Source organism: Bacillus sp. 007/AIA-02/001, assembly GCF_004634455.1.
GTDB classification, from domain to species: Bacteria; Bacillota; Bacilli; order Bacillales; family Bacillaceae_G; genus Bacillus_A; species Bacillus_A cereus.
The window spans coordinates 57,672-115,342 of sequence record NZ_SEIY01000005.1 but is presented as its reverse complement, the minus strand read 5'-3'; the positions used below and the strand labels follow the sequence as shown (position 1 = coordinate 115,342).

Here is a 57,671-nt window from a genome sequence, read left to right as displayed (position 1 = left end):
TGAGAAATTACAAGCAAAAGCTGTACAAGGAGATGTGTCGTTAGCGTTTGGGGAACTAAGTAATATAAAAACAGAGGGAGATCACTTAGCTGATTTCAGCTCCCGTGGTCCTGCAACTAAGACAGATGATATTAAGCCAGATATTGTAGCACCAGGTGTGTCTATTTTCTCAACTGTTCCTGAATATATTAATGATCCAAAAGATGGAGAAAATTATCCGATAGCGTATGGACGTATGTCAGGTACCTCTATGGCAACTCCTCATACTACAGGGGTAGCGGCACTCATTTTACAAGAACATCCAAATTATAGTCCATTTGAAGTAAAAGAAGCACTCATGAATACCGCAGTTGACTTAAAAGAAGAGCGTTCTGTATTTGAGGTGGGCTCAGGACGAATTGATGCATACCGTGCAGTTCATGCAGATACATCAATCGAGGTTGTTGATAAAACATCAAACGTTGTAGGTGATGAAGAAGTAGAAATTGAAGAAAAAACAGGTTCTATTGCATTTGGGTATAAAAATCAAATTGAAAATGGGCCTATTAAAGATAGTCGAAAAGTTTTAATTAAGAACAGCAGTAAAACAGATGGGAAAGAGTTTAAATTAGAGGTGAAATTTTCACCTACAAGTGTAGGTGTGCAAGATGCAGCGAAGAATGGTGTGAAGCTAAACGTACCAGATTCTATTAAAGTAGCTCCTGGTGCATCAGAGGAAATTAGCCCTGAAATTACCATTCCAGAAAACGCTGAATTTGGTAGATATGAGGGCTATATTCATATTTCAAATAAAAACAATGAAAAAGAAGTATATCAAGTACCATTTGCAGTTAAATTCACAGAAAAAGGGATTGCGTCTGTAGATTTACTGAGAGATGCAATGGCAACAGATGCTTCTAAATTCCATCCATTTATGGAAAGACCAAGTTCGCCGTTGACATTTAAATTAAATAGTCCTCTCGAAACCATTGATGCAATTGTAAAGGACCGAACGACAGGGAAGGCATTAGGAGTCGTTGGTACACTTAATGCAAGTAGTCTAACACCGAATGTTGAATATATGATGTTTTCTGGTATGGGAGGGTATGTACTTCCATTCACAGGAGATCCAGCTCATCCAATTGCGGATAAACCTGTTATGTTGCCTGATGGAGATTACGAATTGAACTTCGTTGGATATGATAAAGAAGGAAAATCTTATACAAAAGGCGATAGCATTATCATTGATAATGTAATACCTGAAATGAAATTTAAGGATGTACAACCTGGTATACACGAAGTCAATGATTCTATGTTTAAAGAAGAAGACGGCCAGCGTGCATTATGGGTGCATGGTAATATTTATGATTCTACAGTAGATGCATTAAAGGCAAAAGGCTTGCAATATGATCAAAAAGCGAATCAAATTGTATATTATCAAAACTCAGCCTTCCCATCAGGATGGTTGAATACAATTCAAGCAAATGGTGATTTTAAATTTGGAGTACTTCCAGAGGAAATAAATGAGCCGTTAAATTTAAAATTATTTGGATATGATCTTGCAACTGCAGGGAATATGGCAACTGGATATAAAGATTACGTCTTTGTAAAAGAAGGGACAGAATACGCTGTTCCAAGTTATGACAAAGATAAAATCAAATTAGGAGAGAAAATTACATTAACTTTGAATCTTAATAATGTAAAACAGCTTATGTCAGGTACATTTGAAATTCCTTATTACAAGCAGCTATTTAAATTTACAGATGTGAAACCGAATCCAGCACTTACGGAATATGTAGAACAACATGGATTGAACCTTAAATTAGAAGATCCGAAGATAAGTGAAGCAGGAGCTTGGGAAAACAAGGTGAAAGTTGGCGCATCATTGGAGGGAAAAGAATTTAAAGGATTAGATGGAGATAAACCATTTTTAGATGTTACATTCGAGATGACGAACGATGAATACTTTAATGATTTGACTGCATTTGGAGTAGATAAGTTCTCTTATACAAAAGTTGGTGCATCAGAAGGCATTGAGATTCCTGCGTTTAAAGATAAATCTTTTGCTATTGTTTCGAAACATTCAACGGTTACAGGATATATTGGCCCGGAAGCTTTCTTGAATGAAGAGGGGTATTTAGGTAAGAAAGACTATACAAAACTAGGAGCAAAAGTGTACGCAGTTGGCAAGGATGGAAAGAAATATACAGGAACGATTGGTGATAACGGACAATTTGAAATTCATAGTGTTCCAGTAAGCGATAAGGAATATGATATTTTCGTAGAAATGCCAGGTCATTTAAATAGTAAATTAACAACAAAAATAGGGAAAATGCAGGATGGAGAATTAGTGGGACAAAACTTTAGAGCTGACGTGGATGATAACCTTGCAGGTGATGTAAACGGCGATAAAATGGTAGATATTCAAGATGCTAGAATAGCAGCTTTATCGTATGGAAAAGGAAAAGTATCTGTAAAAGATGGAGATATAAATCAAGATGGTGTTGTAGATGAAACGGATGTTCGTTTAATTGAGAAAAACTTCTTGAAAAAGGGCCCAGATGCTAAAGGAAACGAGAAACCGAAAGAAAATGTAGGGCCAGTGACGTTAGAGAAAATTTTACGCTCTATCGGTTTAGAACCAAAAAAATAAGTGGACAAACTTCTAGAGTAAATAAAGGCATCAGACAATGGATATTAAATGAAATGGATTGGTTAACAAATGACCGGTAATGATTTACGGTAACATTACCGGTCATTTTAAGAGTCATAGTCGTTTGGGTACATGAAGTAACTAGTTTAAAGTAAGTTCGCTTTCATTATGGGACAAGGAAGTTGCTTAATTATTATTGTTGTTTGTGGGATGGAAATAAGGTTTGTAGTTTAAACTTTAACAATAGGGGGACTTGTGAAATGGGTATGAAGAAAAAACTTGGTATGGGTGTTGTAACTGCAGTGCTTGGCTTATCCTTAATTGGCGGGGGAACATATGCATATTTTAGTGATAAGGAAGTATCACAAAACACGTTTGCAGCGGGTACTTTAGATTTGAGTGTGAATCCAGAAGTTGTTATTAATGTCGACAATCTGAAACCAGGTGATGAAATGGAACGTGGTTTTCAATTAGTAAACAAAGGAACCTTAGCAATAGGAGATGTGAAACTCCTGACAGATTACAGTGTAATCGATGCGAAAGGGGATAATGGAAATGCTGATTTTGGTGATCATATCCGTGTTGATTTCTTGTGGAACTTGGATAAAAATGAGGTTCCAATTTGGTCTACTACATTATCTGAATTAAAGGTAGCTACGCAAAATGGAAATATTCCTAATCTTGTAAAGAACGGTATTGTAGATCGAGAAGGAAATGGACTTGCTCCAGGTGATGATGATACATTTTATGTAATGTTTACATTCGTAGATAACGGTGAAGAACAAAATGTATTTCAAGGAGATGCGTTGAAATTAAATTGGACTTTTAACTCCATGCAAGCAAGCGGTGAAGAAAAGTAAGTGTAATAATTTGTATACTATATGTGTGAGACATATAGTATACAAATGAAGGCGTTTATCCTCAATGGTAAAACTCCTTATAAAAATATGGGTGAAAAACTTGATGATGATTTCCCTTTTAAAACACATCGTAAACATATTTTGCGATGTGTTTTGTTGTAAGTTGGAGAGTACAGAAATATTAAATGATTATCCAGCTTTTGAGATACTTTGAGGGAATTTAGCACCTTACGCTAGCTTAGCAGCTTTCCTGTCCCCTTTATCCCCAAGAAGACGTAATCCAGTTATGATGAGCATACATCCTCATACGCGAAATTGAAAGTAACAACTAGTGCATGCTCACAAAACTTTTCATCCTATGGCAGAGAAGTTCTAGAAAATCAAGAACACCCTGCAGAGAATAAGCTGAGGGACTTACTGGCTCATGTAAAAGAGAAGTATATGAAAGTGAAGGGCTAAATTTTAAAATTCTAAAAAGGGTGAATGGATGATGTTAGGGATAGGGTTGATTGTATTAAGTATTTTACTTGTCAGCATTGTATTTTTACCATGATGCTTTATTCCAAGTGAGACAGAAAACATGTAGTATTTTTATTCGTAATCATCCAAAAAAGAAAGAGGGATATTTGTTACAATCACGGCATTGTAGAAGAAATAGAATAAAAGAGGAAAATATATACTGTTACAAATTAATATTCCATGTGTTTTTTGAACATACATTACTTATCTTTAATGTATATATTGAATATATAAATATATTGTGTTATGATGTGAATTAGAAACTCGCGTGTTTCAAATACAACATTTTTATCTTTTTGATGACCTCTTATCTTTCCGTAAGAGGTCCTTTTTTTATCCCTCCGTATTCTATAGCCGCTAAAATACTATGAAAAGATACTAGAGACTACTACACTGTGATATCCTCTAGTATTTTTTCTTTATCTATATTATCTATTGTTAGGTAAACGACGAATTAGTACTTTTTGTATAATTTTCACAAAATAACTTTGAATCATTATTTATTTCAATATAAAGTAATGAAAGGACATATTTGACTATCGTCTTTAATTTTTCCGACAGCAAGCAAAGTTAGCATGTTTAATGCATAATCAGACGCCTGTAAATGAGCATTACTATTTAAATTTTTACCAGAGAGTAATTTAGTTAATTAGTAGAAAAAGGAAGGGGCCTATTTGGCTCCTTCCTTTTTCTCATACATACATAACGCTTGTTGACAACTTATGAAATAATAGCATTCATCGCTATTAAAATATAACATTAAAAGCAATTAATTAGATATGTAATTTTGCATATATTGTACTATTTCATGAATAGGAACAAAACTATTTATTCCTTTCTGTATGGAGACAAATAGATTTAGGTTTACTTAGGGTAAGAAGACCTGATCATTGATTGCTGGTTAAACCATATTTCTACGTATTTGAAACAAATTATTTCACTGAATTGTATGTTAAAGAGAGTGCGGGATTTATGAAATGTAGATTATTCCTTGATTTCTTACTCGTGATTTTACTTGGACATCGGAAAAGAAGTTACGTTATATACGATTTCAAAAGGGGATATTATTCAGTGCATCCAAAGATGCACTCCGTTTCCTGTTTCCTATCCTACTAAATTACCATTCCAAGCAAATTTCTTCTCTTTCAAACAATTCATCCATTGAATAAAGATAATTCGGCCATACGTATCGGAGGACATGAAACTTTCTTAATACCATTTGGAATATATTTCAATATACTTCCGATACTATAACAGATCGAAAATTTCTTTATTGGAGGTATATAATGGCATATCCATTTCGTAACTTAGTATTTGAAGGTGGCGGGGTAAAGGGAAGCGCTTATATAGGTGCCATCCGTGCACTAAATGAAGAAGGGATTTTACCAGAAATACAACGATTTGGAGGGACTTCAGCAGGAGCGATTACTGCATTACTTTTAGGTCTTTCCATTCCATTCGCAGATCTTGTAAAAATCCACAAAGACATGAATTTCAAAGCGTTTAAAGATGATGATTTTTCGATTGTACAAGATAACATTCGTTTGTTTTTTGATGGTTTTGGTATCTATAAAGGGGATTTCTTCACTGAGTGGGTAGGAAAGATCGTTGAAAAGTGGACAGGGAGTAAGGACACAACTTTTCAGCAGTTGTATGACAAAACAGGAAAAGACGTGTTTTTCCAAGGAACGAACGTTTCTACACACCAGCTTCGTACGTTTTCTCGCGAAACGACACCTGATGTCCCGTTAGTAGTTGCTGTGCGGATTTCGATGTCCATCCCATTCTTTTTTAAATCTGTGGAATGGGATAAAGATTATTATGTAGACGGAGGTGTACTCGATAACTACCCAATTCGTTTATTTGATCGGAAAAGTTTTGTGAATAAAGAAGAACACTTCACGACCACAGATACGATTGACGAGGTTAATAAACTGATAAGCAATATAGAGGATCATTCTACACTAAGAAGCTTACACACGAAATACAATGCATCTTTCTTTGATCCTACAGATGAAATTGTCTACAACAAAGAAACACTTGGTTTCCGTTTAGAATCTCAGGCGGAGGTTGCCATGTTAAAACATATCGCAACCTCAACAGAACATCATATTGGCCATTCTCTTATTCATTTTGCATGGAATTTGTCTCAAACCATGATCAAAGGTCATGAGAGCGGAAAAACCACCAAAGAAGATGCTGCCCGCACTGTATTTATTAATACATTCTTTACGTCGTCGTTTAATTTTGATATCACAGAAGAAGAAAAGAAAACACTCATGAATTCAGGTTATACTTCTACTAAAGACTATCTACATCAGTTTAATACGTCTGAAGTAAAATTGTTTAATCGACCATAAAGCCGAGTGCAATGCACTTGGCTTTTTTTTATCGTCCTGTAAATTCTTTTTTTAGTAGCTAATAAAAATTTAGATAGACTATGCATAGAACAAGAGAGAGGAGATAACAGAAAGTAATAAATATAAGTTTTGATGACTTCTTATTTTGTAAAACTAGGGTGTAGAAAGGGTGAAACAGGTGGAAGAAAAACGAATTATGATTTATACAATTTTTCGGCTAACACAGTACAAAAGAGAAGCCTAAAACGGTGGATAGGAATGTATCAAAAAATGAATAGAGTAGCAAGGCGGATTTATTGTGAAAGTAGGGATTTTCCTTTTTCTTTCTACTGATAATAAAGCGTTATGTAGACTGGGAATGTATAAGGTATTCATTGCTATTCCTTCAAAATGCTGATGTTACATCATATTAAAATAACCTCTAATTTAAGTATTGAAATTCTCTAAATCTCGATGTATTATATTCTTGTATTTTCTCACTTTGCTAAGCCTAGAAAACATCATCACTTCTGAAAGAACTCGAACTCCAGCGGGTTCTTTGAATTTACTTGAACTTATTTTTGAATCATTGTATTATATTTCCGAGTCTTACTCATATAAATCATTATCAGGAGAATCTGCAAATTTGCAGGTTCTTTTTTATTTTATTGAAAGTAAAATTTTAGCCAGTCGTTTATTTTCATATTGTTGGTTTTTATACGTGTTTGGTAAAAATCAATGAGTTGCAAAAAAATACTATGCTGAAATCTAGTTCGGTATAGCAATGTGCATATAAAAGATCCCACTTTGCTATATCCCCTAAAAAGAGTCATAAAAATCTATATTTTTTTAATTCAGTTGCATACTACAAAACTTCTTTTAAAAGAAATGTATGTACATACACATTATATTTTGTTCCATAACTCTCTAACTTTCGTTCACGATAGTCTGTTAAGTACAGGATTATTGGCGGGTGGTGCAATAGGTGCAGAAGATGTGAAAACAAATGAAAAAGTACAAGTTGCTGTTGCAGGTAAAGAGGGAAATATAACGTATAAAGAAATTGATAAAGCAGAATCTCCATTGTTATTTGGAATGTATCCTTTATGTTAAGATCCTAATAAGAAGTTAGTTTTTTTTGATAATTAATATTTATACAAAATGTATAATTAATATACTAAAACGTTTTTAAATTTTATAATGTATTCCTTTTCATATGAATGAATTATTTATTGCAACAGGTTTCCCGTTCAAAATAAGATGTTCAAACAAAAGACAATATAAGTATCTTTATAATGATTTTTCAATATAATCAATGTGTTTATGAAAGGAACTCTGTGTTATTTTTGCTTTTTTACTAACTAATACAGCTTCAAACAAAGGACACAATTGCTACATACTAAGTGTAATTTATTACCTATTCAAAATTCTGTCTATTCAATCTTTCTAAAAATAAAAAAAGATTAAACTTATAAATATACAAGTTATAATGAGGGCGTCGAGACACAATTTATTACCTCTAGAGAAAATATCAAACCTCGTTTTGGATTAAAAATTCTAAAGAACTTGCCAGTAATTTTTTAAAATTGGACATACTGATATGATTACTATACGGAGGATAGCAGATTAGAAGGGAAGTTTATTCAACTCAATAAAGAAAGCGTTATCAAACAAAACTTGTTTTGAATCGATCATTCTAATAACTTAGATTCAACTACAGCTAAAAATAATAAATTATGGGGGTGCTTATATGAACATGAATGTAGCATCTATTAAAGAAAAAAAGATTGTTAAATACAAAAGTTGTTTTGATGTGATTGGGCCCATAATGATAGGCCCTTCAAGTTCACATACTGCAGGTGCTTTGGCTATTGGAACAGTTGCTAATAAATTATTTCAAGGTCTTCCCAAAAAAGTTGTGGTAAAGTATTATGAATCATTTGCTGAAACCCATAAAGGTCACGGAACTGATTTTGCAATTATTGCTGGTATATTAGGCTTAGCTGCTGATGACAGCAAAGTGCCAGATGCTATTAAAATAGCAGAGTCTAAGGGAATTGACATTACCTTTATTGAACAATTGGGTAATAGTCCTGCTGGTCATCCAAATACGGCAGATGTATATGCAGAGGATGAAAGTCGAAGTATTAGAGTAATGGGTATTTCGGTCGGTGGTGGGTTGATTGAAGTCAAAAATGTTGAAATTGATGGATTTAGCTTAAATCTGCAGGGGCCATTGCCAGTTGTTATTGCGATTTCAGAAAGAGCTGACTTTGAATTTGTTTTACGCAGGATCTTTAAACAATATGATGTGGAAATTAACAACTTTCATAGTTTGGAAGATAAAACAAAATATTTATATGCATTCGCTTTGGATTCGATATTGCCAGGTAATGCTCAGAAGGAATTAGGAGATTTAAGCAATATAGCTAATCTTATTATTCTTTAGTCACATTAAGGAGTGAAAAATATGTATATGGCCATAAGAGAAATTGTGGATGCAGCTAATAAAAGCCAAAAGCAAATTTATGAATTAGCAATCGAACAGGAAATCAAACAAACTAAAACTTCTTATGAAGAAGTATGGAGTAAAATGGAACGAAATTTAGCGACTATGCAACATGCAATAAATAAAAGTATCGAGGGCGACGGTGTATTTTCTCCAACAGGTTTGACCGGAGGGGATGCTGTAAAAATTAAAAACTATCGAGAAAATAGGAAAACTCTTTCTGGAGATTTGATGGTGTTAGGGATTCAAAGTGCTATCGGTGTTAATGAAGTAAATGCTGCATTAGGAGCTATTTGTGCAACTCCAACAGCAGGTGCGAGTGGGACGATTCCGGGAGTCCTATTTAGTATTAAAGATACGTTGCAGTTAAGTCATGAAGATATGATTCATTTTCTATTCACTTCAGCGTTATTTGGAACGATAGTCGCAAACAACGCTTGTATTTCAGGAGCGTATGGAGGATGTCAAGCTGAAGTAGGAAGTGCCTCAGCGATGGCGGCTGCAGCTGCGGTAGAAGCTGCGGGTGGAACGCCACAGCAATCTTCTGAAGCTTTTTCGATTGCATTACAAAATTTACTCGGTTTAGTTTGTGATCCGGTCGCTGGTTTGGTAGAAATTCCTTGTGTAAAGAGAAACGCCATTGGAACGGCAAATGCTTTAGCAGCAGCGGACATCGCATTAGCTGGCGTAAACAATCTCATCAATGCTGACGAAGTGATTGAAGCCATGTATAGAGTTGGAAGACAGATGCCTCGCGAATTAAGAGAGACAGGTTTAGGTGGTATTGCAGCTACACCTACAGGAATTTCCATTAAAAATAAAATCTTTGGGGAGAAACAATCAAATCAATAAGTTATCGAATATATTGTGAAGTTTTTAACAATCTTTACTCTATTGTTCGCCTAAGGATGTCTGTATATTGGGGGAGTTATCAATAAAATATACTACTATATAATTAAAATATTTTATAAGTGGTAACAAACCCTTCAGGTTGATGCTTCGCTAATTTTTTGATTTTTATTAACCTAGAAGGGGGATATTCGTTGTGGGGCACTATATAAGCTATTCATTTTTCAAGAACGGTCTATATTCCTATATCTTAAAAAGAGAATTAAGAATAGGACACAAGGAGGAATTATTATATGGATGGGAATACTGCAAAAAACATAGAATTTCAAGCTGATAACACTGCAGTAAAAAATGAGAAATATCTAGACCCTAAAAAGTGGCATAAACAGGATACTACCTGGGCATTGAGCCTTTTTGGAACAGCAATTGGAGCAGGAGTACTCTTTTTACCGATTAATGCAGGTTCAGGTGGTTTATTATCATTGCTGTTAATTACATTACTTGCATATCCTGTTATGTATTATTCACATAGGGCGCTTGCTAAAATGATTTACGCTTCGAACTCTGCCGATGAGGGGATTACAGGTACAATAAGAGAGTATTTTGGAAATAAGGCAAGTATCATTTTTAATCTTGTATATTTTGTCTCCATTTATACGATCGTGCTGATGTACTCGGTCGCACTTACAAATACCGCTAGTAGCTTTATCGTGCATCAATTGCACATGTCGGAGCCTCCAAGGTCCATTTTATCGCTTGTTTTAGTACTCGGTCTTATCGCTATACTAAATTTTGGTCAAGATATAACTGTAAAGATCATGAGCATGCTAGTGTATCCTTTTATAGCTTCTCTACTTTTTATCGCAATATCTTTGATTCCACAGTGGAATACGTCAATGCTTAGTTTTTCAGCTGTTTCTACTGCTTCAACAGGAACAGGATATTTAGGAACGATATGGATGATACTTCCAATCATAGTATTCTCGTTTAATCATTCGCCTATGATTTCGTCATTTGTTATGAAACAGAGAGCTACGTATGGAATAGATGCTACTGATGCTAAATGTGCTCAAATACAAAAAGTTTGTTATATTATGACATTCGTAGTTGTTATGTTCTTTGTTTGGAGCAGTACCTTAAGTTTGACTCCAAATGATCTTAAGGTGGCAAAAGAACAGAACTTGTCAATCCTATCATATCTTGCTAATGAGCTTAATTCGCCAGTAATCACTATTGCAGCTCCTATCATTGCATTTGTGGCTATTACAAAGTCTTTCCTTGGTCATTATATAGGAGCGTATGAGGTAATGCGTGACATGATTATCAAGTCCAGTAAAAAACGTGGGAAAGATATAGGAGAAAAAACAGTTAAGACAATGATTCTTACTTTTGTCGTATTAACATGCTGGTATGTTGCTTATACAAATCCAAGTATTCTTGGAATCATTGATGCCCTTAGCGGTCCGCTAGTTGCTGCTATCTTATGTATACTACCAATGTATGCAATCCATAAAGTATCAGTACTTGCTAAATACAAAGGGAAATCTAGCAATGTATTTGTCATTATTATAGGTATTCTTACTGTCCTAGCAAGTATTAAGTCATTATTCTAATCCACTATTGTTAGTATCGATGCAAAAACCGTGGGATATGGAAAAAAGAAAGATTCTTATCGGAACTGAATTCTATATTGTTAAACTAAAGAAATCATGGTTTTGGACAAACTCCTCACATTGGAGAGTTTGTCTTTTTTTATCATTTTAGCCAAGAAGACCCCTTCCTCAAGGAACGTAAAATAAGTAGGTGGGAGATGAATTGGCTAAAATGATAAACTGGTGACCCCGTATGTAGAAGTAAAAAAGGGGGAAACTATTGTATAATTATCGATAATTTAGGGGGCGCCAAATGAAACATAATAAAGAAGTAACACTTGGGGATTACGTTCAATTTTCATATCGTAAAAATCATAATTTGAAATTAATGGGATTTGTGGTGGATGTTTTACAAAATACAATTGTTGTAGATATTGCGGAAAGAATGGATATCGAGGTAGATGATTTTAGGCAAGTTGTAAAGCATGGTTATTATAATAAAGTGGTTCATAAGCAAATAAAGAATAGTGTTTCATAAAAAGTGCTCCTATATATATAAATTTAGGAGCACTTTTTATGGAGAGAATTTTCGCAAAGATTTTTTTGTCTGAGGTATAAAATTTTCATATAAAAATACGTTTTGAAGATATTTTCTTATTTGTTAATTAATAATTTTTTCAATCTTTATAGCTGTTATGGATTTAAAATATTATTCATAAGAATTTCACATAATTTTATTAAAAAGAAAAATACTAATACTTGTTTTAATACTTTACTTCGAGTCATTAAAACAAATTTACTAACTACGAAACAAGGAGGCATCACTGTGGACATTCGTGAAGGATTAATTCCAACAGCTTTAGGTACAGCAGTGACAGCAGCAGGTTATGCTCTTAAACAAACTCGTGGAACTAATAAAATGATTGCAAATACAGTATTTGGTTTTGGTTTAGCACACGTCGTTTTAGGTGTAATCGATCTTGTTGAACATCGTCGTTAGAACGAAAGGCAAGCATTGATATATGCTTGCCTTTTTGGGAGTACATTTATTATTCATTTTTCAAAATATGTTTGTATGGCGTAATCATTATCAATGTAATTAAATAGTTACACTACAAGAAAATTAGAAAGTAAAACTGTGAGCATTGAATTTTATGAAATGAGATGGTGATGGAATGGAATTTTCTTCTGAAAGTAATACGTATCATGCTGGTGACATTGTTTATATTTTTTACCGAAATCCTCATACTCAAGACGTAGCTAACATACAAGCTGCAGCAGTTGTAAATAATCCTGAAAGACCTAATGAATTAGCACTATTTCTTTACGAAACGTATTATCCACTAACAAATGAGATGGCTATATATGCTACCGAAGATGAGGCAAACCAAGCTTACACTTACTATTATGGTGATATTTCAGAGGGGATGTTAGAATGAATAAGCCATTTATGCCTAAGCTCGTATATTTTGAACCGAAAGCATTGGATTATCCTTTGGGGAAAGAGCTGTTTGAGAAGTTTTCAAAGATGGATGTTGAAATTCGACATACTACTTCCCATAATCAAGTAAGAGATTTGCCAGGGGATAACGATTTTCAAAAGTATCGAGTAGCAAAATCCACGCTGGTTGTTGGTGTTAGAAAAACACTGAAATTCGATACTTCCAAGCCTTCAGCAGAGTATGCAATTCCTTTTGCAACGGGATGTATGGGACATTGTCATTATTGTTATTTACAAACAACGATGGGAAGTAAGCCTTATATACGAACGTATGTAAATGTTGAAGAAATTTTAGATGCTGCTGATAAATACATGAAAGAGCGTGCACCTGAAGTAACAAGATTTGAAGCGTCGTGTACTTCAGATATTGTAGGAATCGATTATTTAACGCATACCCTTAAACGGGCCATTGAGCATTTTGGAGAATCTGAATATGGGAAATTGAGATTTGTTACGAAATTCCACCATGTAGATCATTTACTTGATGCTAAACATAATGGAAAAACAAGATTTCGCTTTAGTGTAAACGCTGATTATGTGATTAAAAACTTTGAACCAGGAACTTCTCCCTTAGCTAAACGAATTGAGGCAGCAGGAAAAGTAGCTAGAGCTGGATATCCTCTTGGTTTCATTGTAGCTCCTATTTACCTGCATGAAGGCTGGAAGGAAGGATACTATCATATGTTTGAACGCCTAAATGCTGAATTACCTCTTGATGCACGGGATGATATTACATTTGAATTTATTCAACATCGTTTTACAAAGCCAGCTAAGAGAGTAATTGAAAAAAACTACCCGATGACAAAACTAGAATTAGATGAAGAGAAAAGAAGGTATAAATGGGGGAAATATGGAATCGGAAAATACATTTATCAAAAAGAAGAAGAAGAGGATATAAAAAACTATCTGTATTCCTATATGAAACAGTTCTTTCCTAATGCAAAACTAGAATATTTTACATAAAAGAAACGAACAAAATTCATTACATCATCAATCTAAAAAATTACTCACTCAAAAAAGTGATATTGGTCAACAATTCGCTAATAAATCATTTGAAAAATTTATATACGAAAGTCTTTTATGTAAAAATATGTTTCATTATGAACTGAATCCCAACAGTTAAACAGAAAAATACAGCGGTTGTATGAATATAAGTCCGGTATTGTACCGGGCTCATTCTTTTTAACGTTGCATCAATTCTTTTGTGAACATATTAATTTGAACATGTTTAAAAACGAACCATCTTTTGAAAATGGTATTAGCGCTTTAGAAAGAACTTTCATAAAAAATGGTACTAATAATCCCTCCAAGTATTACTCCCATAGTAGAACCTAATAACAAAAATCTAATTGTTTAATTAGTAATTCTAATCTACCATTTTTTGCTGTACTATCAACTAAAGAAACAGTAAATGGTTGTTGAAACATATTAGAAAATCGAGCAATTAAAGACATAATATTATATTTAGCAAAAGCCGATGCAACTAAAGCTAATTTCGCTCCAACAAGTTGAACTCCATATCCTAAAACTTCTATAGAAGTCATAAGCATTAAAAATAAAAAGATACAAATTACTTTAAAAGTAATAAACTCCATAATCATACCTCTTAAGTTTCTATAAATACATAACTCAATAATTATATTGAAAATATTCAATATTTTCATTAAAATATAAATCAATTTCTATTTTATAATCAAAAACTATACTCCTTTATTTTGAATGATGGCATCACCTTTTATTAGAATTGTCCCTTGGTTTAGCAAATGTTTTTTTGTAAATAATATATTTGTTAAACCATTAATTAAGGGGGACTAGTATGCCGCAGGATCGAAAAGAAGAAGTGCAAAACGATACATATGAAGGAAAAGAGGTTATGCCAGATAATCCACAATATCTACCGCGTCACGTGCAAATGGAGCTGCCTCCCGAATTTTCTATAAATCCTCTTTTTGCCCGCAAAGGAGAATCAGTCGTTCCGCGCTTTAACATGCCTGATGAAGGCATGTTACCAGAAACAGCGTATCAAATCGTCCATGATGAAATGACTCTTGATGGCAATGCACGCTTAAATCTTGCAACATTCGTTAGTACATGGATGGAACCTACCGCAGAGCACTTATATGCTAAAGCATTTGATAAGAACATAATTGATAAGGACGAATATCCACAGACAGCTGAAATTGAGGAGCGGTGTGTCCGCATTTTAGCCAACCTCTGGCATTCCCCCAGCCCTCTTACAACTATGGGCGTTTCAACAACTGGATCGTCGGAAGCCTGTATGCTCGGGGGGCTTGCGTTAAAGAGACGCTGGCAAAATGCACGAAAAAGAGAGGGTAAGCCGGTGGATCGGCCTAATATTGTGTTTAGTTCTGCTGTTCAAGTCGTTTGGGAAAAATTTGCGAACTATTGGGAGGTTGAACCACGCTATGTGAAGGTTAGCCCTGAGCATCCCCGATTAGATCCTCAAGGGGTCCTTGCAGCCGTGGATGAAAATACGATTGGTGTGGTACCGATTCTCGGTGAGACTTATACCGGACTTTACGAACCGGTTGCCGCCATTGCAAAAGCGTTGGACGATTTACAGGAGAGGACGGGACTCGACATTCCTATGCATGTAGATGCGGCTTCGGGCGGATTTATAGCACCGTTTCTTCAACCAGATTTAGTCTGGGATTTTCAGTTGCCGAGGGTGAAGTCCATCAATGTATCGGGACATAAATATGGATTAGTCTATCCTGGCTTGGGTTGGATAATTTGGCGGGAAGCTGATGATCTCCCCAATGATTTAATCTTCCGCGTCTCCTATTTAGGCGGAAACATGCCGACTTTTGCCCTGAATTTTTCACGTCCTGGCGCACAAGTGCTCCTACAATATTACAATTACCTGCGTTTGGGGAAAAGTGGGTACTATGATGTCCAAAGGGCTTCTCAGAAGGTCGCTCTTTTTCTTAGCAAGGCGATTCAGGAGATGGAACCGTTCGAACTTTTGTCCGATGGTTCGGATATTCCGGTTTTCGCTTGGCAACTGAAAAAAGGTTACACATTAAACTGGAACCTTTATGATTTATCTCGACAATTGCGTGTGTTCGGCTGGCAAGTACCCGCATATCCATTGCCTCCAGATCTAGAAGCAGTGACGATTATGCGCGTTGTGGTTCGAAACGGATTTTCTATGGATCTCGCGCATTTATTTTTGAGGAACCTCAAACAGGCCGTTGCCTTTCTGGATTCCTTGGATGGACCTATGCCACATGATACGAAATGTGATAATGGGTTTCATCACTAATTAGGGAGCAGCTCTCGTCGTCGTTAAATTGAGCTCAACACCCATAACTTTTCGAGCTATCGACTGGGAAGTGGTACAGAAAAGCTGATGGTTTCAACCAAGGGATACATGATGATAGGTGATGAACAAATTGATGCCTGAGGGCTTTACAATATCAAATCATACGCCCAGTTTTCAGAAATCTATTGGCTTTTCTTCTGGTTTCGAAAGACACAATTCAAATCTGTTGAAGAGTTAAAGAAATTTGTAGCTAGTATTTCCTTTTTGGGGGTACCATTACCTGCTTTAGGAGTTACTCCACCATTACATTGGATTTTAGCGGATAAATGGGGTGAATCTATTGTATTAGAATCGACAAGGAGTAGTGACTAATAGTCTTGAGTTTAATTGGCATTTACAAAATGTAAGACAATATATAGGTCTTAAATCGCAGCCATGCGAGGGAGATATACCATTAAGTGCTTTTGGACAAGGTTCAGGTTCAATGGGACTTAATGGAGATTTCACCCTACTATCAAGGTTTATACGGGCAGCGTATGGTAAATAAAATATTCAGGGTATAGATAACGAAGAAGAGGGTATATCGGTCATTTTTCGTATTTTGTAAAATTGTGAGGTTCCAAAAGGAGGAGTAATAACGGAAGAAGATACATTAGATAATACTATTTATACAAGCGCAACGTGCATGGAGTCTGGTACATATTATTACTATATCTATGATTGTAGATAAATTATTGCCCTTCGTTATTAGTAACAGGATAGCTGCTTAACGATAAAAATGAATTTGCCAATTTTCTTGCAAAATGTAACGGGTGCTCCACCGATTGGATATGAATATACATAATTAAGGGATTCATGTATAACCAGTGATTATGTAAAGCACTGACAATAATTCCTTGTTGTACAATTGATTTCATAAATGCAGGGATCTCTTCTTGTAGAACCGCGATTTCTCCTAAATTTAATGCATTGCCATTTTGATCCAACGATTCAAAACTTACTCCGACGGGAACTACATAGGCACTTGGTTTTCCTTGAACCAGGACCTTAAAATTGCGGTGAAAAGACACCGAACAACCACCTTGATTTATTTTACTCTTTCCTTTAAGAATTGCAGCAAATTGATCAGAAATGAAATTTAAATTAGACATAAGTTCAATTCCTTTCCCGTGCTAAATTTATTCATGTAGAAATTTAATTTAAAAAATGTAGTTCCTTCTTTTAAAGAAAAGAACTACTTATAAACAACTTTTCTCTAAAATAAACAGGCTGATATGTGTAATTTGTACCCTGTTTATTTTAGAAGAAATATAAATGTTATTTCCCAACAAACATAACTTAATGAATCCTTTCTATATATCATTATAAAAAATTCATAAAGTAGGCAATTGTACATCTTTATTTTATGTAGGTTAGATAAATATGTGCCTTAATAAGTCTGTGCTTTCTTTATGAAATTCTTATTGGTAATTAAACAATAAATTTAATATATTTTAATGATTGTATAGGGTAAAACTTAATTTGTTTTTTCATTGAGACTATTCGTTTTTTCCATATTTCATATGGGAGTAAAGCACAAATTATTAATCCTATTGTTCCTAAAAGTAGCTTTGTTAATTGAGCATCAACAAAATGTCTACTGTTATAACCGTAATGTTGGACAGCGACAATGGATGGAGGTTCTTCTGCTACGCTATATTTAGGAGGAAAGGTTATAAATTCACCGTCTACATTATCCCATGAAGATCGTTATTTACCGAACGCTTGGGTGGTAACAGCAAACCAAAAACAAAAAATAAAGATGACAATTGATGGGAGAAAAATAGATACCAAAACATCAGATGAATTTGATGCGAACATTTCAACGAATTTATGAATTATTAAAAATAGAACAAATACATGATTTTTATCTCGTTAGTTGGAAAATTAAAATTATTTTTTAAAATTAGAAATTATTATTTCATATTCATGATTTGCACAATATCAAACGAGAGTGATGAGGATTCCAAATTTACGGAATTCTTATCACTCTTTTTTAGTTTTTTGTAAATATGGAACAATATCCTTACTTTCACTGTCTATTAAGCGTTAAAACATTTTTTATTAAATAAATTAAGAAAGGAATCATCATTTTTAACTAAGGGAGAAGATTGAATTGAAAAAATTATGGATGCTGCTTTTCGTTTGTTTCGCGGTTATGTTGGTAGGATGTAATAAAAACGAACCGCCAAAACAAGCATTTGAAGAATATATCAATTTATGGAATGATAGAAAATTTACAAATATGTATGATCATTTATCAGATCATGCAAAAAAATCAATTTCTAAAAAAGAATTCACAGAAAAATATCAAAAAATCTATGAGGGGATTGGAGCTAAGAATTTAAAAGTTAAAATGAAAGGAGAGAATACGAAAGATAAAGAGCTTTTTCTTTTTGAAGTTAAGATGGATACCGATGTAGGATCAGTTTCATTCATCCATGAAGCAAAACTTGTGAAAGATAAAGAGTCCTGGAAAATAGATTGGACGCCAGACTTCATTTTTCCAGGAATGAAAAAAGATTACAAAGTACGTATGCAAATAGAGCAAGGAAAACGCGGAGAAATATATGATCGAAATGGAAAAGGGCTTGCAACGAATGGTAAAGCGACTGAGGTTGGAATTATTCCAGAGAAACTAGGCGAAACAGCAGCGCAAACGAAAGAAATAGTAGCACAATTACTTGATATGTCTATAGAAGAGGTCGAACAAAAGCTCACAGCAAAATGGATAAAACCAGACTCCTTTGTACCAATTGGTATTTTAAAAGAGGGAACCAGACAGAATGATTATATTGAATTAGAAGGAGTTTCATCTCACCCAGTAAATATTCGTACGTATCCATTAGGTGAAGCAGCGGCACACTTAACTGGATACATAGGAAAGGTGAATGCGGAGGAGTTAAAATCACTTCAAAAACAAGGTTATCAAGCAGATGATTTAGTAGGTAAGACCGGTTTAGAGAAAGTGTTAGAAAATAAATTGCGTGGTGAAAAGGGTGGACGCGTATTTATAGAAGATGAGAAGGGGAAAGAGATTAAAAACGTAGCAAAAAAAGAAGCAAAAGAAGGAGAAAATGTTACGTTAACAATTGATGCTGCAATTCAAGAAAAAATCTTTAATGAGATGAAAACTGAAGCAGGGTCTAGTGCAGCGGTCAATCCTAAAACAGGTGAAACAATCGCACTTGTAAGTAGCCCTGCTTATAATCCAAATATAATAGTTAGAGGAGCATCGAAAGCCCAACGAGAAGCATGGAGTAACGACTCGAAACTACCAATGACGAATCGCTTTACACAAGCATTTGTACCAGGTTCCGTATTTAAAACGATCACAGGTGCAATTGGTTTGGAAACAAACACAATAAATCCGAAGGAAGAATTTAAAATTCAAGGATTGAAGTGGACAAAAGATTCGTCTTGGGGAAATTACTATGTAACGCGTGTAAAGGATGCAAGTCCAATTGATTTTGATAAGGCAATGAAGTACTCTGATAATATTTATTTTGCTCAACAAGCTTTGAAAATGGGAAAAGATCAGTATGTAAATGAATTTAAAAAGTACGGATTTCATGAAAAATTACCAATCGAATACGAACTTCCTATTTCAATCATTGCAAAAGATGGGATAAAAAACGATATTCAACTTGCAGACACGGGCTATGGACAAGGACAAGTATTAATGACACCATTTCATTTAGCATTAACATATGCACCGATTGTAAATGAAGGGAATATTCCGTCGCCACATCTTTTAAAAGAAGCAAAAGTAGCGGGGAATTGGAAAGAAAATGTGGTTTCTAAAAAGAATCAAGAGATATTAAAGAGTGCATTAATCAAAGTCATTAATGACCCTGATGGCGCAGGGAGAATTGCACAGGTTGATGGTGTGACGCTTGCTGGTAAAACTGGTACAGCAGAACTGAAAGAGTCGAAAGAAGCAGACGGAAAAGAACTGGGATGGTTCGCAGCTTTCGATGCAAATGCGCCAGACATGATTGTTACAATGATGATTGAAGATGTAAAAGGAAGAGGAGGAAGTAACGTTCCAGGTGAAAAAATAAAACATGTATTTCAGAAATAATACTTAATTATAAGGTGAATTTTTCACTAAATTTATTACATGTTTGCTTAACTCAAAGATATAGATTGGGGGAAATATAGAACAATTAAATTTCAAAAAAGCATTCTTTCTAATCGAGAATGCTTTTTTGCTGTCATTCTAGAAAAGTTGACATTGTTAATGGCAAATAGAAGGAGATAGCAAATTGAAATGGACAAGTAGAGTGTTACGTTAAATTCAAAAAATAGATTATTGTGAGTGGATTTTTATCATTGTATGCTTTACTTGTTTTTTAGTAGTATTATTCTGCCTGAAAAAAGATAAACAATGGAACAAATGAAACTTGTATTTTGTCTATATATTGAAACCATAATAAAAAAGTGAGGGCAGTTTTATGTTTATTCAAATAAGTTTGAGGTGTGGAAATGGAACAGACGTTTATTGAAAAGTGTAATCATGATGAGCTGGACTATGTTATAAAAGACTATTGGCAAGATGTATGGAATTATTCATTTATTATTACGAAAGATCCACACTTATCAGATGATATCACGCAAGATGTATTTATAAAGGTGTTTAAAAATTGGAATTCATTTCGAAAGGAGTCATCTATTAAAACGTGGATTTTAAAAATCACAAGAAATACGGCAATAAACTATTTGAAATCCTCCTATTTTAAAAGGATATCTTTAATAGGATTTTTTAGTGACGATAAGCAATCCTTGTCAGCAGAACAAGAATTTTTTAAGCAAGAAGAAATGAATGATGTGTGGAAGGTGGTATTAGAACTACCTAAAAAGCACCGTGAAATAATTATATTGGATGCAAAATATGAATTATCTTATGAAGAAATGGCTGAAACATTAGGAGTATCCATTGGAACTGTAAAATCGAGATTAAGTAGAGCGAGAAGTAAGGTTTCAAAATTAATAGGGGAGGGTAGTAGTGATGAACAATAAACAAAATCCTGACTGGTATAGAAAAATAAAAAAAGGCCCAATGGAGAATCGTAAAGATGAAGAAGAATTTATTTCTAAAATAAAGCAGTCTATATATGAAAATAATGAAGTGGATTTTGAAAAACATAAAAGACCATTTCGTAAAAAAGCATTACCTATTGTAGTTGTTTTGGTTTGTACAATGTTATTTTTCATTGTTCAACAACCTTGGCTTGATGATAATAAATCGCCGGTACAAAGTAGTACTCAAATTAAGCCTAAAACAAAAGATGAGTCTGCTCAAGATCCATCATTAAAACAATTTATGAATGAACTATATCAAAGTACGAACTCAAAAAATGAAAATAACTTGTACAAAGCGTTAAATGATGAAGTTCTATTTAAAGGAAAGAGTTATAGGAAGGATGAATTGAAGTTTGATGAAGATATCTTTCATGAGTTGCAAGTCGCCCTTACAATGGGAGGAGAGTTTGCAAAAGATACAAAGCAAGTATATAAAGTACCAAGTGGATTGACAGAAAGTAACCAACCAAACCAAGCGCATTTTATATATGCAACTGTTACTGGAAATAAAACGAAAATTTTAGCTGAACCAAAGCGAGAATCACAAGTTTTATATGAAGTATCTAATGAAATGGTAAAAGCTTGGATTCCAGAAAAAGTACAGAATAATGGATATATAAAAATATCTACAATTAACGGTAATACTGGATATGTACAGAAAGAGTATGTTTTAACTGATATTAAATATTCATTTATGTTCGAAAAGAATAATGAAGGTATATGGAAAATAATAAATATAGATTCTATATGGTAAAAGAGGAAGGTTCATTAAAGTGAACCTTCCTCTTTATTTTTATTTTCGTTTTGAAGAGTATTCCAGTACTCTAAAATTTCTGATGTAACGAGAGCGGCAATGTTTTTTTCTGAATTACTACCAGGGATAACGACAGAAACGGCAATTTGTGGATCTTCCGTAGGAGCATATGCAATGAAAAGAGAGTGATTTATCATTCTTGCTTGCTCATTTGGAAAACCTGTAATACCTGTTTTACCTGCGACGTCAAAGGGCAACTTTTTAATTTCCTCTATATTTTGACTCATCCCACCTTGCACGACACTCCAAAAGTTCATCGGGTAACGATTTGAACTTTCTAAAATGGGTTTAAACTTTTTGGTTTCCTTACCATCTTGACCAATAATCGCACTTACGATTTGAGGTTTATATTTGTCGCCTTTACTTGCCAAAGTTGCTGCATATTGAGCGAGTTGAAGAGGAGTATGCACTTCATTTCCTCCCCAAGAGGCATTTAATAAAGCTGAAATCCCATTTTCAAATTTATTAGATGGATGGAATTCATATTGTCCGTCTTCTTCAAAGGGTAAATCAATCCCAGTTTTAGAACGTAGGCCGAATTGCATTAAATAATCTGTCCATATATGTGCCACTTTTTCTATATTTCCATTATTTTGGTTGAATAAGGGCAGAGCTACTTTTGCTGTCATAAATGTGTTAGATGAATTAATGATAGCCTGCCTCGGTGTAATCTCCCCTGTTGGTGTTCCAGGCGCATTCGTAATGTTATTTTGATTATCATACTGAAAAGTACCTTTATCTAAATAAGTATCTTCTGGTTGGAAAAGCTTTTCATTTAATCCAATTAAAATAGTGAGTGGTTTTATAGTAGAAGCCATATTTACATAAGATTCACCATACTTTAATTTTTGAATTGCTTTATTTTGCGAAAGAGATTTAATGTTTTCTTTTCTAGAAGATACATGTGTATTTAATATATTTGGATTAAAAGCTACCGAGTTGGCCATAGTTAAAATTGCGCCAGTTTTTGCATCGCTCACTATAGCATAACCAGCTTTAGCATCAGGTGTTTTCTTAATTTGAGATTTTAATGCTTCTTCTGCCTTTTGCTGCAACTCAGAGTCTAAAGCTAGCCGCACATCTTTTCCTTTTTGTACTTTTTGAATGTTCCATAAGAACTTTTTATTATTCAATTCAAAAATAAGAGTTTTGCCTGGTTTTCCTTTTAAATCATTTTCATATTGCAGCTCAATCCCGCTTTTTCCAACAGCTATATGCTTGGACTTAAGGTCATTTTCTACATACCCAATTACTTGTGAACCAATTTCGTGTTTAGGGTAATATCGAATCCATTCATCTTTAATTATTACATTATTGGGTTTGTTTTTGTTTATGAATGCAAGTTCATTCTCATTTATATCAGAGTATAACGGTATATCATTCATAGTCTTCTTTTTACAAGATTGTTGTAATTGAGATTTTATGTTCTCTGTAGAAATATCATGTTGAAACTCGCTTGAAAATTGGTTAAAAAAAGCTAATGTGTTTGATGTATCTTGTTTCGATAGCTTTTCATCATTAGAAGTGCAATATAGAGACTTAACTTTCTTATTTGTAGCTAGCATTACACCATTTTTATCAAAAATCTTTCCTCTTTCAGCTGAAGAAGTTGCGATAGTAATTGAAATGAAGTTGATTTTTAATAAAATTAGTAAAATCAAACCTACAATAGAAAGAACCGCAAAAAATCTCCATCTTCTTGTATGTAACATATAACCCTCCCTTATGTAGCTTATTTCATCTTATATTTAATTATTTTTTTTGTAAATGTGGAACAACTTTATTGTTTAGGTTGTCTATTAAGTATTACAGCATGAAGAAAGGAATAATTAGCATGAAAATTTACTAGCAAGTTTATATGTAAGTTTAATAAGAGTTATTATACAGTTTAGCACTTCTAATGCAAGTGGCAAAAAAAATAGAGAGAAAACAAGAAGGGAGAGTTATTAATTCCGTAGCTAAACGAAAAGGAATGGTTGCTTACAAGGATTAAGAAAAAAATTGAGGCGATATTTATAACCGATTATCGGTATCTAATATATAAGGAATGCTTTTAGTATTTGTAGCAATTCCTGAAAGGATTAAATGGAGGATTTATGAAAGGACAAAAAGGCAAGAAGCAGAAGACATATATATCTATTCGATTAAATATAATGTTCCTTTGCATATTTGTACTATTCTCAGCTATTATTATGCAACTAGGAAAGGTACAAATCGTTGAGGGAGAGGCTTATAAGAACCAAGTGGAAAGTAGTCAAAATGCAATAACTAGTATTCCAGTTCCACGTGGACAAATTTTAGATCGAGAAGGGAAAACAGTTGTTAATAATAAATCTCTTCGCACAATTACGTATACAAGGGTGAAGGGAATTACGAGTGAAGATATTTTAAAAACAGCAAAAGACTTGGCGAAAGTACTTGAAATGCCTGAACAAGATATAAATAAATTAACAGATATCGATAAAAAAGATTTTTGGATGCAGTTGAATTTGAAACGTGCGGAGACAAAGATTACTAAGAAAGATATAGAAAAGTTTAAAGAAAAGGGTATAGAGGGAAAAGAGTTAGATAAAAAAATAGAAGACTTAAGACGAGGTCGTGTTACAGAGGTAGAATTAGCAGAATTAACAGCACAAGATTTAAAGGTGTTAGCTATTAAAAGTAAAATGAGTTCAGGTTATCAACTAACACCACAAATTATTAAAAAAGATGTAACAGATGAAGAGTATGCGCGGATAAGTGAAAACCTTGCGAATTTTCCAGGAGTAGATGCAACTGTTGATTGGGAACGTAATTATGTAAATGGTAATTTATTTCGTTCTGTATTAGGAAATATTACGAGTAGTGAAGAAGGATTACCGAAAGAAAATTTAGATTCTTATTTAGTACGTGGATATAACCGTAATGATCGTGTTGGAAAAAGTTATATTGAACAACGATATGAAGATGTATTACACGGCACAAAAGAAGAAGTGAAAAATATTACTGATAAATCAGGAAACATTGTTAGCACAGAAATAATCTCTAAAGGAAAAAGTGGTAATAGTTTAACATTAACGATTGATATGGAATTACAAAAGAAAGTGGAAGAAAGTATAGAGAAAAACTTGAGAGCTTTTAAGAGTTCAGAGCCACTGCTCGATCGAGCTTTTGTTGTCATGACGAATCCAAATAACGGACAAATTTTATCAATGGCAGGCAAAAAGATTGTAGAAAAAGAAGGAAGAATAGAGGTTGAGGATTTGGCATTAGGTAACATGACAACTTCGTATGAGCTAGGGTCAGCTGTAAAAGGTGCTACTTTATTAACTGGATATGAGACAGGGGCAATACATCCAGGAGATCAATTTTATGACGCGCCGATGAAATTTAAAGGTACACAAGCTAAGAAATCGTGGAATGTATCCGGATTTGGTAATATTAATGATTTACGGGCTTTACAAGTATCTTCGAATGTATACATGTTCCAAACAGCTTTAAAAATTGCGGGAGTCAATTACGTACCAAATGGCTCATTGGATATTAAACAAGGAGCATTTGATACGATGCGCTATTATTTCAAGCAATTTGGTTTAGGTGTCCCAACAGGTATTGATTTACCGAATGAAATAATTGGACAAACGAGAAAAGTAGATAGTCAACCTGGGTTTTTACTAGATTTTTCTATCGGTCAGTATGATACGTATACGCCGTTGCAATTAGCGCAATATATTTCAACGATTGCGAATGGTGGTTATAGAATGCAACCTCAAATTGTACAAGAAATACGAGAACAATCAATAAAAGAAGAGGTTGGCAAAGTTATACGTTCCATAGAGCCTGTCGTATTAAATCGAATTGATATGAAGAAAGAACATATTGATCGGATAAAAGAAGGGTTTAGATGGGTATTCCAAGAAGGTGATGGAACTGGCGTGAAATATTTCAAAAACGCGCCATATAAACCAGCAGGAAAGACAGGAACAGCCCAAACTGTATATGGTGGAGATGACCCGATTGGTAGAAATGCAAAAGGAGAACGTATGGAATGTTACAACTTAACGTTAGTTGGATATGCTCCATATGATAATCCAGAAGTAGCATTTTCCGTAGTAGTTCCATGGCTTCATGATGATAAAAATGGAATTAATTCTATAATTGGAAAGGAAGTATTAGATGTATACTTTGATTTGAAACAGCAACGTATACATGGTGAAGCTACTAGTACAGGTAGTTCTAAGCAAAATTAGAGTACTTTTCTCAGGGAAGAGACCCTGTTCATATAAAGCCATTTATAAGTAAAAAAATGAAATATGAAATAAGAGATAGAGGCGTCGTAGCTACTATCTCTTATTTTGTTAATAACTCTCATACTAGCTATAATTTTTTTAGTTTGTGGAACAAATTTGGTTCGGTGATTGTCTATTATGTGTACGTATAAAAAGGCGCTAAAAATTTGGAAGGAATGATGATTTTGAAAAATAAGAGGATGCTAAAAATAGGAATATGCGTTGGTATATTAGGTTTAAGTATTACAAGCCTAGAAGCTTTTACAGGAGGGGCACTGCAAGTTGAAGCGAAAGAAAAGACTGGACAAGTGAAACATAAAAATCAGGCGACGCATAAAGAGTTCTCACAACTTGAGAAAAAATTTGATGCTCGAGTAGGTGTATATGCGATTGATACTGGTACAAATCAAACAATCTCTTATCGATCTAACGAAAGATTTGCCTTCGCATCAACCTACAAGGCTTTAGCAGCAGGAGTATTACTACAGCAAAACTCAATTGATACATTAAATGAAGTAATCACATTTACGAAAGAAGACTTAGTGGATTATTCACCTGTTACAGAGAAACATGTAGATACTGGAATGAAACTAGGAGAAATTGCTGAGGCTGCTGTTCGTTCAAGCGATAATACTGCAGGGAACATTTTATTTAATAAAATAGGAGGACCGAAAGGATATGAAAAAGCGCTTAGGCATATGGGGGATCGGATTACTATGTCTGATCGCTTTGAAACAGAATTAAACGAAGCTATTCCAGGAGACATTCGTGACACTAGTACAGCGAAAGCTATTGCTACGAATCTTAAAGCTTTTACGGTCGGAAATGCACTTCCAGCTGAAAAACGTAAAATTCTTACAGAGTGGATGAAAGGAATTGCTACAGGGGACAAACTTATTCGTGCAGGCGTACCAACTGAATGGGTAGTTGGAGATAAATCAGGTGCTGGTAGTTACGGGACAAGAAATGATATTGCTATCGTTTGGCCTCCAAATAGAGCACCAATTATCATCGCAATTTTATCTAGTAAAGATGAGAAAGAGGCAACCTATGATAATCAACTCATTGCAGAGGCAACTAAAGTTATAGTTAAGGCTCTTAAATAGTATTTTAGTTTTCGCATTTTTAACATGAAAGTATTAAAAGTATAAAGTTAGAAAACGACTCTTTTCTTGTGATAAGAGTCGTTTTTGTATTCTTATTATTAAAAAGGTAAAAGTAAAAATATAACGAATATATATGACATATCTCATACGAAATTTCATGTACTGTATTATTATATTGATTTAAATAAATTTCAAGAAAGTATAATATAATTCAGTTAGCATATAGAAGTGTTTGATGAGAATGTAAAGGAGAAAATATGAAAAAGAAAATTAATAGAATTGTAATGATTATTTGTATATTAGTAGGTTTTACAATCTTTTTATATTTACAGAACAATTTAATAAGTATAACTGAGGTTAAAATAACCTCTAGTAAAATACCATCCTCTTTTAAAGGGTATAAAATTCTACAAATTTCAGACTTACACAATAAAAAATTTGGCGATAATCAAGATGTGTTAATTCAAAAAATAAAAAGTATAGACCCAGATATTATTGCGATTACGGGTGATTTAATTGACAGTAAATCATACGATGCAGAAGTGAGTATGCAATTAATACAAAAAATGGTAAATAAGTATCCTGTATATTTTGTGACAGGAAACCATGAACAATGGTCTGGAAAGTATAACAGTTTAGAAAAAGAGTTGAAGAAATATGGTGTCAATGTTTTAAGGAATGAACATGTAGGCATTCGAAAGGGTGAGCAAGAAATAAACTTGCTAGGTATTGATGATCCAGAGTTTGTTACTGGAAACCGTGATGAAGGAAATATTATAATAGGTGAAATTAAAAAAGCAAAAATTGAAATGCAGCCAGATAGATATAATGTATTATTATCCCATAGGCCTGAATTTATAAAGGAATATACGAATGAGAGGTTGGATTTGGTTTTATCGGGACATGCTCATGGAGGGCAAGTTAGATTGCCATTTATCGGTGGATTAGTTGCTCCAAATCAAGGTGTTTTACCTAAATATACAGCAGGTTTATATGTAGAACAAAATACATCAATGGTAGTGAGTAGAGGATTAGGAAATAGTATCATTCCGCAAAGAATTTTGAATAGGCCAGAGATTGTAGTCGTGCAGTTAAATTAAGCTGTACAATTTTTTTATACAAAAGTGAGTAAAGAGATTTTATGTATTTTGCAGGAGTTAACATTACAATTTTGTTAAAAATTTTCTACGTTACATAAAGTAACAAAATTTGACCCTGATTGTTTGTTATAGTGTAAATAATCAAAAAACTTAAAATTTGTCGAGTGAAAATTGTGATAAGTAATTCATGTAAAAAACTTAAAGGGGTGTACACATGCATAAAGAATATGAAATTGAAGAATACACGGCGATTGAGGAACAAATACATTATTATTGTAAATGTTTATTAGTAAGTCATCCTGATCAAATAATAAAGTATTTAGAAAAAAGGTTAGAAAAATATGCAGAAACATTACAATATGCACATTTATATCCTGACACAGTTATTTTACCGTTACAGCAATTAGTTATTGAATATTCTTTAGATGTTGCTAGAATTCGGAAGTATATGAATTTAAAAACGTAAAGTGAAATTTATAGTTTAAATGAAACAGAGTCGACTTTAGGAAATGAAATTCTAATGTCGACTCTGTTTCATTGTTTAATATCGTTGATTGAACATACATACTAATCAATGAAGTTTGACATATAATTAAGCAAGGGTAAAATAAAAGTGAGTACTCACTCATTTTATTGGAAAAGGAGGATGAAACGTGCAACAACCTTCCATTATTTTACGGACTGTATCAAAAAGTTTTGGGAAAAAAGAAGTGTTACACAATCTTTCATTGCAAGTTGAAAAAGCAGAAATTTTTGGTTTTGTTGGACCTTCTGGATCGGGGAAAACAACGCTCATTAAAATGATTGCAGGTATTAATGAGGCAACGAAAGGTGAAGTGCTTGTTAATAATACTAATATGCCTAATTTAAATGAAATGAAAAGAATTGGTTATATGGCCCAGGCGGATGCATTATACGAAGAATTGTCAGCATATGAAAATGCAGATTTTATAGCAACGATGTATGGACTAAAGGGAAAACGTAAAAAGACAAGAATTGCAGAGGTTTTTGAACTTGTACAATTGTCTCAGTATATGAAAAAGCAAGTACAACAATTTTCAGGTGGAATGAAAAAACGCTTATCATTAGCAATAGCGCTCCTTCACGAACCAGAAATATTAATTTTAGATGAGCCTACAGTGGGGATAGATCCGCTTCTTAGAAAAACGATTTGGGAAAAATTTTATGATCTTAAAAAGAAAGGCACAACGATTATTGTAACGACGCACATTATGGATGAAGCTGAATTTTGTGAGCGTCTAGGGTTAATTAGAGAAGGGAAACTAGTTGCGGTTGGAACAACTGAAGAATTGAAAAAACGCGTGTCATCTGGACGGATTGAAGATGTCTTTTTGCTAGAAGAGGTGGTGCCATCATGAGAGTTACTGGTGTAATTATACGTATTATTCGTCAATTTTTTCGAGATAAGCGTTCGTTAGCAATGATGTTTGGAGCACCGATGTTATTACTTTGGCTTTTGTCACTAGTGTTTACACAGAAAGACTATATACCGCAAATTGCTGTTGTTGATATGCCCGCTCAAATAGTAAAAATGATGAAAAATCAAGAAGCGTCAATTTATGAATACAGTAAGGAAAAGGCGATTTCTGAGTTGGAAAAACAAAAAGTAGATGCAGTATTTCGTATAGAGAATGGAAAAATGAAACTTCTGTTGGAAGGTAGTGATTCGTCAAAAAATCGTGCTGTACTTCAAGTATTGCAAAAAAGCACAGAGAAGAATGATGTATCGATTATGAAACCTGAAGTAAATTATTTACATGGCTCTAAAGACTTTACGATGTTTGATGGGCTTGGTCCTGTATTAATTGGTTTCTTTACATTTTTCTTTGTATTTATATTATCAGGTGTATCTTTCGTAAGAGAACGTTTAAGTGGTACGCTAGAAAGGTTATTATCCACCCCAGTAAGAAGATGGGAAATAGTCGCAGGTTATATTATTGGTTTTGGAATCTTTGCCTTTATACAATCCATTATTATCGTAAGCTTTTCCGTTTATATTTTAGATTTATACGTAGCTGGCTCCATATGGCTAACGCTACTTATTACATGTATGCTCTCTTTAACTGCACTAACATTAGGTACGTTTTTATCGGCATACGCAAATAATGAATTTCAAATGATTCAATTTATACCGCTTGTTATTGTGCCACAAATCTTTTTTTCTGGATTGTTTCCAATGGAATCTATGAATAAGTGGCTACAAATGTTAGGGAAAGTATTTCCACTCACATACGGCGCTGACGCAATGAGACAAGTGATGATTCGGAATCAAGGGTTTACAGAGATTGCATTAGATCTTACTGTATTATTACTTTTTTCACTATTATTTGCAGTAGGAAATGTATTTGCTTTAAAGAAACATCGCAAAATATAATAATAACAAAAAGGAGCTTTATAAATGCAGAAGGATTGGCTGGAGGAATTAATAGCTGCAACTAATACGGATAAACGAAATGAACGTCAAATGCGAATATTAGAAGCGGCTGTTGATATGTTTGGAGAAAAAGGATACGCTTCAACTTCAACAAGTGAAATTGCAAAGCGTGCTGGTGTAGCGGAAGGAACCATCTTCCGCTACTATAAGACGAAAAAAGATTTATTACTAGCGGTCGTAATGCCAACTTTAACTAAGTTCGCTGCACCATTTTTCGTACAAACCTTTGCAAAAGAAATATTTAAATCAGAGTATGAATCGTATGAAGGACTTTTAAGGGTTGTAATTCATAATAGATTTAAATTTGCTCAAAAACACTTTCCTATGATAAAAATATTAATTCAAGAAGTACCATTTCAACCAGAACTAAAAAATGAAATACAGCAATTAATAGAAACAGAACTGTTTTCACATTTCAAAAAATTGATTGTGAAATTTCAAGAAGAAGGAGAGATTATTGAAATACCGTCATCTTCCGTATTACGTCTTACTTTATCAGCTGTATTAGGTTTATTATTAACACGATTTTTATTATTGCCTGAAGAAAAATGGGATGATGAAGCGGAAATTGAAAATACGATTCAATTTATATTGTATGGATTAACTCCACGAATTTAAGCGTTGAAATGTGAATTACATACATTACTTTTAAGTAAAAATAAATCGCCTTTAAAAAGGCGATTTATTTTCATTATATATTTTTGATAAATAAGTACTTGTTTACTAAAAACATTCTAAATCAGCGTGTTTCTTTGTCTCTTCTTCTAAGACCTAATAATCCTGCTAGTCCTAATAAACCAAGCCAAGCCCAATTATTATTTCTATCACGATTATCATTTAAATCATTTGTTGTATTGACATTTCGAGTTCTCACATCATTATTAACTCTGTCTAAGTTATTGTCATTTACTCGAGTTGAAATATCAGTGTTATTCACTCTATTCATATTATTTCCATCGTATTCAGCTTGCGCAGATGTACCTAAAAACATAATAGATAGTGCTAAAACACTTAAAATAGATGATAATTTCTTTTTCATAACAATTCCCTCCTTTCTTAATCATTAATTTCTCCGGAGCATCTGTGTATTATTCATTTCACAATATCTAAACCAGTATAATAGGGCGCACATTTATTGAAAATAGAGTTGAATGATTGTTAATATATTATTGGATATATATTTCTCATAAAAATAAATGAATCAAACTTTGCTTAAAATGTTAATCTTAGTACAATTTATAGTATACGGACTAGCACTAAGGAGGTAATGAGATGCGACAATTTGCAAAACCTACAATCGTCGTAAGTAAATGTTTAGAATTTGATGCTTGTCGATATAATGGAGAGATGATTCCAGATGTAACAATACGAAATTTGCAGCCATTTGTTACATTTATACCTGTTTGTCCAGAAGTGGAGATTGGATTGGGAACTCCTCGTGAAACGATACGAATTGTAGAAGAAAATGGTGAGAACAGACTTGTGCAACCGTCGACACGAGAAGATGTAACTGAAAAAATGGAGCAGTTTTCAAATGACTTTTTACAAACGATATCGGATGTGGATGGTTTTATTTTAAAGAATCGTTCACCAAGTTGTGGTACGCGTGATGTGAAAATTTATTCTGGTTTTGAAAAAGCGCCCGCAAAGGGAAAAGGATCGGGCTTATTTGGCGGAGCAGTAGTAAAAAAATTTTCGCATCTTCCTATTGAAGAGGAAGGCAGATTGTCGAATTTTATTATTAGAGAGCATTTCTTTACAAGACTATTTACAATCGCATATTACAAAATGATTAAACATAATAAAAATATGAAAGACCTTGTATCGTTTCAGTCGGACAATAAATATTTATTTATGGCATATAATCAAGTGAAACAAAAGGAATTAGGGCGTATAATTGCAAATCACAAAAATGAAAAGATTGAAGTTGTATTTGAAAACTATGAGAAGACTTTATATGAATTATTTATGCGCACACCCCGCTATACATCGAATGTAAATGTATGCGAGCACATTTTTGGATACTTTAAAACAAAGCTAAAAAAACAAGAAAAAGATCATTTTATAGAACTGTTACAAAAGTATGCAGAAAAGAAAATACCACTTAGTAGTTTACTTACAATTTTAAAATCATGGGCCATTCGATTTGATGAAAAGTATTTATTAAGACAAACGTATTTCGAACCATACCCTGAAGCATTAGTAGAAATTTCTGATTCGGGAAAAGGTAGAGATTATTAAACAATAAATTACATAATTCGACACGAAATATCCTATGTTGTTGTAGAACAATGTAGGAATTTTTTTGTGCATTAGTACAGAATCTGTTTTAAAATTAAGTTATGACAGAATTATAGCAATTGTCTAACTAATATTCTTGTCTTTTAAGTTGTTATGTTTGTAGTAGAAACTCGCACGCTGTCGAAACTCAATATTCGATAAGGGGTGTGTAGCGGAATGGAATTTACTCTAACTCGCGAAAAACAAATGATTAAAGAAATGGTACGTGACTTTGCTGAAAAGGAAATCGCACCGAAAGCTGTATATTATGACAAAACTGCAGAGTTTCCATATGAAACATTTCAAAAAATGGGCGAACTAGGATTATTAGGCATCCCATTCCCAGAAGAGTATGGAGGTTCAGGTGGCGATACTGTATCGTATGCGTTAGCAGTTGAAGAAATTGGTCGCGCTTGTGGTGGCACTGGTTTAAGCTATGCTGCAACAATTTCATTAGGTGCTTCTCCAATTTATTATTTCGGTACAGAAGAACAAAAACAAAAGTATTTAGTTCCAATGGCGTCAGGTAAAACATTAGGTGCCTTCGGATTAACGGAGCCGAATGCTGGATCAGATGCAGGTGGTACTCAAACGAAAGCGGTACTAGATGGCGATGAGTATGTAATCAGTGGTGAGAAGTGTTGGATTACAAACGCAGAGTATGCAAATACCATTATTGTAACCGCTGTCAACGGTGTTGAAGAGAATGGTAGAAAACGCATTTCAGCATTTATCGTACCTACTACTAGTGAAGGATTAACGATTTCTAGTCCTTACGATAAAATGGGCGTTCGCGCTTCTAATACTTGTGAAATCGTACTTGATGGTGTTCGTGTACCGAAAGAAAATATTCTTGGTGATGTAAATAAAGGTTTTAAACAATTTTTATATACACTTGATGGAGGACGTATTTCAATCGCAGCATTGGCAGTTGGTATTGCGCAATCAGCCTTTGAACGTGCATTGCAATATGCGAAAGAACGTCAACAATTTGGAAAGTCAATCTCTAATTTCCAAGCGATTCAATTTAAATTAGCTGATATGGCGACTGAAGTAGAGCTAGCACGCAATTTAGTACATAAAGCAGCTTGGTTAAAAGATAACGATAAACCTTTCGGTAAAGAAGCGGCAATGGCAAAACTATTTGCATCGGAAGCGGCAAGCCGTATTGCGAATCAAGCAGTACAGATTCATGGTGGATATGGCTATATGCGTGAATATGAAGTTGAACGACATATTCGTGATGCGAAACTATTAGAAATTGGTGAAGGAACTTCTGAAATTCAACGTCTCGTAATTGCTAGACATTTAGGATGTAGATAAAAGGGAGGAATCACTATGTTTCAAAAAATATTAATTGCGAATCGCGGGGAAATCGCTGTTCGTATTATGAAAACTTGTCAAAAACTTGGCATTCGCACTGTTGCTATTTATTCTGAAGCAGATGAAAATGCCCTTCATGTGAAAATGGCAAATGAAGCTTACTTAGTAGGTGGACCGCGTGTCCAAGAAAGCTATTTAAACCTTGAAAAAATTATTGAAATAGCTAAGAAGACAAATGCAGAAGCAATTCATCCGGGTTATGGTTTATTATCAGAGAATCCGTCTTTTCCGGTTCGCTGCAAAGAAGAAGGAATCGTATTTATCGGTCCTTCAGAAGAAATCATTACGAAGATGGGAAGTAAAATCGAATCACGTATCGCAATGCAAGCAGCAGATGTCCCAGTAGTCCCAGGTATTACTACAAATATTGAAACTGCTGAAGAAGCAATTGAAATTGCAAAACAAATTGGTTATCCATTAATGCTTAAGGCATCCGCAGGCGGCGGAGGCATTGGTATGCAGTTGATGGAAACTGAGCAAACGCTCACCAAAGCGTTTGAAAGTAATAAAACGAGAGCGCAAAACTTCTTCGGTAACGGAGAAATGTATTTAGAGCGATATATAGTAGACGCGCATCATATTGAAATTCAGCTTTTAGCAGATACACATGGTAACACAGTGTATTTATGGGAGCGTGAATGTTCGGTACAGCGCCGAAATCAAAAAGTAATCGAAGAAGCACCTTCACCATTTTTAGATGAAGGTACACGAAAGGCGATGGGAGAAGTTGCTGTACAAGCTGCCAAAGCACTTGGTTATACAAATGCAGGTACAGTTGAGTTTCTTGTAGATGATCAGAAGAACTTCTATTTCTTAGAGATGAATACGAGATTACAAGTAGAGCATCCAGTGACAGAAGAAATTACGGGATTAGACCTTGTAGAACAACAACTTCTGATTGCAAGTGGAGAGAAACTATCATTTACTCAGGATGATGTAAAACGTAGTGGTCATGCCATTGAAGCTCGTATTTATGCAGAGGATCCGAAAACATTCTTCCCGTCACCTGGGAAAATTACAGATTTAACATTACCGTCAAATGTACGGATTGATCACTTCTTAGAAAATCATGTAACGATTACACCTTTCTATGATCCAATGATTGCGAAAGTCATTGCACATGGCGAGACTCGTGAAGAAGCAATTTCAAAATTACATGATGCTCTAGAGGAATTAAAAGTAGAAGGTATTAAAACGAACACACCAATGCTACTGCAAGTTTTGGAAGACGAAGTGTTCAAAGAGGGTATTTATACAACAGGCTTTGTAACGAAACAACTCGTTAAAAAATAAGATTTAACAATATTAAGGGGGAAAAAATGATGACGAAAGTATACGCATCGATGGCAGGAAACGTTTGGAAGATTGTTGTAGGAGTAGGAGATACAGTAGAGGAAGAGCAGGATGTCGTCATTTTGGAATCTATGAAAATGGAAATTCCAATCATTTCAGAAGAAGCTGGCACAGTTATGAAAATTAATGTGCAAGAAGGCGATTTTGTAAATGAAGGAGATGTATTATTAGAAATTGAATAGGGAGATATAGGGGGAAGCGAATTGAAACTACCTAATTTTGCTGTCATTAAAGAAGTCGGGCCACGTGATGGCTTACAAAATGAAAAAAAGATTGTTGGCACAAAAGATAAAGTAAAATGGATTCAACTACTTACAGAAGCAGGATTGTCGTATGTTGAAGTTTCCTCATTCGTTCACCCAAAATGGGTCCCTGCATTAGCGGATGCAAATGATGTATTTTCTGAGCTGAAAAGGGATCCAAATGTTACATATGCTGCGCTTGTTCCGAATCAAAATGGTTTGGAACGAGCTTTTTTGCAAAATGTAGATGAGGTGAATGTTTTTTTATCAGCAAGTGAATCTCATAATAAAAGTAATATTAATAAATCGATTAAAGAAGCATTAGTTGTAATTGAAGATATAACAAAACAGGCATTATTCGAAGGGAAAAAGGTAAGAGGCTATGTTTCTACTGTATTTGGATGTCCTTATGAAGGGGATATAAGTGTCGCAGCAGTTGACGAATTATGTAATCAACTATTTTCATACGGCATTTATGAAGTTTCTCTTGGGGATACAATCGGTGTAGCGAATCCATTACAAGTAGAACAAGTATTAGAACATCTATTAAAGAAGTATGATGCTTCGCAGTTTGCCATGCATTTTCATAATACGTATGGAATGGCTCTAGCGAATGTAGTTAAATCATTAGAATACGGTATTACAACGTTTGATAGTTCTTGTGGTGGACTCGGGGGCTGCCCTTATGCACCAGGAGCATCAGGTAATGTTGCCACTGATGACCTAGTACATATGCTCCATAAATTAGGAGTCCAAACGAATATAGACGAAGAAAAGTTATTGAGAGCTAGTCAATTTATTCAAAGTAAGTTGAATATCCAATTACCGAGTCATGTGTATAGAGCGCTTCAACATAAAACGATAAGTAGGTGAGAAGATGCTACAATTACAAAACATTTCAGTTGATTATGTAACACCTCACGTAGTAAAGATTTCGTTAAATCGTGCAAGACAAGCAAACTCATTATCTTTGGCATTATTAGATGAACTACAAACGATATTAACTCAAATAAGTGAAGATTCAAACGCACGTGTAGTTATTTTGACTGGTGCTGGTGAAAAAGCATTTTGTGCTGGTGCAGATTTAAAAGAGCGTGCCGGTATGAATGAAGAACAAGTTCGCCATGCTGTTAGTATGATTCGCACTACTATGGAGATGGTTGAACAATTACCACAGCCAGTTATTGCTGCTATAAATGGAATTGCACTTGGTGGTGGTACGGAATTAAGTTTAGCTTGTGATTTTAGAATTGCTGCTGAATCTGCAAGTCTTGGTCTTACTGAAACGACACTTGCAATTATACCAGGAGCAGGTGGTACACAGCGCTTACCGAGATTAATTGGTGTTGGTAGAGCGAAAGAATTAATTTATACAGGTAGACGTATTTCAGCGCAAGAAGCAAAAGAATACGGTTTAGTAGAATTTGTTGTACCAGCTAATTTACTTGAAGAGAAAGCGATTGAAATAGCAGAGAAAATTGCTAATAATGGACCTATTGCTGTTCGATTAGCAAAAGAGGCAATTTCAAATGGTATTCAAGTTGATTTACATACCGGATTACAAATGGAAAAACAAGCGTATGAAGGTGTAATCCATACGAAAGATCGAATAGAAGGATTACAGGCATTCAAAGAAAAACGCAAACCGATGTATAAGGGGGAGTAAATATGTTAGACCAAAAACAACAATCTAATTCATTTGAAGAACGAGTTGAAACAATTAAACAAGGCGGGGCACCGAAATATCATGAGCAAAATAAAGCAAAAGGAAAATTATTCGTTCGAGATCGTTTAGCGCTTCTATTTGATAATGGCGAATATGTAGAAGATGCATTATTTGCTAACTGTGAACAAACAGGCTTACCTGCGGATGGCGTTGTAACGGCAACGGGTAAAATACATGGTCGTACTGCGTGTGTAATGGCCAATGATTCTACTGTAAAAGCTGGATCATGGGGATCACGCACAGTTGAAAAGATTTTACGTATTCAAGAAACAGCTGAAAAACTACGTGTTCCGTTATTTTATTTAGTTGACTCTGCTGGAGCGCGTATTACAGATCAAGTAGAAATGTTCCCAGGGCGCCGCGGTGCAGGAAGAATCTTCTATAATCAAGTGAAGTTATCAGGTAAAGTTCCTCAAGTATGCTTGTTATTTGGACCTTCTGCAGCTGGTGGTGCGTATATTCCAGCCTTTTGTGACGTTGTAATGATGGTAGAAGGAAATGCATCTATGTATTTAGGATCTCCTCGTATGGCTGAGATGGTTATCGGTGAGAAGGTAACTTTAGAAGAGATGGGCGGAGCTCGTATGCATTGCTCTGTATCAGGATGCGGAGATGTTTTATGTAAGACAGAAGAAGATGCGATTAAACAAGCAAGACAATACATTTCATATTTTCCAAATAACTACTTAGAAAAGACTCCATTGGTTACACCTCAAGAACCGAAACAATTCGATAAAACGTTAGAACAAATCATTCCAGAAAATCAAAATGCTCCTTTCAATATGAAAGATCTCATTAATAGAGTTATTGATGAAGGTTCATTCTATGAAGTAAAAAAATTATTTGCTCAAGAGCTAATTACAGGCTTAGCACGTATTGATGGTAAGCCAGTTGGTATTATTGCAAATCAGCCGCGTATGAAGGGCGGCGTATTATTCCATGATTCAGCTGATAAAGCTGCTAAGTTTATTAATTTATGCGACGCATATCATATTCCATTATTATTCCTTGCGGATGTACCAGGATTTATGATCGGTACAAAAGTAGAGCGTGCTGGTATTATTCGCCACGGTGCAAAAATGATTTCTGCAATGAGTGAAGCGACTGTACCGAAGATTTCTATCGTTGTTCGTAAAGCATATGGCGCTGGTTTATATGCGATGGCAGGTCCAGCATTTGAACCAGATTGCTGTCTGGCATTACCGACAGCTTCTATTGCGGTAATGGGTCCAGAAGCTGCGGTTAATGCTGTATATGCAAATAAAATTGCAGCTTTACCAGAAGAAGAGCGTGCTAGCTTCATTGCTGAAAAACGTGAAGAGTATAAGAAAGATATTGATATATACCACTTAGCATCAGAGATGGTGATTGATGGTATTGTTCATCCAAACAATTTACGTGAAGAGTTAAAAGGACGTTTCGAAATGTATATGAGTAAATATCAAGTATTCACAGATCGTAAACATCCTGTATATCCAGTTTAAAAGCCCTATTTAGGGCTTTCTTGCTCAAAAAGTTAAGGAGGGGAAAACATTGAAACAAGCAGTTTGGTTTCCAACAGAAGAGTACAAGGAAAAAACACGTTTATATGGTTGGATGAAATCATTGGGATATGAAGACTATGAAATTTTTTATAATAAATCTATTGAGGAAACAGCTTGGTTTTGGGGAGAGGCAGAAAAAGCAGTAGGCTATCAATGGATGAAACCTTATACAGAAGTGTTAGATTTAGAAAATGGTACACCGTTTGCACAGTGGTATAATGGCGGAACATGTAACGTTGTAGAATCAGCTTTATCCCGCTGGCTTGCGGATGAAGAGACGAGAATACAGCCAGCACTTCAGTACGAAGGGGAAAATGGAACTTCAAAATCATTTACATATGAAGAGCTTGACAACTGGGTAAGCCGTGTTGCAAATGGTTTGAAACACGCGGGTATTGAGAAAGGTGACCGTGTAACAATTTATATGCCGATGATTCCAGAAACAGTTGTTGCGATGCTAGCTGTAATGAAAATCGGAGCAATTATTTCACCAATATTCTCAGGCTTTGCGTCTGATGCAGTTATGACACGTGTGCAAGCGGCAGGTTCAAAAATGATTATTACCGCAGATGGATTTTCACGTCGCGGTAAAATTGTTTCTTTAAAAGATGAAGTAGATAAAGCTTGTGAACATTGCCCAACTGTTGAAAAAGTTGTTATCGTTCGTCATGCAGGAAATGATTTTACACCACATAACTATGACTTTTCGTGGAGTACGCTAGAAAAAGAAAAACCATTCATACATGCAGAGGAAATGCAAAGTGATGATCCATTGATGCTCATTTATACATCAGGAACGACTGGTAAGCCGAAAGGAACAGTACACACGCATGCAGGATTTCCTTTGAAAGCAGCTTTTGATGCAGGATTTGGAATGAATATTAAACAAGGTGATCGTGTATTATGGGTAACTGATATGGGCTGGATGATGGGGCCGTTTCTATTATTCGGTTCACTCATTAATGGAGCAACGATGGTTATGTACGAAGGTGTTCCAGACTTCCCAGAAGCAGACCGGTTATGGGAGACAGTTGATAAATATGAGATTACTCATCTAGGTATTTCGCCAACGTTAATCCGAGCATTAATGGCAAAAGGTGATGAGTATGTCAATAAACATTCTTTAAAGAGTTTGGAAGTATTCGCATCAACAGGAGAACCTTGGAATCCTGATCCATGGATGTGGCTGTTTGAAACAGTTGGAAAAGGAAATGTTCCAATCTGTAACTACTCAGGTGGAACTGAAATCTCTGGTGGGATTTTCGGTAATGTTCTTATTAAGCCAATCGCACCGATTAGTTTTAACGCATCTTTACCAGGAATGGCAGCTGTCGTACTGGATGATCAAGGTAAACCAATTCGAGATGAAGTCGGAGAATTATGCTTAGAGAAACCTTGGGTAGGTATGACGAAAAGCTTCTGGGAAGATGATGAACGTTACGTGAACACATATTGGTCACGTTTTGAAAATAAATGGGTCCACGGTGACTGGGTCATTTACGATGGTGAACAATATATCATCACAGGGCGTTCAGACGATACGTTAAATATTGCAGGTAAACGTATTGGACCTGCTGAATATGAATCTATTCTTGTGAAACATAACGATGTAATTGAAGCTGCTGCAATTGGTGTACCTGACGAAGTAAAAGGTGAAGTTTGTCATTGTTTTGTAGTATTAAGAGATCATGTAACATTCACAGGAGAATTAAAGAAAGAATTAATGAGTTTAGTAAACTCTCATATTGGAAAAGCGTTGTGTCCTAAAGACATCCACGTTGTAGAAGATTTACCGAAAACACGTAATTCTAAAGTAATGCGCCGTGTTATTAAAGCAGCTTACTTAGGAAAAGAATTAGGTGATTTGTCTTCACTTGTAAATCCTGAAGTAGTTCCGTTTATTCAGGGGTTACAGTCTAGTAAATTATAAAGTTAGAAAGGATCTCTGTATAAATAGAGATCCTTTTTTATGTTTATAAAAAGAAAAGAAGTGAATTTGATGAAGAAGAAAAATTCTACTATTAGTGTTAAGTATGTCTGTTTTATAGTTTTTATTAAAATACGATACTGTGGCATGTTTATTCATTGGAGTAATTAAATTTTGTTAAGGATGAAATTCAATAAAAGCGTTATTTTAATAGGCTGTTACGAAATTTAATTTGAAAGGCACATCCAAATGATAAAAAAAGAGCGCTATAAAATCAGTGCTCTTTTTATTAGAAATTGCTTAGTTCTTAAAAATAAAATCATTACGGACAATTCACAATGGTAATAATGACGCTAGCCATTGTTCCAGGAGAATCAAGAAGTGAAGCAGTAACGGTTACTGTTCCAGGCCCATTAGCGGCTAGAAATACAGCGGTAAAGTTACCTGAGGCATTGGTAATGACAGCAAGAGGAACCATGAAAGCAAGAGATGGGTTACTAAACGAAAAACTGACCACTACCCCTGGAGTAGGAATACCGTTTACTAATACTTGACCCGAAAAAAATAAAGTATTATTTCCTTGAGTGGATACACATGCTGTAGTTTCGTTAGAAGTCAAGGTAATAGATGCAGGTCCAGCAGGAAGATTAAATCCAGTTGGTCCAGTTGGTCCAGTTGGTCCAGTTGATCCAGTTGGTCCAGTTGGTCCAGTTGATCCGGTTGGTCCAGTTGATCCAGTTGATCCAGTTGATCCAGTTGATCCGGTTGGTCCAGTTGGTCCGGTTGATCCGGTTGGTCCAGTCGGTCCAGTTGATCCGGTTAATCCAGTAGCTCCTGTAGAACCGGTGGGACCGGTAGGGAATTGAAAAGGTTGAACAGTTGGAAGTGTAGGTCCAATAGAACCGGGATTAAGTGCAGCAAAAGATAAAAACTCGTCCATTATTTATCACCTCTAAAAATCGTATTACTAATAGTAAATGTAATGATAGAGCAAAGTGAAACGGACAAGCGGTTTTATTTTAACAAATTAAACAAAGTAGTTATATGATAGAAAGAGAGATTAGTATGATTCCTTTAGAAATTAAATATAAAAAGGCGATTATCTTCAAATCGCCTTTTAGGTAATGCCGTGTAATTTTATTCAGTTATTTGAAATATAGTTTCATTCGGTTTGGAAAATCCATACAGTTTCCTTGCGAATTTTAAAATTTCTTCTTCACTACTTGTTAAAGCCTTGACATCCTTGTTAAGGGAATGACCATCCTTCTTTACAGAAGATAATTTTTGTTGTTCCGTATTAAGTGTGATTTGTTTTTCTTTAATCATTTCTTGTTGGTTATTCAGAGAATATTGAAGGACAAAAATTATAGGTAATATAAAAGCCAAAGTAGTTATAATACGGCGTCTTGTTTTTTTTATACTACCTTGTTGGGTATTAGGATTCACTTGCTGTGAGGGTATATTAGGATTTGATTGGTGTGATGATACTTTTGGGATGTTTCCCATTAAAATGCCTCCATTACTGATTGTCGAATTTAAACCGTTTAATAGTATTATAAATGTTCAATAAGGATTTTAGAAGATATTTTAATATAGGTGAGTTTTGTAAAGTTTAAACAAAATCTTTATTTAAATAAAAGAAACTCCGCTTGTCTCTGGGGTTTCTGAAGGCAATGAAAGTACTCGACTAATTAAAGATTCCATGAATTTTTTGCTGAAAATACTGGTGAATTCGTCTGAAGTAATGAGGGCATCTAAAGCTTTATACGTACGTGAAGTAATTAAAAATCGATTTATAAGAGTTAGCTTGTTTTTTCTTAATAGCCCACCTAATCAGTAAATACATATGTCTGTTGAAATCTTTACGTGTTCATTGATAAAAAGCTGATTATATTCATTCAGCTTTTTGTATAATACATTCTAGTATTTATCGGTTCCAAAAGACATATTCTTTCCTTTAAGTTGGCATCGAAAATATTACCAATTTTTCCTTTTACAATGGCAACAAATAAAGAAACATTTACAACGACACTTATTTCGTTTAGAACTCCAATCGTCATCACAATGACACTTTTCTTTAGATTTCCACCAATCATCATTACAATGCTTTTTCTGAGAACTCCAATTATCATCACAATGATGTTTTTCTTTAGATTTCCACCAATCATCACAACAATGCTTTTTCTGAGAACTCCAGCAATCATTTTTCCAGGACATTTATTTCTACCTCCTTTCAATAGTGTTCATATTATTCTATGTTTTAATAAAAAAATTGCTTGTTTATTAACCTACTATTTTATCTTTATATGATAGAGTGTCTTCTACTCGATATAGAATTCATACAAACTATGCTAATTTTTAAGAGAAAGTGGAGAGAACTACTACTAGTTATGGTATTTTTCAATAAACACTTGTTGAAGAAAATGTTCTGATTACAAATAATATCTTATTTTCGAGTACGCTTTTTAAATGTATATTTCACAATGAAAAATGGGAAATCCACAAATAAAGTCTATGTATATGTGAGTTAATGGGAAAATCTAGTGTGTTTTTAAGGGGCGTCTTATTTAAAAGAAAAAAGGTTTGTTTTAGAAAGTGGTGTCTAAACATTAAATGGAGTAGGACTAAATTCACGGCCGCTCATTAAAAAGCTTTTAATTAGGAGAAGTCTGTTTTTATAATGAATAATGAAAAGAAAGTTTGGTACAATTGTTTGTTTTTTTCTTTTTATGTGTTTGCCTCGTACCCTTTTAAGCTAGTGGACATACTTTACTAATAGAAAGGATTAGGGGGTGAGGTATTGGGTTCTCGATTTAATAATTGTAAAAAGAAGTGTACATGTAAACAAGATGATTGTTGGGAAGTATTCGAAGAGTGTAAAAAAGAACAGCATGAGAAATGTGATAATTCTTGTGTACAAGGAATTAGAGATGAACTTAAGAAATTAATTAATCGAACAGTTCAAATTAATACAGAGGGACGTACTTATGTAGGTACTGTTTCGTCTGTAAGTTGTGATGTAGTTAGGCTTGCGGCTATTCCTGGATCGGTTGGAGTAATTATTTCCATTTGCAAAATTGAAGCAATTTTCCCACCGGTTACAACGGTTACTGCTGACTTTGATTTTAATGGTATTGATGTAGCAAACAAAGCATAATTATGCTGCTTTTTTGTAAAGCCATTCACATGAATGGCTTTATTTTAATTTTATATAAAAGGAGAATATATTCTTTATATAGAAATAAGTTTGAGGTTATAAAGCATGATGTACGAAAGGAGCAAGGAAGTGATTAAACTAGAAAGCTTTAAGAAATCTGATTTTAAACAATTAATAAATTGGATTAATTCCGAAGAATTTCTAATACAATGGTCAGGAAATGCATTCACATTTCCTTTAGACGAACAGCAATTAGAGAAGTATATAGAAAGTGCAAATACACTCGCTTTCAAAGTGGTAGATGAAGAGACTTCAGACGTTATTGGACATATTTCGCTTGGGCAAATAGATAATATTAATAAGTCCGCTAGAATTGGAAAAGTATTAGTTGGTAATACGAAGATGAGAGGACGTTCTATAGGAAAACATATGATGAAAGCAGTACTTCATATTGCTTTTGACGAATTAAAACTACATAGAGTAACTCTTGGTGTGTATGATTTTAATACATCGGCCATTTCATGTTACGAAAAAATAGGGTTTGTAAAAGAAGGCTTATTAAGAGAGTCAAAAAGAGTAGGAGAAACGTATTGGAATTTATGGGAAATGAGTATGTTAGAATATGAATGGAAGAAGTAGCAACGATAGTAATTTATAATTATATTATGTTAACAAAGGGGTTTGGTGGGTATAGTGGATAATAAAACAAAAATAATTTCAATTGCAGCTGTTTCGGGGGGAGGTAAAACTACAATTACAGAAAGATTAAAGCATAAGTTTAAAAACTCAAAAGCTCTATATTTTGATAGTTACACATTTGATAAATCTCCTGCTGATATTTGTAAATGGATTGATGATGGGGCGAATTACGACGAGTGGGTATTAACACCATTAATTCATGATATTGAGCAACTTATACAAAATAATACCTTAGACTATATTATTGTAGATTATCCTTTTGCATACTTAAATAGTGAGATGCGAAAATTCATTGATGTAACTATATTTATTGATACGCCTTTAGATATTGCGATGGCTAGAAGGATTTTGCGAGATTTTAAGGAGGGTACAATAGATGAAATACATAATGATTTGGAACATTACATGACATATGCGAGAAAAGCTTATTTAGAGGCAATTCATACTGTTAAGCCGAATTCAGATATCATATTGGATGGTTCTTTATCTGTAAGTGAAATAATTAATCACGCTGTAGAGGAACTTGGCCGAAGAGAAGTGATTGTCAATGGTTAAATGTATAACAGATGCTGTTAGGTGGATAATTGAAGTAAGGGAGAGATAAATGTGTACACTTTATTTCAATATAATTGGCAAGTAAGAGATGATTGGTTTAAGTGGTGTGAACAACTTTCAGAGGAAGATTTACTTTGCAAACTGGTGGTATTTTAGAAACATTATTTCATATTGTAGATGTAGAGTATAGTTGGATTAGTGCTCTTCAAGGATAAGAAGATAGAGAACAGCAATTTAAAGATTATCAATCGATTCAAAAAGTGAAAGCGTTATTTAATTTATATAAACGAGAACTTGAAGTTTTTTTGCAGTCATAATTATCTAGCCTAGAATGCTAGCACACTTAAAATAAGCCGTATAAAAAGTTAATCATTGTGTGCTTTGATTATATAATGTCGGCGAAATAAATAGTGTGAAGGACAGCTATCTTAACAAGTGTTTCATGTAACGTTCATATACTTTAATTTTTTATAATTAATTAAATTTGAATTTTGTTTGTTGTTAAGAAAAGGTGAGAAGAAAATAAAAAAAGAGGGCTAATGCCCTCTTTTTCTTTTAATTTGGTAATTAATCACAGATTGGTATCCCAAGCACTCTTAGAGCTAATGCTACTTGAAGGGAAATCTCTAATCTAGCAATTTCAATACCAGCTACTGAAAGAACTAAAAAAGGTTGTCCGTTTACAAATACAACGCAACTATCCATAGTTAAACCTCCTTTCTAGTAATTTACTATAGTATATGAGTAGAACTTTAAAATGTAATAGTTCAATTGTTGGATTTAATAGAATTAATAGATTAACCCATTTAAACTAAACAAACGAACACAACGAAAGGAAACAGAGATGGATGTATGCCTCAAAAAACATAGGTTTTAAGACATGTAATGGGATATGAAATTCATCATATTGGTCAGCTGTCTGTATGGGCGAGGAAGTTAAACTTGCAACCAGTTTCAGCAAATTTGAAGAGGATGATAGAATTAAAAACCGACTTGCATCTTAAGCGCAAGTCGGTTTTATATATATAAGAAGATTTCTTAATTGAAATCCTCGGATTTTTTCTGACGTATATGTAAAAACATTAAGGTGGTAATGATTAAAAAAATCATTATAGTTTGTATAATTAAATTTTTAAACTGAAGCAATATTGTCCAAGATGTAAGGGCGTCTTTAAAAGCTTGGAGTGCAGAGTACGAGGAAGGATCAAAACCATACTGTAGCAACTTTTTTGTTTCAATAAATGAAATGTTTTCTTCATCTGCATCTAATATTACTGAAATTAGTCTAGTATCTCCAAGTTTTGCTGTACTGACAAAACTATAATTACCGTTAGTTGAAAAACTAGTTTGTAAGCCATCAACACCTTGAAGTTTAATGTTTTCATTAAGGGAATATATCATTTTATTCGTATTGAAAACCTGGGAATCTTTGAAGGTAAATTGGTAAGAGGTTAGTTTCGTAATATTCAATACATCTGGAAAATCTTTTACTAATTTTGCTGCTAGTTTAGCTGCGTCTATCGCTGTTGTAGTTGATTGTTTATCTGTATCATTATTAATTCCAGTAGAGTTTAGAAATGGAGATGGTTGTAATAACTTTAGTTCTTTTGCTTTTTTATTCATTAATACTGTAAAGTTATCTTCATTTCCAGCAATGTGTTCTGCTAGAGCGAGTGCAGAACGATTATTCCCTGCCAGTAGCAATGCATGAAGTAAATCACGAACCGTTGTTTTATCATTCGATGTTACTTGTATAGGGCTTGTTTCTACTCGGAAAACTTCGTTACTTATTTGTACTAAGTCATCTAACTGTATCTTTCTATCATTTAGTTGCTCCAATACGATATATTCTGTCATTAATTTAGATAAAGCAGCTGATTGTACTGGAGTTTCTTCATTTTTTTTATAAACAATTTCACCTGAATTAGCATTTATTAAAATAGCTGATTTAGCTTGAATAATCGGACCATTTACATAAAGGTAAAAATATAAAACGATAAGTGCAGTAATGAAAAAAGATAATAATAAAATAGCGAATTTTTTTAAGAATTGCATAAGCGATCCTCCTATTATGACATCAATACTAGTATTGTAAAAAGGAATGCTTAATTAGGAAGAAAGAAAAGGTAAAGAATTTCTAAAGAATTATAAAGGATTATTAAATTTTGGGCATTACTGGAAAAGTTCAATTTCTTATATGATAAGAAATTGAACTTTTTATTTATAATATTAACATTTGTATGGGAGTAGTTTTACAGTGAATGTTGTTTTTTCATCATCACTATATACTTCAATTGTTCCTTTATGCAATTCGACTATACTTTTTGCAATAGCTAATCCAAGTCCAGATCCACCAGTGTTTGTAGAGCGAGATTTCTCAACGCGATAAAAACGTTCAAAAATATGAGGTAAATCCGTACTAGGAATAGGTTGTCCGTAATTTGTTATATCAATTGTAATCATATTATTGCTTTCATAAGCAGTAAGGTCAATATAGCGACCTTCGCTTCCATAAGCGATAGCGTTTATAATAAGATTTTCAAACACACGCACTAATTTTTCACCATCAGCTAATACCATGAGCTTTTGAGATGGGAAAGAAGGTCGACATTCTATATTTGTTTCTTGAAATTGTATACGGAATTGAACAGTTAATTGTCCAAGTAACTCTACTATGTCAATAGGAACAGAATACAAGCTTAACTCTTTATTTTGAACACGTGTATATTCGAACAAGTCATTCATTAATGCATTAAGACGAGTTACTTTATCGTAAATGACTTGAATATAGTATCGCAATTCTACTTCATCTCTATAATTATCATGATGGATTAAATTTACGTATCCAACTATAGAAGTAAGGGGAGTGCGTAAGTCATGTGATACATTTGTAATAAGTTCACTTTTTGCTTGTTCCGCTTGTCTTTCTTCATCAATGGAGACTTTTAATTGTTCAACAATTTCATTGACCCCGATTGCTAATTCTTCTAGATAATTATGATTTACAATAGAAACTTTATGATTGAAGTTTCCATTTGCAATATAACGAATTTCTTCTATCATTTTTTTAATACAAGTTTCATAGTAAAGTTTTTTCTCGTGACGATAAAAAATGTAAAGATAGGATGAAAAAATAGAAAATAAAAACAAATAAGATACAATCATCATCCATAACGATTCTTTAATCCCTTTATACTTTTCATAACCAAAAATTCGAATGAATTCTTTACCGAGTTCAGTTAGAGTAAGTGAACTCTCAATTACACTCGTAACGAGGCGATAAATAATTAATTCAGTAATAGGCGTGAGTGTGATAGCTAATAAGAGCCAAAAAATAAGTTTCCATTTAGGGATATCTTTTAATATATCAAATGCTTCATTTCTCAATTTTATAGCCAACTCCCCAAACAGTGTGAATAAATTTTTCTCCATTTATTACTGTTTCAAGTTTATCCCGTAAGTTGCTAATATGGACCATTACAGTCTTATTTGAACCGTAACCATCTTCATTCCAAACGCGTTCAAAAATTTCTTCTGAACTAAATACTCTTCCTGTATTACTTGCAAGCAAATATAAAATATCGAATTCAATAGAGGTTAGTTTAATATACTCTCCATTTACTTTAACAGTATGATTATGTTTGTGTATTTCAACAGAGCGAATACGAATAATACCATCTTCATTCTTTTGCGAAGTAGCGTTTTGGAAAGATGATCTTCGTAATAAAGCTTTCACTCTTGCTACTAATTCTAATGGATTGAATGGCTTGATCATATAATCATCGGCACCTGTCATAAGACCTAATATTTTATCCATATCTTCTGCTTTTGCACTAAGCATTAGAATTGGTACAGTATTATTTTCACGCACTTCCTGACAAACTTCTAAACCGTTTCGCTTTGGCATCATAATATCCAAAATCATAAGGTCAACTTCATATGTAGAAACCTTTTGCAATGCTTCATCGCCATCATAAGCTTTATAAATGTTATAGCCTTCATTTCGCAAATAAACAGCAAGTAATTCAACAATTTCTTTATCATCATCAATAATTAATATGTTTTTATTCATTGTGTAGTTCCTTTCCTTACAAATCATCAACATTACTATAATATCAAACATTTATGTACTTGTAGCGATGATTCTGTATAAAATTTCATGTAACGTATTAAAAAGGAGTAAAAAGATTAATATCGAATATAAAATAACAAAGATATTTAGATTCTACATTATAATGAAAGGTAGTTATAAGGGGGATTTTCTATGTTATGTAATGATATATATTCATTTACTCCAACTGGAAAAATAGAAAATGATATTAAAGCTTTTCTACTAAAATATAATAAAGAGTTTACATATAAACATTCAATTCGTGTGGCAAATGAGGCAAAAAAGATTGCAGAAAAGTTTCACGTAGATAAAGAAAAAGCAGCAATTGCAGGATATTTACATGATATTAGTGGCATTTTTCCGAACGAGGAGCGGATTGCAGTTGCTGAAGAATTTGGTGTAGAAATAGTGGAAGCAGAAAGAAAGTTTCCTATGATCATTCATCAAAAACTATCGAGAGTAATCGCAAAAGAAATATTTAAAGTAGAAGATGAAGAGATTTTAAATGCAATTTGTTGCCACACAACGTTGCGTAAACATGCAACGAAGATGGATTTAGTATTATTTGTTGCAGATAAAATAGAATGGAATCAAAAAGGGACACCACCATATTTAATAGAAATAAAAAAAGGATTGGAAAAATCTTTGGAAAAAGCAGCTTTTGTATATATTTCATATTTGTGGGAAAGGAAAGATACATTGAAAGTTATACATCCGTGGCTAGAAGAAGCATACTGGGATTTAAAAGGAATTATACAGTAGAAAGGACAAGGAAATGCAATTAAAAGAATATATGAATCAAACATTTCCAGGAGTTACATTAGTACCCTACTTATATTCTTAGTGGGAAAATCATTTGCATTTTGATTTTGGAAAAGATAAATATCAAATTGTAGAAGGAACCGACAATTTAAATACGGAATACTTTTCTCAACTATATACATATAATAAATTCTTATTTGAAGACATATTTTCAAAAGAAGATGTAGTGTTTGTAGTGACAAATGTTTATAGATTTAAAAAGGAAAATATAAAAACTCCACAGAAAATAAATGTATACAATAAATATATTAAGAAAAGAGATTTAAGATTTCATATAAGATAAGAAACGTTACCGTTTTTATTTGAAGATGAAGAAGCAGATTTATATTGTACATATCATTTTTCTTTAAAATGCCTTGCGGAACATATTAAATATGAATCGCTTATACAAGTTGCTAATCATGAGGATTTCTTTGATTTATATCCTCGATTTGGACGAAAAAAAGAAATTTCTTATCCAAATGTATTTCTCATAAATGCAACGAAAGATATTGTCATGTTTATGTATGATGATAGAGGATGTGAAGTAATTGCGAAGAATAAAGAAATAATACGAGATTTATATAAGAAATATAAAGAATGGATTCTAGATTATGAATGAGAAAGTATAGATAACTCATTTAAATGACAATAGGGGAAGTGAAGCGTGTAATGAAACGTATTGCAATTGTCTCTGCATGGGAACCAGAACTGACGTATTTGCATCAACATTATCCAAGTGAACGTGTTGAAAAAAGAGCAGCTTGGGAATTTCATTTTCATACTATTAATGAGCTGGAAATTATATCAGTTGTTACTGGTGTCGGTAAAGTAAGCTGCGCTAGTTGTGTACAATTGTTAATTAGTGAGTTTCAGCCAGATGAGTTGTTTATGACAGGAATATGCGGAAGTTTATCAAACAAGGTGAAAAACGGTCATATTGTAGTCGCACTAAACGCAATACAACATGATGTTACTGCTGCTGGTTCAGGAGAAGATGTTTTTAATTTATATAACGGTAGAACAGCACCTATTGAAACAACAAAATCACTTGTAAGAAGAATAAAAAAAATACGATCGTATGATCCGATACATTTCGGTACATTTTTATCAGGAGATCAACGTATTCGTAGTTCAGAAATGAGATATTTACTCCATACCGTATATGGAGCATTGGCAGTTGATCAAGAAGTAGCAGCTTTCGCCTATGTATGCCAAATAAATAAAAAACCATTTCTCTGTTTAAAAGCTGCTTCAGATCAAGCAAATGATAAAACGAAAGAAGAACAAAAAATCTTTAAAATGCTAGCATGTGAAAGAGCATGTGAGCATTTAATTGCTTTTTTACGTGTTTATGAGGTTAATGTAGTAAATAATAGATAGTTTGTTATAAAACAAATCAATAGTGAGTTATATGTAGGGAAATGTCCGCTCATTTCAAATTAAGAGCTGAAATTTATAATAGATGGAATATATTATATGGGTACACGTTGAGTTTAATATAAGCAGTTGGAGGGCAATTTTATATGATTCAATATAAAAGGTGTAGTGAAGTAAATATTGATTTAGTATATGAAGCTTTTAAAGATGGATTTTCAGATTACATTATTAAGATGGAGGTTTCAAAAGAGGATTTTATACAACGTTTTTTGGGACCAGAAGGTAATTTGCTAGAACATTCTTTTCTTGCTTTAGAAGAAGGCAAATCTGTTGGCGTAATACTAGGTGGCATAAAGGATTATGAAAGTATAAAGACTATGCGCTGCGGAACATTAGCGGTTCATCCTAATTACCGCGGTATTGGTGTGAGTCAAAAATTATTTGAACTGCATAAAGAAGAGGCGATTCAACATGGATGTAAGCAACTTTTTCTCGAAGTCATTGTAGGAAACGACCGAGCGATTCATTTTTATAATAAGTTGGGCTATGAAAAAGTGTACGATCTTTCTTATTATAATTTAAATGATTTGACTAAAATAAAGAATAAAGTTTGTAAGGATATTGAAGTAAAACAATTAGAATTTCCAACTTTTAAAGATGAAATTCAGAAATGGTTAAACTTCCATATAAATTGGCAAAATGATATTGATTATATCAAAAAAACAAATAATGTATTTTATGGTGCATATGTTGATAATGACTTAAAAGGCTCTCTATGCGTAACTGAACAAGGTAAAATTAGTTTTATTTTCGTAGACAAAGGTTATAGAAATATTGGTGTTGGGATGAAATTATTACAAGTAGCAAGAGAAGAATTAAATTTATCAAGTTTATCAATTGGGTTTCCTAACAATAATTTATTAGAGGGTTTTTTTAAGAAATGTGGATTTGAAAAGAATTCTTTAGCGCAATATGAAATGTATTTATTACTCTAAGAGCGGAAAGATTTATTCTTTTCGTTTTTTATTTTGCTGTTATGTTGGTAAATGCTCCGCAACTATAATTTATAATGAGAGGGATTTTGTTTATCCTTAAGTTATTTTTTAAATTGTCAATTTTATGCTAATAATTTTCTTTGTATAATATTCTAATTTTATGTAGAATAGATACGATGGGAGGGGATGAAATGAATAATGGATTAAAGTTTAAGATTTTTGAATTGCATTGTCTCGTTCAAAAGACTTATTCTGATATTAAAATAGCATGTGATATTGCTATTTATCAAGAAAACACTTCTAAATATTTAATTTCATTAGGATTTTTAAATAAATCATATATGACTTATATAGAAGCAAAAAGATTCTATCGCGAAAATGAAGAGCTTGTAAGTGTAGAATTTGATAATTTTTTTGATATGTATGATAAATTAGAAAATGAATTAAAACAAGTTATTTCAACTGAAGATAAAAATCCTTCATCGCTACATAACAGATTTGATCAGTTTCAGCAGAAAGTTGAAAATATAAATGACCTAATAAAAGTATTGCAAAATGCTCGTTAATGAATGCTTTTTTCTTTTTTTTATAGAAATTATGTATTAAAAACATTTTAGGGATATTATATATTGAAGAGGTGGCTTTTGTAGATTACAAAAGTCATCTTTTTATGTTAGGAATAGATTGTATACATTTTAGCAGTTTCATATAAATAATAGAAATTTATACGAGGTAAATACCATGGGAAATAAAAAAGAAATAGCTATAGTTGCATTAACAACAGGATTTGTTTTAACAAGTGTAACACCATATGGAGTAGGTCATGCAGAGGAACCTGGTCAAATGCAAGTTGAAATTCAAGAGGATTCGTTCCGTACAGGTGATCTTACACAACCATCAAAAAAGGCGCCAGAGAATGTAGTGAAAGATGCACTTAAGGAAAATACGGAGCATGCTTTGTCTCCAAAACAAGTTAGTGCAGAAACAGGAGTAGATTACAAGGTTCTTCAAAAACGTGGTTCTTATGATGGAACTACACTTGTGCGCATGCAACAAATATATGAAGGAAAAGAAGTGTATGGCCACCAGTTAACTGCTCACGTAGATAAAAAAGGTATTATTAAAAGCATTTCAGGAGCTAGCGCACAAAATTTAACACAAGAAGATTTAAAGAAACCTATTAATTTATCAAAAGAAGAAGCGAAACAATATATTTATAAAAAGTACGGAAACGACATTAAATTTATTTCTGAACCAGAAGTTAAGGCGGTTATTTTTGTTGATGAAAATCATGGGCAGGCTAGCAATGCATATCAAGTTACATTTGCTGCTACAACACCAAATTATGTATCTGGAACTTATTTAGTGAATGCTCATAATGGCGATATATTAAAAGATATGGTACAAGAATCAAGTTTGAAAATAAGTGAAGAGTATGTTGAATCCGTTAAGGAAAATAAAACTAGCAATTTCACATCATTAACTGGAACAGGAAAAGATGATTTAGGCGTAACTCGTACATTTGGTATTTCTAAACAGACCAGTGGGAATTATGCGCTTGCTGATTACACAAGAGGGCAAGGAATTGAGACATATGATGTAAATTATAGAGATATTACAAATGAAGAAAGTTATTATCCTGGCATACTAGCAACTAGCGCTTCAACAACATTTAATGATCCAAAGGCGGTAAGCGCTCATTTCTTAGCAACAAAGGTATATGATTTTTATAAAGAAAAATATAATCGTAATAGTTTTGATAATAAAGGAAAAAAAGTAGTTTCAGTTGTACATGCATGGGATTCTGGAGGAACAAATGATCCTGAAAATTGGGAGAATGCATTTAGTACTAATATTAATAACATCAGTATGCTTTTATATGGAGATCCTATGGTAAAAGCGTTCGATATAGCCGGTCATGAATTTACACACGCAGTTACATCAAGTGAATCTAACCTTGAATTCTCAGGAGAATCTGGGGCAATTAACGAGGCATTATCGGATATTATGGGAACGGCTATAGAGAAATACATAAATAATGGGGAATTTAACTGGACAATAGGAGAGCAAACTGGATCGACTTTTCGTAATATGAAAAATCCAACTGCAATTAATTTTTCAGAAGGACTACCGTATCCCGATGATTATAGTAAATATAATGATTTAAATGGAGAGGATTATGGAGGCGTTCATTTTAACTCAAGTATTATTAATAAAGTTGCGTATTTAATTGCACAAGGTGGTACTCATAACGGTGTAAATGTAAATGGTATTGGTGAAGATAAAATGTTTGATATTTTCTATTATGCAAATACTGATGAATTAAACATGACTTCTAATTTCTCTGAATTGAAATTGGCATGCCTTAAAGTGGCAACTAATAAATATGGAACGAGCTCAATTGAAGTTCAAGCAGTCCAAAATGCTTTTGATGCTGCAAAAATTACCGGAACAGTGAAAGAAAACGAAAAAACAGCAGAAAACCAAGCTCCAGAGTTAACTGTGCCGTTTACGATTACACTACGTGTAGGTGATACGTTTGATCCAATGAGAAATGTAAAAGCTGTTGATAAAGAAGATGGTGATTTAACAAATAAAGTAAAGCATAAAGGCGATGTAGATACTTCAAAACCAGGTACATACATTGTGGAATACTTGGTCGTTGATTCCCAAGGGAGAACTACAACGGCTACACAGACTGTAATTGTAGAGGGAAATGGAGAAATATTAGATTTAGAACCTAAATTAACAGTGCCTGTTGGAGCGACAATTCATGTAGGAGATTCATTCGATCCAATGATAAAAGTAAAAGCTATTGATAAAGAAGACGGCGATCTTACTTCTAAAGTAAAAATTGCTGGTGGAGTAGATACATCTAAAGTCGGTACTTACGTATTAACGTACACGGTTACAGATTCTAAAGGTCATGAAGTAACGGCGAAACAAGCTGTAACGGTTAAAGTTAGAGAAGAAGTTACAAATGAAAAACCAATACTAAAAGTACCTGCATCAACTTCAATTACTGAGGGTGATCAATTTGATCCGTTGATAGGAGTATCAGCTACTGACAAAGAAGACGGTGACCTTACTTCTAAAGTAGCGTATGAAGGAACTATAGATACAAATAAAGCCGGTATTTATGAAATAATATATAGTGTAAGAGATTCCGTGGGTAATGAGGTAAATACGATACAAAAAGTATTAGTGAAAGATAAAGAAACTAGCAAACCTAATGGTCTTGCTAATAAGACAAATAACAATAATATCTCAAATAACAGTAATACCGATAAAAAAGAATATACATATAAGGAGCTGCCAAAGACGGGTGTAAGTACAACTAACAGTGCAGCAATCGGCATATTGATGATTATTGCAGGTACAGTACTCACTTTGATTCGCAAATTTAGAAAGATACAAAAATAATAGTAGGGATCATTCGTTTGAAGAAAAGAGTTCAGTATTCAAAAGAAATAAAGTAGAAAGTAAATAAAACGAAATATGGATTTTTTACTTATTAAGATTTTAATAGTTAAGCGGTACATTTGGCTTTTATAAAAATTTGCAGTTGGATACTATTCTGTCTACAGAACTATATTACATATAAAACACGTTACTATTCTCATTAAAATAAAAGAATAGTAACGTGTTTTTTAATTTGAAAATAGTATAAATCCTATAGCTCATGAATATAGGAGTACTTCTAATTTGCCATTGATAAGTTACTGAAAACACTTTGTTTTAATGGAAGTGTCACTCTAAATGACAACATGAGATTTTCGGTATTTACCAGGTGTTTCATTGGTGAATTTTTTAAAAATTTTAGTGAAATAACTTTGATCGCTAAAATTAAGCGAAGCGCATATATCTGATAAGGGATAGGTGGTGAAAGTTAATAATTTCTTTGCTTCTTCGACTCGTTCACGTTGAATGTACTCAATTAATGAAATACCGACTTCTTTTTTAAATAATATAGATAAATAATCTGAATTCACATTTGCAAATTTAGCAAGTTGTTTAACAGATATTGGATTGTAAATATTTTTAAAAATGTAGTTTTTACAAATAGCAATAGTCTGTGAATGTTGCTGTGTTTTTTGTGCCTTTACACGGTCTGCAAAGGTACAAAAAGCATTTTTTAATAAATCCCAAACAGATTCTTTGTCTTTTAAATCTTCTGTTCTTTGAATATGTAAATCATAAATTTTGTAAGCAATCCCAGATGGAAGTCCCCCTTTTATCGCATATCTAGTAGCGAGCGTGATGGATGAAATACAAATGTTTTTATGACGTCTTAATTGATGGAATGAAGATAAAGATGAAAGAGTCTCTTGTTGGAATTCGTAATAATATTTGAGGACGGTTTCTTTATCCCCGTCTTCTATAGAACTAAGTAGTTGCTGCTCTATATATAAATTATGATAAATGGATTCGTCTTTTTGCATTGAAATATATACATCTTCGTTTAAGATGCTGCTATGACTTATATGAAGTGAGTCACTGTTCTTTGAAAAGGTGCTTACATCTGAATTTTTTTTATAGAGAATGTTATAGAACAATATCGCTA

At 33.6% G+C, this 57,671-nt stretch carries 52 protein-coding genes and 6 pseudogenes (2 of these 58 cut by a window edge); 45 read left to right on the top strand and 13 right to left on the bottom strand.

Annotation, left to right across the window (positions count from 1 at the left end; translation table 11 throughout):
• The 11 genes from ES895_RS13905 to splB form a co-directional block, all read left to right on the top strand.
• Positions 1 to 2,632, top strand: the 3' portion of a protein-coding gene (locus tag ES895_RS13905) for a S8 family serine peptidase (RefSeq protein WP_135238418.1). 1,610 nt of this gene lie to the left of the window's left edge; 2,632 of the gene's 4,242 nt are visible here — the last part of the coding sequence; its start codon lies beyond the left edge, outside the window; it ends in the stop codon at positions 2,630 to 2,632.
• A gap of 260 nt (positions 2,633 to 2,892) precedes the next feature.
• On the top strand, positions 2,893 to 3,492 hold the full coding sequence (locus tag ES895_RS13900; protein WP_000525504.1) for a TasA family protein: 600 nt from the start codon (positions 2,893 to 2,895) through the stop codon (positions 3,490 to 3,492).
• A gap of 1,805 nt (positions 3,493 to 5,297) precedes the next feature.
• Entirely contained in the window at positions 5,298 to 6,371 is a 1,074-nt protein-coding gene (locus ES895_RS13890) for a patatin-like phospholipase family protein (RefSeq protein WP_000331137.1), read from the top strand.
• Between the two features lie 867 nt (positions 6,372 to 7,238).
• Positions 7,239 to 7,463 carry a hypothetical protein gene (locus ES895_RS13880; protein WP_098878368.1) on the top strand — a complete coding sequence of 75 codons (225 nt, stop codon included), beginning with the start codon at positions 7,239 to 7,241 and terminating at the stop codon, positions 7,461 to 7,463.
• Positions 7,464 to 8,100: 637 nt separating this feature from the next.
• Positions 8,101 to 8,799, top strand: coding sequence for a serine dehydratase beta chain (locus tag ES895_RS13875; RefSeq protein ID WP_001056999.1), 699 nt, complete (start codon positions 8,101 to 8,103; stop codon positions 8,797 to 8,799).
• Between the two features lie 21 nt (positions 8,800 to 8,820).
• Positions 8,821 to 9,711 carry an L-serine ammonia-lyase, iron-sulfur-dependent, subunit alpha gene (gene sdaAA, locus ES895_RS13870; protein WP_098877653.1) on the top strand — a complete coding sequence of 297 codons (891 nt, stop codon included), beginning with the start codon at positions 8,821 to 8,823 and terminating at the stop codon, positions 9,709 to 9,711.
• A gap of 290 nt (positions 9,712 to 10,001) precedes the next feature.
• On the top strand, positions 10,002 to 11,321 hold the full coding sequence (locus tag ES895_RS13865) for an aromatic amino acid transport family protein (protein ID WP_000348959.1): 1,320 nt from the start codon (positions 10,002 to 10,004) through the stop codon (positions 11,319 to 11,321).
• Positions 11,322 to 11,613: 292 nt separating this feature from the next.
• Positions 11,614 to 11,838: a DUF2187 domain-containing protein gene (locus ES895_RS13860; protein ID WP_098877652.1), complete on the top strand. Its 225-nt coding sequence runs from the start codon at positions 11,614 to 11,616 to the stop codon at positions 11,836 to 11,838.
• A 288-nt stretch (positions 11,839 to 12,126) separates the two neighbouring features.
• Positions 12,127 to 12,300, top strand: a complete 174-nt coding sequence (locus ES895_RS13855) for a hypothetical protein (protein WP_000354585.1) — start codon at positions 12,127 to 12,129, stop codon at positions 12,298 to 12,300.
• A 175-nt stretch (positions 12,301 to 12,475) separates the two neighbouring features.
• Positions 12,476 to 12,739, top strand: coding sequence for a transcriptional regulator SplA (locus tag ES895_RS13850; RefSeq protein ID WP_000396091.1), 264 nt, complete (start codon positions 12,476 to 12,478; stop codon positions 12,737 to 12,739).
• The gene (gene splB, locus ES895_RS13845; RefSeq protein ID WP_001039638.1) at positions 12,736 to 13,764 is read left to right on the top strand and encodes a spore photoproduct lyase; all 1,029 of its coding nucleotides are present in this window, start codon (positions 12,736 to 12,738) and stop codon (positions 13,762 to 13,764) included. The genes ES895_RS13850 and splB overlap by 4 nt, the downstream gene beginning before the upstream one ends.
• A 368-nt stretch (positions 13,765 to 14,132) precedes the next feature.
• Here the strand turns inward: splB and ES895_RS13840 are convergent, their stop codons facing one another.
• Entirely contained in the window at positions 14,133 to 14,396 is a 264-nt protein-coding gene (locus ES895_RS13840; RefSeq protein ID WP_000394421.1) for a lipid II flippase family protein, read from the bottom strand.
• A 221-nt stretch (positions 14,397 to 14,617) separates the two neighbouring features.
• Here ES895_RS13840 and gad point away from each other — a divergent pair, with 221 nt between their 5' ends.
• Positions 14,618 to 16,087, top strand: coding sequence for a glutamate decarboxylase (gene gad, locus ES895_RS13835; RefSeq protein ID WP_135238417.1), 1,470 nt, complete (start codon positions 14,618 to 14,620; stop codon positions 16,085 to 16,087).
• 210 nt (positions 16,088 to 16,297) lie between these two features.
• Positions 16,298 to 16,814, top strand: a pseudogene (locus tag ES895_RS29750) (linear amide C-N hydrolase); the annotation flags it as partial.
• Between the two features lie 4 nt (positions 16,815 to 16,818).
• Here ES895_RS29750 and ES895_RS13825 read toward each other — a convergent pair.
• Both ES895_RS13825 and ES895_RS13820 read right to left on the bottom strand, forming a co-directional pair.
• The gene (locus ES895_RS13825; protein WP_000067578.1) at positions 16,819 to 17,238 is read right to left on the bottom strand and encodes a DUF1259 domain-containing protein; all 420 of its coding nucleotides are present in this window, start codon (positions 17,236 to 17,238) and stop codon (positions 16,819 to 16,821) included.
• A 379-nt stretch (positions 17,239 to 17,617) separates the two neighbouring features.
• Positions 17,618 to 17,761: pseudogene (locus ES895_RS13820) on the bottom strand (cell division protein FtsW); the annotation flags it as partial.
• Between ES895_RS13820 and ES895_RS13815 the strand changes: the two are divergent.
• From ES895_RS13815 to ES895_RS13800, 4 genes and pseudogenes are all read left to right on the top strand, one after another.
• Positions 17,757 to 17,963: pseudogene (locus tag ES895_RS13815) on the top strand (phosphodiester glycosidase family protein); the annotation flags it as partial. The pseudogenes ES895_RS13820 and ES895_RS13815 sit on opposite strands and share 5 nt — an antisense overlap.
• Positions 17,964 to 18,242: 279 nt before the next feature.
• Positions 18,243 to 20,210 carry a penicillin-binding transpeptidase domain-containing protein gene (locus ES895_RS13810; RefSeq protein WP_069604687.1) on the top strand — a complete coding sequence of 656 codons (1,968 nt, stop codon included), beginning with the start codon at positions 18,243 to 18,245 and terminating at the stop codon, positions 20,208 to 20,210.
• A 404-nt stretch (positions 20,211 to 20,614) separates the two neighbouring features.
• Complete coding sequence (locus ES895_RS13805; RefSeq protein ID WP_000438327.1) at positions 20,615 to 21,148, top strand: RNA polymerase sigma factor; 534 nt, start codon at positions 20,615 to 20,617, stop codon at positions 21,146 to 21,148.
• A complete protein-coding gene (locus ES895_RS13800; protein WP_001060751.1) occupies positions 21,138 to 21,965 on the top strand; it encodes an SH3 domain-containing protein in 828 nt (275 codons plus the stop codon). Before ES895_RS13805 ends, ES895_RS13800 begins: the two co-directional genes overlap by 11 nt.
• Before the next feature lie 14 nt (positions 21,966 to 21,979).
• Here ES895_RS13800 and ES895_RS13795 read toward each other — a convergent pair whose 3' ends face one another.
• Complete coding sequence (locus ES895_RS13795) at positions 21,980 to 23,737, bottom strand: peptidoglycan D,D-transpeptidase FtsI family protein (RefSeq protein WP_048568130.1); 1,758 nt, start codon at positions 23,735 to 23,737, stop codon at positions 21,980 to 21,982.
• Positions 23,738 to 24,121: 384 nt separating this feature from the next.
• On the opposite strand from ES895_RS13795, the gene ES895_RS13790 reads away from it, so the two are divergent.
• From ES895_RS13790 to ES895_RS13760, 7 genes are all read left to right on the top strand, one after another.
• On the top strand, positions 24,122 to 26,254 hold the full coding sequence (locus ES895_RS13790) for a peptidoglycan D,D-transpeptidase FtsI family protein (RefSeq protein WP_000678283.1): 2,133 nt from the start codon (positions 24,122 to 24,124) through the stop codon (positions 26,252 to 26,254).
• Positions 26,255 to 26,472: 218 nt separating this feature from the next.
• Entirely contained in the window at positions 26,473 to 27,399 is a 927-nt protein-coding gene (gene bla, locus ES895_RS13785; protein ID WP_135238441.1) for a class A beta-lactamase Bla1, read from the top strand.
• A 257-nt stretch (positions 27,400 to 27,656) separates the two neighbouring features.
• Positions 27,657 to 28,499 carry a metallophosphoesterase gene (locus ES895_RS13780; RefSeq protein ID WP_135238416.1) on the top strand — a complete coding sequence of 281 codons (843 nt, stop codon included), beginning with the start codon at positions 27,657 to 27,659 and terminating at the stop codon, positions 28,497 to 28,499.
• A 214-nt stretch (positions 28,500 to 28,713) separates the two neighbouring features.
• On the top strand, positions 28,714 to 28,965 hold the full coding sequence (locus ES895_RS13775; protein ID WP_000548621.1) for a hypothetical protein: 252 nt from the start codon (positions 28,714 to 28,716) through the stop codon (positions 28,963 to 28,965).
• Between the two features lie 187 nt (positions 28,966 to 29,152).
• The gene (locus ES895_RS13770) at positions 29,153 to 29,878 is read left to right on the top strand and encodes an ABC transporter ATP-binding protein (RefSeq protein ID WP_001187071.1); all 726 of its coding nucleotides are present in this window, start codon (positions 29,153 to 29,155) and stop codon (positions 29,876 to 29,878) included.
• On the top strand, positions 29,875 to 30,894 hold the full coding sequence (locus ES895_RS13765; RefSeq protein ID WP_001266719.1) for an ABC transporter permease: 1,020 nt from the start codon (positions 29,875 to 29,877) through the stop codon (positions 30,892 to 30,894). Before ES895_RS13770 ends, ES895_RS13765 begins: the two co-directional genes overlap by 4 nt.
• 24 nt (positions 30,895 to 30,918) lie before the next feature.
• Positions 30,919 to 31,572, top strand: a complete 654-nt coding sequence (locus ES895_RS13760; RefSeq protein WP_001168188.1) for a TetR/AcrR family transcriptional regulator — start codon at positions 30,919 to 30,921, stop codon at positions 31,570 to 31,572.
• Between the two features lie 121 nt (positions 31,573 to 31,693).
• On the opposite strand, the gene ES895_RS13755 is transcribed toward ES895_RS13760, so the two are convergent.
• On the bottom strand, positions 31,694 to 31,993 hold the full coding sequence (locus ES895_RS13755) for a WGxxGxxG family protein (RefSeq protein ID WP_000728151.1): 300 nt from the start codon (positions 31,991 to 31,993) through the stop codon (positions 31,694 to 31,696).
• A gap of 233 nt (positions 31,994 to 32,226) precedes the next feature.
• Between ES895_RS13755 and ES895_RS13750 the strand changes: the two genes are divergently transcribed.
• The 10 genes from ES895_RS13750 (at position 32,227) to ES895_RS29740 (ending at position 42,275) form a co-directional block, all read left to right on the top strand.
• Entirely contained in the window at positions 32,227 to 33,195 is a 969-nt protein-coding gene (locus ES895_RS13750; RefSeq protein ID WP_001248645.1) for a YbgA family protein, read from the top strand.
• Between the two features lie 216 nt (positions 33,196 to 33,411).
• Complete coding sequence (locus ES895_RS13745; protein ID WP_000397282.1) at positions 33,412 to 34,557, top strand: acyl-CoA dehydrogenase; 1,146 nt, start codon at positions 33,412 to 33,414, stop codon at positions 34,555 to 34,557.
• Positions 34,558 to 34,572: 15 nt separating this feature from the next.
• A complete protein-coding gene (locus ES895_RS13740; RefSeq protein WP_000486752.1) occupies positions 34,573 to 35,910 on the top strand; it encodes an acetyl-CoA carboxylase biotin carboxylase subunit in 1,338 nt (445 codons plus the stop codon).
• A 26-nt stretch (positions 35,911 to 35,936) separates the two neighbouring features.
• Positions 35,937 to 36,152 carry an acetyl-CoA carboxylase biotin carboxyl carrier protein subunit gene (locus ES895_RS13735; RefSeq protein WP_001987345.1) on the top strand — a complete coding sequence of 72 codons (216 nt, stop codon included), beginning with the start codon at positions 35,937 to 35,939 and terminating at the stop codon, positions 36,150 to 36,152.
• A 21-nt stretch (positions 36,153 to 36,173) separates the two neighbouring features.
• Positions 36,174 to 37,085, top strand: a complete 912-nt coding sequence (gene mvaB / locus ES895_RS13730; RefSeq protein WP_000775433.1) for a hydroxymethylglutaryl-CoA lyase — start codon at positions 36,174 to 36,176, stop codon at positions 37,083 to 37,085.
• 4 nt (positions 37,086 to 37,089) lie between these two features.
• Positions 37,090 to 37,878, top strand: a complete 789-nt coding sequence (locus tag ES895_RS13725; RefSeq protein ID WP_135238415.1) for an enoyl-CoA hydratase — start codon at positions 37,090 to 37,092, stop codon at positions 37,876 to 37,878.
• Between the two features lie 2 nt (positions 37,879 to 37,880).
• Positions 37,881 to 39,422 (top strand): acyl-CoA carboxylase subunit beta, encoded by a 1,542-nt coding sequence (locus tag ES895_RS13720; protein WP_000886742.1) that lies wholly within the window; start codon positions 37,881 to 37,883, stop codon positions 39,420 to 39,422.
• A gap of 49 nt (positions 39,423 to 39,471) precedes the next feature.
• The gene (locus ES895_RS13715) at positions 39,472 to 41,412 is read left to right on the top strand and encodes an AMP-binding protein (protein WP_000806459.1); all 1,941 of its coding nucleotides are present in this window, start codon (positions 39,472 to 39,474) and stop codon (positions 41,410 to 41,412) included.
• A 335-nt stretch (positions 41,413 to 41,747) separates the two neighbouring features.
• Positions 41,748 to 41,963, top strand: a complete 216-nt coding sequence (locus tag ES895_RS29745; protein WP_000236250.1) for a hypothetical protein — start codon at positions 41,748 to 41,750, stop codon at positions 41,961 to 41,963.
• A gap of 30 nt (positions 41,964 to 41,993) precedes the next feature.
• The gene (locus tag ES895_RS29740) at positions 41,994 to 42,275 is read left to right on the top strand and encodes a hypothetical protein (protein WP_240690230.1); all 282 of its coding nucleotides are present in this window, start codon (positions 41,994 to 41,996) and stop codon (positions 42,273 to 42,275) included.
• Between the two features lie 17 nt (positions 42,276 to 42,292).
• On the opposite strand, the pseudogene ES895_RS29735 reads toward ES895_RS29740, so the two are convergent.
• The 3 genes and pseudogenes from ES895_RS29735 to ES895_RS13700 all read right to left on the bottom strand — a co-directional run.
• Positions 42,293 to 42,349: pseudogene (locus ES895_RS29735) on the bottom strand (exosporium leader peptide-containing protein); the annotation flags it as partial.
• 197 nt (positions 42,350 to 42,546) lie between these two features.
• The gene (locus tag ES895_RS13705; RefSeq protein WP_000526886.1) at positions 42,547 to 42,915 is read right to left on the bottom strand and encodes an FtsB family cell division protein; all 369 of its coding nucleotides are present in this window, start codon (positions 42,913 to 42,915) and stop codon (positions 42,547 to 42,549) included.
• 392 nt (positions 42,916 to 43,307) lie between these two features.
• On the bottom strand, positions 43,308 to 43,646 hold the full coding sequence (locus ES895_RS13700) for a hypothetical protein (RefSeq protein WP_061655399.1): 339 nt from the start codon (positions 43,644 to 43,646) through the stop codon (positions 43,308 to 43,310).
• Positions 43,647 to 44,209: 563 nt separating this feature from the next.
• On the opposite strand from ES895_RS13700, the gene ES895_RS13695 reads away from it, so the two are divergent.
• The 4 genes and pseudogenes from ES895_RS13695 to ES895_RS29595 all read left to right on the top strand — a co-directional run.
• Positions 44,210 to 44,566, top strand: coding sequence for a hypothetical protein (locus tag ES895_RS13695; RefSeq protein ID WP_000535577.1), 357 nt, complete (start codon positions 44,210 to 44,212; stop codon positions 44,564 to 44,566).
• A gap of 105 nt (positions 44,567 to 44,671) precedes the next feature.
• Entirely contained in the window at positions 44,672 to 45,205 is a 534-nt protein-coding gene (locus tag ES895_RS13690) for a GNAT family N-acetyltransferase (RefSeq protein ID WP_000990082.1), read from the top strand.
• 45 nt (positions 45,206 to 45,250) lie between these two features.
• Positions 45,251 to 45,820, top strand: a complete 570-nt coding sequence (locus ES895_RS13685; RefSeq protein ID WP_000513265.1) for a nucleoside/nucleotide kinase family protein — start codon at positions 45,251 to 45,253, stop codon at positions 45,818 to 45,820.
• A 51-nt stretch (positions 45,821 to 45,871) separates the two neighbouring features.
• A pseudogene (locus ES895_RS29595) lies at positions 45,872 to 46,131 on the top strand (DinB family protein); the annotation flags it as partial.
• 256 nt (positions 46,132 to 46,387) lie between these two features.
• Here the strand turns inward: ES895_RS29595 and ES895_RS13675 are convergent.
• Entirely contained in the window at positions 46,388 to 46,525 is a 138-nt protein-coding gene (locus tag ES895_RS13675; RefSeq protein ID WP_000376554.1) for a DUF3956 domain-containing protein, read from the bottom strand.
• A 180-nt stretch (positions 46,526 to 46,705) separates the two neighbouring features.
• On the opposite strand from ES895_RS13675, the gene ES895_RS13670 reads away from it, so the two are divergent.
• Positions 46,706 to 46,849: a hypothetical protein gene (locus tag ES895_RS13670; RefSeq protein WP_002061417.1), complete on the top strand. Its 144-nt coding sequence runs from the start codon at positions 46,706 to 46,708 to the stop codon at positions 46,847 to 46,849.
• A gap of 9 nt (positions 46,850 to 46,858) precedes the next feature.
• On the opposite strand, the gene ES895_RS13665 is transcribed toward ES895_RS13670, so the two are convergent.
• The 3 genes from ES895_RS13665 to ES895_RS13655 all read right to left on the bottom strand — a co-directional run bounded on the left by ES895_RS13665 (position 46,859) and on the right by ES895_RS13655 (position 49,892).
• A complete protein-coding gene (locus ES895_RS13665) occupies positions 46,859 to 47,875 on the bottom strand; it encodes a D-alanyl-D-alanine carboxypeptidase family protein (protein ID WP_001160052.1) in 1,017 nt (338 codons plus the stop codon).
• 174 nt (positions 47,876 to 48,049) lie between these two features.
• Positions 48,050 to 49,207, bottom strand: a complete 1,158-nt coding sequence (locus ES895_RS13660) for a sensor histidine kinase (RefSeq protein ID WP_001243311.1) — start codon at positions 49,205 to 49,207, stop codon at positions 48,050 to 48,052.
• The gene (locus tag ES895_RS13655) at positions 49,197 to 49,892 is read right to left on the bottom strand and encodes a response regulator transcription factor (RefSeq protein ID WP_001038807.1); all 696 of its coding nucleotides are present in this window, start codon (positions 49,890 to 49,892) and stop codon (positions 49,197 to 49,199) included. The genes ES895_RS13660 and ES895_RS13655 overlap by 11 nt, the downstream gene beginning before the upstream one ends.
• A 192-nt stretch (positions 49,893 to 50,084) precedes the next feature.
• Between ES895_RS13655 and yqeK the strand changes: the two genes are divergently transcribed.
• From yqeK to ES895_RS13625, 6 genes and pseudogenes are all read left to right on the top strand, one after another.
• Positions 50,085 to 50,693: a bis(5'-nucleosyl)-tetraphosphatase (symmetrical) YqeK gene (gene yqeK / locus ES895_RS13650; protein WP_135238413.1), complete on the top strand. Its 609-nt coding sequence runs from the start codon at positions 50,085 to 50,087 to the stop codon at positions 50,691 to 50,693.
• Positions 50,694 to 50,706: 13 nt separating this feature from the next.
• A pseudogene (locus tag ES895_RS13645) lies at positions 50,707 to 51,354 on the top strand (DUF3885 domain-containing protein).
• 23 nt (positions 51,355 to 51,377) lie between these two features.
• Positions 51,378 to 52,115, top strand: coding sequence for a 5'-methylthioadenosine/S-adenosylhomocysteine nucleosidase (mtnN, locus tag ES895_RS13640; protein ID WP_001987381.1), 738 nt, complete (start codon positions 51,378 to 51,380; stop codon positions 52,113 to 52,115).
• A 143-nt stretch (positions 52,116 to 52,258) separates the two neighbouring features.
• The gene (locus ES895_RS13635) at positions 52,259 to 53,107 is read left to right on the top strand and encodes a GNAT family N-acetyltransferase (RefSeq protein WP_000617062.1); all 849 of its coding nucleotides are present in this window, start codon (positions 52,259 to 52,261) and stop codon (positions 53,105 to 53,107) included.
• A gap of 191 nt (positions 53,108 to 53,298) precedes the next feature.
• A complete protein-coding gene (locus tag ES895_RS13630; protein ID WP_001059023.1) occupies positions 53,299 to 53,673 on the top strand; it encodes a hypothetical protein in 375 nt (124 codons plus the stop codon).
• A gap of 175 nt (positions 53,674 to 53,848) precedes the next feature.
• Entirely contained in the window at positions 53,849 to 56,530 is a 2,682-nt protein-coding gene (locus ES895_RS13625; RefSeq protein WP_135238412.1) for a M4 family metallopeptidase, read from the top strand.
• Between the two features lie 332 nt (positions 56,531 to 56,862).
• On the opposite strand, the gene ES895_RS13620 is transcribed toward ES895_RS13625, so the two are convergent.
• On the bottom strand, positions 56,863 to 57,671 hold the 3' portion of the coding sequence (locus ES895_RS13620) for an AraC family transcriptional regulator (protein ID WP_000162831.1). It continues 418 nt past the right edge of the window; the window shows 809 of its 1,227 coding nt (coding positions 419-1,227); the start codon falls outside the window, past its right edge — the gene reads right to left on this strand; it ends in the stop codon at positions 56,863 to 56,865.

Bases quoted from the DNA above. Each gene is read 5' to 3' on its own strand.
- ES895_RS13900 (WP_000525504.1), top strand. From the start codon at position 2,893: ATGGGTATGAAGAAAAAACTTGGTATGGGTGTTGTAACTGCAGTGCTT.
- ES895_RS13890 (WP_000331137.1), top strand. From the start codon at position 5,298: ATGGCATATCCATTTCGTAACTTAGTATTTGAAGGTGGCGGGGTAAAG.
- ES895_RS13880 (WP_098878368.1), top strand. From the start codon at position 7,239: ATGTATGTACATACACATTATATTTTGTTCCATAACTCTCTAACTTTC.
- ES895_RS13875 (WP_001056999.1), top strand. From the start codon at position 8,101: ATGAACATGAATGTAGCATCTATTAAAGAAAAAAAGATTGTTAAATAC.
- sdaAA (WP_098877653.1), top strand. From the start codon at position 8,821: ATGTATATGGCCATAAGAGAAATTGTGGATGCAGCTAATAAAAGCCAA.
- ES895_RS13865 (WP_000348959.1), top strand. From the start codon at position 10,002: ATGGATGGGAATACTGCAAAAAACATAGAATTTCAAGCTGATAACACT.
- ES895_RS13860 (WP_098877652.1), top strand. From the start codon at position 11,614: ATGAAACATAATAAAGAAGTAACACTTGGGGATTACGTTCAATTTTCA.
- ES895_RS13850 (WP_000396091.1), top strand. From the start codon at position 12,476: ATGGAATTTTCTTCTGAAAGTAATACGTATCATGCTGGTGACATTGTT.
- splB (WP_001039638.1), top strand. From the start codon at position 12,736: ATGAATAAGCCATTTATGCCTAAGCTCGTATATTTTGAACCGAAAGCA.
- ES895_RS13840 (WP_000394421.1), bottom strand. From the start codon at position 14,396: ATGGAGTTTATTACTTTTAAAGTAATTTGTATCTTTTTATTTTTAATG.
- gad (WP_135238417.1), top strand. From the start codon at position 14,618: ATGCCGCAGGATCGAAAAGAAGAAGTGCAAAACGATACATATGAAGGA.
- ES895_RS13825 (WP_000067578.1), bottom strand. From the start codon at position 17,238: ATGTCTAATTTAAATTTCATTTCTGATCAATTTGCTGCAATTCTTAAA.
- ES895_RS13805 (WP_000438327.1), top strand. From the start codon at position 20,615: ATGGAACAGACGTTTATTGAAAAGTGTAATCATGATGAGCTGGACTAT.
- ES895_RS13800 (WP_001060751.1), top strand. From the start codon at position 21,138: ATGAACAATAAACAAAATCCTGACTGGTATAGAAAAATAAAAAAAGGC.
- ES895_RS13795 (WP_048568130.1), bottom strand. From the start codon at position 23,737: ATGTTACATACAAGAAGATGGAGATTTTTTGCGGTTCTTTCTATTGTA.
- ES895_RS13790 (WP_000678283.1), top strand. From the start codon at position 24,122: ATGAAAGGACAAAAAGGCAAGAAGCAGAAGACATATATATCTATTCGA.
- bla (WP_135238441.1), top strand. From the start codon at position 26,473: ATGATTTTGAAAAATAAGAGGATGCTAAAAATAGGAATATGCGTTGGT.
- ES895_RS13780 (WP_135238416.1), top strand. From the start codon at position 27,657: ATGAAAAAGAAAATTAATAGAATTGTAATGATTATTTGTATATTAGTA.
- ES895_RS13775 (WP_000548621.1), top strand. From the start codon at position 28,714: ATGCATAAAGAATATGAAATTGAAGAATACACGGCGATTGAGGAACAA.
- ES895_RS13765 (WP_001266719.1), top strand. From the start codon at position 29,875: ATGAGAGTTACTGGTGTAATTATACGTATTATTCGTCAATTTTTTCGA.
- ES895_RS13760 (WP_001168188.1), top strand. From the start codon at position 30,919: ATGCAGAAGGATTGGCTGGAGGAATTAATAGCTGCAACTAATACGGAT.
- ES895_RS13755 (WP_000728151.1), bottom strand. From the start codon at position 31,993: ATGAAAAAGAAATTATCATCTATTTTAAGTGTTTTAGCACTATCTATT.
- ES895_RS13750 (WP_001248645.1), top strand. From the start codon at position 32,227: ATGCGACAATTTGCAAAACCTACAATCGTCGTAAGTAAATGTTTAGAA.
- ES895_RS13745 (WP_000397282.1), top strand. From the start codon at position 33,412: ATGGAATTTACTCTAACTCGCGAAAAACAAATGATTAAAGAAATGGTA.
- ES895_RS13740 (WP_000486752.1), top strand. From the start codon at position 34,573: ATGTTTCAAAAAATATTAATTGCGAATCGCGGGGAAATCGCTGTTCGT.
- ES895_RS13735 (WP_001987345.1), top strand. From the start codon at position 35,937: ATGATGACGAAAGTATACGCATCGATGGCAGGAAACGTTTGGAAGATT.
- ES895_RS13725 (WP_135238415.1), top strand. From the start codon at position 37,090: ATGCTACAATTACAAAACATTTCAGTTGATTATGTAACACCTCACGTA.
- ES895_RS13720 (WP_000886742.1), top strand. From the start codon at position 37,881: ATGTTAGACCAAAAACAACAATCTAATTCATTTGAAGAACGAGTTGAA.
- ES895_RS29745 (WP_000236250.1), top strand. From the start codon at position 41,748: ATGGTAATAATGACGCTAGCCATTGTTCCAGGAGAATCAAGAAGTGAA.
- ES895_RS13705 (WP_000526886.1), bottom strand. From the start codon at position 42,915: ATGGGAAACATCCCAAAAGTATCATCACACCAATCAAATCCTAATATA.
- ES895_RS13690 (WP_000990082.1), top strand. From the start codon at position 44,672: ATGATGTACGAAAGGAGCAAGGAAGTGATTAAACTAGAAAGCTTTAAG.
- ES895_RS13675 (WP_000376554.1), bottom strand. From the start codon at position 46,525: ATGGATAGTTGCGTTGTATTTGTAAACGGACAACCTTTTTTAGTTCTT.
- ES895_RS13670 (WP_002061417.1), top strand. From the start codon at position 46,706: ATGGGATATGAAATTCATCATATTGGTCAGCTGTCTGTATGGGCGAGG.
- ES895_RS13665 (WP_001160052.1), bottom strand. From the start codon at position 47,875: ATGCAATTCTTAAAAAAATTCGCTATTTTATTATTATCTTTTTTCATT.
- ES895_RS13655 (WP_001038807.1), bottom strand. From the start codon at position 49,892: ATGAATAAAAACATATTAATTATTGATGATGATAAAGAAATTGTTGAA.
- yqeK (WP_135238413.1), top strand. From the start codon at position 50,085: ATGTTATGTAATGATATATATTCATTTACTCCAACTGGAAAAATAGAA.
- mtnN (WP_001987381.1), top strand. From the start codon at position 51,378: ATGACAATAGGGGAAGTGAAGCGTGTAATGAAACGTATTGCAATTGTC.
- ES895_RS13635 (WP_000617062.1), top strand. From the start codon at position 52,259: ATGATTCAATATAAAAGGTGTAGTGAAGTAAATATTGATTTAGTATAT.
- ES895_RS13630 (WP_001059023.1), top strand. From the start codon at position 53,299: ATGAATAATGGATTAAAGTTTAAGATTTTTGAATTGCATTGTCTCGTT.
- ES895_RS13625 (WP_135238412.1), top strand. From the start codon at position 53,849: ATGGGAAATAAAAAAGAAATAGCTATAGTTGCATTAACAACAGGATTT.